Consider the following 55,952-nt stretch of genomic DNA (forward strand, 5'->3'; position numbering starts at 1 on the left):
TGACCTACGTCAGCGAAGTGGCTGAGCGGCTGCTGCGCGCGACGGCCGCCGCGGCCGAGGAGGCCGGCCTCGACGTGCAGTTCCCGGGTGCGCCCGAGGGCATCGACCCCGGCATCCGCTGAGCGACGACGCCGTGCAGACGACGCCGCGCCCCGCAGCGGATGCCGCGGGGCGCGTCGGGTGGGACGATCAGCCGATGCGGATGAGCTTCTTGTTCACGAACTCGTCGGCGCCGAAGCGGCCGAGCTCACGACCGAAGCCGGAACGCTTCACGCCGCCGAAGGGCAGCTCCGCGCCATCCGCCAGCACGATGTTGACGAACACCATCCCGGCCTCGATCGCGTTCGCCACGCGGTCGGCCTGCTCGGGGTCGGTCGTGTAGAGGTACGAGCCGAGGCCGAACGGGATGTCGTTCGCGATGCGCACCGCGTCGGCCTCGTCAGCCGCACGGTACACCTGCGCCACGGGTCCGAAGAACTCCTCCTTCGACGCGGGGTTGTCGCTCGCGACGTCGGTGAGCACGGTCGTCTGGAAGAACGCGCCCTCGCGCGTGCCGCCGTGCACGAGCTTCGCACCGTGCTCGATGGCGCGCTTCACCTGCTCCTCGAGACCCTCGGCCGCCTTCAGCGACGACAGGGGACCGAGCACCGAGTCGGACGACATCGGGTCGGTCGCCTCGACCTCGGCGATCTTCGCCGTGAACTTCTCGAGGAACGGCTCGTACAGCTCGTCGATCACGATGAAGCGCTTGGCCGCATTGCAGGACTGGCCGCTGTTGTCGAGACGCGCGTCGACCGCGTTCTGCACGGCCTCGTCGAGGTCGTCGGTCGACAGCAGGATGAACGGGTCGGAACCGCCGAGCTCGAGCACGACCTTCTTCAGGTGCTTGCCCGCGACCGCGGCGACCGCGGCGCCCGCGCGCTCGGAGCCGGTGAGCGACACGCCCTGCACGCGCGGGTCGGCGATGACCCGCTCGATCTGATCGTGCGAGGCGTAGATGTTCACGTACACGCCCTCGGGGGCGCCCGCGTCGCGGAAGATCCGCTGGATCGCCTCGGCCGACTCGGGGCACTGCTCGGCGTGCTTCAGCAGGATCGTGTTGCCGATGATCACGTTCGGGCCGGCGAAGCGCGCCACCTGGTAGTACGGGAAGTTCCACGGCATCACGCCGAGCAGCACGCCCAGCGACGAGCGCCGCACGACCGCGGAGCCCTCGCCGCCCTGCAGCTCGATGGGCTCGTCCTTCAGGAACTCGGCCGCGTTGTCGGCGTAGTACGTGTAGATGTCGCCCGCGAAGTCGGCCTCGGCGAGCGCCTGCTCGATGGGCTTGCCCATCTCGCGGACGATGATCTCCGCGAGCTCCTGGCGGCGCTCCACGTGCAGCTCGCCGACGCGGCGGATCAGGGCGGCGCGCTCCTCGACCGTGGTCGACTTCGACCAGGTGCGGTGCGCCTCGTCGGCGGCGGCGATCGCGGCCTCCAGCTCGGCGTCGGTGATGGTCGGGTACGTCTTGACCGTCTCTCCGGTGGCCGGGTTGACGACGGCGTAGTTCGTCATGGGACTCCTCTGGATGATGGTGCACGTGACTCGCCACCCGGTCGGCGACGACGGTGCACGCCACTCCCAAGCCTAAGCGGAGATCCTGCCCGCGCGATCGACGCGGTGGCGGATCCGCGACCGGCGTTGGACATCCTGTACAGGAGGGGTCCCCGGGGGCGTGGGTATCGTGGCGAGCGGATCGGCTCGAGCGGTCCGGATCGGCCGAGGAGGGCGGATGGCGCACACGGAGCAGCGTGCGGGCGGCGGCGTGCTCGCCGGCATCCGCATCGCCGACTTCTCGCGCGTGCTCGCCGGACCGTACGCGACGATGCTGCTCGGCGACTTCGGCGCCGACGTCGTCAAGATCGAGCCGCCCGCGGGCGACGACACCCGCCAGTGGCATCCGCCGGTCGGGCCCGACGGGCAGGCCACGTACTTCGCGAGCGTGAACCGCAACAAGCGCTCGGTGGCGCTCGACCTCACGGATGCCGCGGGGCTCGCCGAGGCGCGACGGCTCGCCGCGAGCGCCGACGTGGTCGTCGAGAACTTCCGGCCCGGGGTCATGGCGCGGTTCGGACTCGCGTACGACGACGTGCGCGCCGCGAACCCGGGCGTCGTGTACTGCTCGATCACCGGGTTCGGTGCCGGCGAGGGCGCCGCGCTCGCCGGGTACGACCTGCTCGTGCAGGCGGTCGGCGGGCTCATGAGCATCACCGGCGCGCCCGACGGCGACCCCACCAAGGCGGGCGTCGCGCTCGTCGACGTGCTCACCGGCCAGAACGCGGTCGCCGGCATCCTGCTGGCCCTGCGGCGGCGGGATGCCACGGGCGAGGGCGCGCACGTCGAGGTGAACCTGCTGCAGAGCCTGCTCTCCGCGCTCACCAACCAGGCCGGGTCGACCCTCGCGACGGGTCGCGCCCCCGGACGGCTCGGGAACGCGCACCCGAGCATCGCCCCGTACGCGGTGTTCCGCGCCGCCGACCGCGAGCTCGTCATCGCCGTCGGCAACGACCGGCAGTTCCGCACGCTCGCGCGGCTGCTCGGGGCTCCGGCGCTCGCCGACGACGAGCGGTTCACGACGAACGCCGCCCGGGTCGGGCACCGGGACGCGCTGCACGAGGAGCTCGGACGCGCGCTCGCCGCGGCATCCGCTGCCCATTGGGTCGAGGTGCTGACGGATGCGGGCGTGCCGTCGGGCCTCGTGAACGACGTGGGGGAGGCGCTGGCGTTCGCCGACCGGCTCGGGCTCGCCCCCGTCGTCGACCTCGACGGCGTGCGGTCGGTGGCCAACCCGATCGGCCTCGCCGCCGCGCCGCCCGGCTACCACTCGCCGCCCCCGCGTCTCGACGCCGACCGCGGCGCCGACTGGCGCCGAACGAACCCGCTGGACGAGTAGCGCGCAGCGCGAATCGAGACCTCGAACCGCGAAAGGACCACCATGACCGACACCGCCGCCCCGACCGTCACCGCGCCGCGCATCGACGCCGTCTTCGACCTCGACGCCCTGCTCACCGACGAGGAGCTCGCGTGGCGCGACCGGGCGCGCCGCTTCGCGCAGGAGCGCATCGCGCCGGTCATCGAGCAGGACTTCGAGGACCAGCGCTTCCGCCGCGAGCTCGTGCGCGAGGCCGGCGAGCTCGGGTTCCTCGGCATGCACCTGAGCGGGTACGGATGCGCCGGGGCGGGCGCCGTGGCCTACGGCCTCGTCTGCCTCGAACTTGAGGCGGCCGACTCCGGCTGGCGCACCTTCGTGTCGGTGCAGGGATCGCTCGCGATGAGCGCCATCCGCACGTACGGCTCGGAGGAGCAGAGGCAGCGGTGGCTGCCGGGCATGGCGGCGGGCGAGCTCATCGGCTGCTTCGCGCTCACGGAGCCGCAGGGCGGGAGCGACCCCGCGGCGATGACGACCGTCGCGCGGCGCGAAGGCGACGAGTGGGTGCTCGACGGCGCGAAGCGGTGGATCGGGCTCGCCTCGCTCGCCGACGTCGCGGTCGTCTGGGCGAAGGTGGCGGATGACGCGGGAGAGGACGCTGGCGTCGTGCGCGGGTTCCTCGTGCCGACCTCGACGCCGGGCTTCACGGCGACGCCCATCACCGGCAAGCTCTCGATGCGCGCCTCGGTGCAGTGCGACGTGACGTTCGACGGCGTGCGGCTGCCGGCCGACGCGATGCTGCCCGGCGCCCGCGGGCTGTCGGGGCCGTTCGGCTGCCTCAACGAGGCGCGCTACGGCATCGTGTGGGGCGCGATGGGCGCGGCGCGGTCCTGCCTCGAGGCGGCGCTCGCGCGATCGATGTCGCGCGAGGTGTTCGGCAAGCCGATCGGGGCGAACCAGCTCATCCAGGCCAAGCTCGCCGACATGCTCGTCGAGGTCGAGAAGGGCGTGTTGCTCGCGCTGCACCTCGGACGGCTCAAGGAGCGCGGCGCGCTCACGCCCGCGCAGATCTCGGTCGGCAAGCTGAACTCGGTGCGCGAGGCGCTGCGGATCGCGCACGACGCGCGGGCCATCCTCGGCGGCGACGGCATCACGTCGGAGTTCCCGGTCATGCGGCACGCGGCGAACCTCGAGTCGGTTCGCACCTACGAGGGCACCGACGAGGTGCACCAGCTCGTCATCGGCCGGGCGCTCACGGGCCTCAACGCGTTCTGAGTCGCGCCCGGCGCTCCGCCGCCTCCGGCGCGCGTACTGGGCACCGACGGCCGAGGCCGGCACCCCGCGGGGATGCCGGCCTCGGTGGAGCGGGGCGCGGGTCAGTTGACGCCGGGGATGACGATCCAGCCCTGCGAGAGCACGATCCACAGCACCACGAGCACGAGCGCGACCACGGTGAGGGCGATGCCGCCGCGGCGGGTGCTACCGCGCAGGAAGAGCAGGACGGCGAGCACGATCGCGAGGATGATGCCGAGCACGAGCGACCCGAACGGGATTCCCGTGACGAACAGCGAGAGCAGGAACAGCACGGCGACGACGATCTCGATGATCGCGACGACGTTCGTCCCACGACCGCGGGCGCGCATGATGCCGTCGACGAGCGCGGCGATGCCGCCGGCGAGGGCGATGACGAGCAGCCAGGACAGGGTGAGCATGGGGGTCTCCTTCGGTGTGGGGGCACCTCGTCGAGGGGATCCGCCCCTCGACGGCGGCCAGCCTAGCCACGGCGGCGGCCGGGGCGCCGCCGGTTGCGCGTCCGTTGCGCGCCGGTGTAGGCCGGTGGCGAGCCGGGATCGCGGGGCTTGCCGCCGATCGTCCGTGAATCGTGCGGATCGGGAATGGAAACGCGGCGTCATCCGGTTTCATCCCGTGGCCGCGGCCTGCTGGACTCGAACCGGCAGTCGCACCACGTCCCGCGGCATCCGGCCCACCACGCCGAACCGCCACCACGTCACGAACGGAGCACCATCCATGACCCGCACCCGCACGATCCTCGGCCTCGCCGCCGCATCCGCCGCCGTCGTCGCGCTCGCCGCCTGCTCGAGCGGTGACAGCGGCTCCGGCTCCGGGTCGACGGATGCCGCGGGCGACGACTACGGCCTCGTGCAGGCCGGCACGCTGACCGTCGCCACCGAGGGCACCTACCGCCCCTTCAGCTTCCACGAGGACGGCTCGGGCGACCTCGTCGGCTACGACGTCGAGGTGGCCGAGGCCGTCGCCGAGAAGCTCGGCCTCGAGGTCCAGTTCCAGGAGACGCAGTGGGACGCGATCTTCGCGGGCCTCGACGCGGGCCGCTTCGACGTCATCGCGAACCAGGTCTCGATCACCCCGGAGCGCGAGGAGCAGTACCTCTTCAGCGAGCCGTACACCGTCTCGCGCGGCGTCGTCGTCGTGAACGAGGGCGACACGTCGATCTCGTCGTTCGACGACCTCGAGGGCAAGACCACGGCCCAGTCGCTCACGAGCAACTGGTACGAGCTTGCGACCGAGTCGGGTGCGAACGTCGAGGCTGTCGAGGGCTGGGCTCAGGCCGTGTCACTGCTGCAGCAGGGCCGCGTCGACGCGACCATCAACGACCAGCTCACCTTCCTCGACTACCTGAACACGACCCCGGATGCCGCGATCGAGGTCGCCGCCGAGACCGACGAGACCTCCGAGAGCGCGTTCGCCCTCACCCAGGACAAGGAGGCGCTCGTCGAGGCGATCGACGAGGCGCTCGCGGAGCTCCGCGAGGAGGGCGTGCTCGCCGAGCTCGGCGAGAAGTACTTCGGCGCCGACGTCTCCGAGTAATCCGTACCCGAGTGTCGCCGTTCCCGCCGCCTGATGCCGCGGGGACGGCGACACTCGTCGTGGATGGCAACATTGGGCGGAAGGCCGCGCCCGCGGCATCCGTCGACGCCCGGAAGGACGTGACCGAGTGAACGAGAGCCTGCAGCTCTTCGTCGAGTCGTTCTGGCCGATCGTGTGGGGCGGCATCAGCGGGACCATCCCGCTCGCCCTCGCCTCATTCGCGATCGGGCTCGTGCTCGCCCTCGCGGTGGCGCTCATGCGCCTCTCGAAGAACCCGATCGTGTCGAACATCGCCCGGTTCTACATCTCGGTGATCCGCGGCACGCCGCTGCTCGTGCAGCTGTTCGTGATCTTCTACGGCCTGCCCGCGATCGGCGTCGTCATCGACCCGTGGCCGAGCGCCATCGTCGCGTTCTCGCTGAACGTCGGCGGGTACGCCGCCGAGGTGATCCGCGCGGCCATCCTGTCCGTGCCGAAGGGGCAGTGGGAGGCGGCGTACACGATCGGCATGTCGCCCGCGACGACGCTGCGCCGCGTCATCCTGCCGCAGGCGGCGCGCGTCTCGGTGCCGCCGCTGTCGAACACGTTCATCTCGCTCGTGAAGGACACGTCGCTCGCGTCGCTCATCCTCGTGACCGAGCTGTTCCGCGTCGCCCAGCAGATCGCCGCATTCAGCCAGGAGTTCATGCTCCTCTACCTCGAGGCGGCGCTGATCTACTGGCTGTTCTGCCTCGCCCTCTCGGGCGGGCAGGCGAGGATCGAGAAGAGGTTGGACCGCTATGTCGCCCACTGACCGCCGGCACACGGATGCCGCAGTGCTCCTGTCCGCGCGCGGCATCCGCAAGTCGTTCGGGGCCAACGAGGTGCTGCGCGGCGTCGACTTCTCGGTGCGCCGCGGCGAGGTCGTGACGCTCATCGGCCCGAGCGGGTCCGGCAAGACGACGGTGCTGCGTGCGCTCAACGGCCTCGAGACGCCGGATGGCGGCGAGCTCGAGTTCGACGGCGGGCCGACGATCGACTTCTCGCGTCCGGTTTCGAAGGGCGACCGGATCGCGATGCGGGACCGCTCGGCGATGGTGTTCCAGCACCACAACCTGTTCCCCCACATGACCGTGCTCGAGAACGTGGTCGAGGGGCCGATCCGGGTGCAGCGCGTGCCGAAGGCGGAGGCGATCGCGGCCGCCGAGGCGCTGCTCGACCGGGTGGGCCTCGCCGAGAAGCGCGACCAGTACCCGTTCCAGCTCTCGGGCGGGCAGCAGCAGCGCGTCGGGATCGTGCGCGCGCTCGCCCTGAAGCCCGACCTGCTGCTGTTCGACGAGCCGACGAGCGCGCTCGACCCCGAGCTCGTCGGCGAGGTGCTGCACGTCATCAAGGAGCTCGCCGACGAGGGCTGGACGATGGTCGTCGTCACGCACGAGCTCGCCTTCGCGCGGCAGGCGGCCGACGAGGTGCTGTTCATGGACGGCGGCGTCATCGTCGAGCGCGGCGCACCGCGCGACATCTTCACGAACCCGCGCGAGGAGCGCACCCGGCGGTTCCTCGACCGGATCCTGCGCCCGCTCGACTGACGGCACCGGCGCGGGGCGCCCAGCGAGTGCGGGTGCGAGGCGCGTAACGTGAGGGCATGCCCGCGACCGTCACCGGCTCCGCCGCAGGGGTGACGACCGCGAGGCGCGGGTTGGGCGCCTTCCGGCTCGGCATCGCCGTGCTCGAGATCGTGGCGCTCGTCGGCAACTACGAGTACGTGCTGCGCTTCCCGCTGTTCGCGTCGGTGAACTTCTTCAGCTACTTCACCATCCAGTCGGCGATGCTCGCCGTGGCCACGCTCCTCGTCGCGGCCTGGTTCGCCTGGTTCCGCCCGCGGGATCCGGTGTGGCTCGGTGCCTTCCGCACGATGGTCACGGTCTACCTCCTCGTCTCCGGGGTCGTGTTCGCGCTCATCGCGGCGCAGGCGTCGAGCCGCGACTACCGGCTCGACATCCCCTGGTCGGACACGCTGCTGCACTTCGTGGTGCCCGTGCTCGCCCTCATCGCGTGGACCATCGATGCGATCCTCGCGGTGAATCCGCCCGTGCCGTGGTCGACCATCGGGTTCGTGCTGCTCTTCCCCTCGGTGTGGCTCGTGTACACGCTCCTGCGCGGCGGGCAGATCGGCTGGTACCCGTACTTCTTCCTCGACGAGACGCAGGTCGGCGGCTACGGCGGCGTGGCCGCGTACTGCGCGATGGTGCTGCTCATCTTCGTCGCCCTCACGTCGGTGCTGGTGGCCGTCCACCGGCGCCTCGAGCGGCGCGGGCTCCGGCAGCGCATCCACCGGCGGCGGCTCGAGGCCGAAGCAGCGGATGCCGCGGCGCGAGCGGATGCCGCATCCGCGCCCGGTTCGCCCGCCGAGTGGCTCGTCGGAGCGGACCGGCGATAGGGGCCCGGGGCGTCCGCTAGGTCGCGACGAACGGTGCGAGGGCGTCGAGCACGACGTCGAGCGCCTCGTCGTCGTCGTCGATCGCGGCGACCCGACGCGCGTGCTCGGCGGCGAGGACCCCGACGAGCATCGGCCGCCGCGGATCGTCGCCGAGGTCGAGCCACGCCGCGACGGTCGGCGTCTCGCCGACGACCGTGAGCACGTTGGGCGTGCCGCGCCCGGGGAGGGGGCCCGGCGTGGCATCCGTCTCGGACCGCCAGAAGGGCGTGTCGAACCGGAGCCAGACGAGGTCGACCGCGCCCATTCCGAGCAGCGAGACGGCCCGCTGGTGGCGGAGCGGCAGCGGCGGGTCGAAGGCGATCGTGTCGGTCCGCAGCACGCCGACCGAGGCGGTCACGATGGCACGCTGCACGCGGATGGACTCGCCCGAGTCGAGTCGGAGGCCCACCCCGCGGTCGTCGAGGGCCACCTCGGTGACGACGCTGGCGCCCGCGATGTCGACCCCGTCGGCGAGCGTCTCGAGGAGCCCCGACCACCCGCCCGTGACCTGGCCCGTCGGGCGCCACACGCGTCCCAGGTCGAGGCGTTGCGCGGACAGGCGCGTCGCCGTCGCCCCGGTGGACGGCTCGATGCCGGTCGACAGGGCGTGGCGGAGCCAGTCCGTCGGCGTGAGCCCGAGGTCGTCGGCTTCGCCGGGGAGCGGCACGACCCCGGAGTCGACGAGCGCGGTGGTGAGGGACACGTCCGACGGCTGGGCGAGCGCCCACTCGTGTGCCGCGGCGATCGCGGCGGTGCCGGTCGGCGGAGGCGTGCCCAGGTTGGCGCCGTTCGGAGTGCGCGCCTCCAGCACGGGGGTGAACCGCCGGGTCGGTACCGCCGCCCTCCGCAGCACCGATCGCATCGTGGCCAGGTCGGACACGAACGGGCTGCCCAGTTCGACCGGCCCGGCGAAGTCGTCGTCGTCGATCGAGTGCAGCCGCCCGCCGAGCCGGTCCGACGCCTCGATCACGACCACGTCGATGCCGCGGTCGGCGAGCGTGCGGGCGGCGGCGAGCCCCGCGATGCCCGCGCCGATCACGGCGACGCGGTCGCCCTCCTCGGCGAGCCCCGCGATCACGCGCCCGGCGCGGAGCCCTTCGTTGTAGGCCCCGTGGACCGTGCCGGGTGCCGTGGCCGAGGTCGCCTCGCCCGCGATCACCAGGCGGCCCTCGACGGGCTCGCCGAGGGCGGTGCGCAGGTCGTCCGTGGTTCCCACGCCGTCGAAGCTGTAGGCGCCGCGGACGAACGGGTCGGCGGTCCAGCGTGAACGGCGGAACGCGACGGGCTGCGGCACCCCGCCCGGCGTCGGCGTCGGGGTCGGCGTGCGCGTGCCCGTCGGCCCCGGAGACCCGGTGGGATCGGGGCGACCGTCGGTGCACGCGGCGAGCGTGAGGGCCGCGCCCGAGAGCGCGGCCGCGAGGAACGCGCGCCGCGGCATCCCACCGGCGGGCCCCCGAGCGTCCATGTGCCTCAGGCTAGCCGCTCCCGGCGGACCGCCCTCCCGCCACGCGACGCCTGGCCGCCCGTGCGTCAGCCGAGCTCGGCGTCGGCCAGGTCGAGCGCGGCGTCGATGATGTCGAGTCCGCGCACGAGCTCCTCCTCGGTGATGACGAGCGGCGGCGCGACGTGCATGCGGTTGAAGTGGATGAACGGCCACAGCCCCGCCTGCTTGCACGCGGCCGCGACCTTCGCCATCGGCGCGGCATCCGCCCCCGACGCGTTGAACGGCACGAGCGGCTCGCGCGTCTCCCGGTCGCGGACGAGCTCGATCGCCCAGAACAGACCGAGTCCGCGCACCTCGCCGACCGACGGATGCCGCTCCGCGATCTCGCGCAGGCGCGGACCGACGACGCGCTCGCCGAGGTCGCGCACGCGCTCGAGGATGCCGTCGCGCTCGAACACCTCGAACGTCGCGACGCCCGCCGCGCACGCGAGCGGGTGACCCGAGTAGGTGAGCCCGCCGGCGAACGGCACGGTGTCGAAGTGCGACGCGATGCGCTGCGACACCACGACGCCGCCGAGCGGCACGTAGCCCGAGTTCACGCCCTTCGCGAAGGTGATGAGGTCGGGCGTCACGCCGAAGTGGTTCACCGCGAACCACTCGCCGACGCGGCCGAAGCCGACCATGACCTCGTCGGCGATGTAGACGATGCCGAACCGGTCGCAGAGCTCGCGCACGCCCTGCAGGTAGCCGGGCGGCGGCACGAGCACGCCGTTCGTGCCGACGACGGTCTCGATGATGATCGCCGCGACCGTGGTCGCGCCCTCGAGCGTGATGACCTGCTCGAGGTGCGCGAGCGCGCGCTCGGTCTCCTCGGCCTCGTTCGACGCGTGGAACGACGAGCGGTACGGGTACGGCCCGAGGAAGTGCACGACGCTGCCGTCGCTCGGCTCGTTCGCCCAGCGGCGCGGGTCGCCGGTCAGCGAGATCGCCGTGGCCGTGCCGCCGTGGTAGCTGCGGTACATCGACATCACCTTGCGGCGACCGGTGACGGCGCGCGCCATCCGCACCGCGTGCTCGTTCGCGTCGGCGCCGCCGTTCGTGAAGAACACCTTGTCGAGGTCGCCGGGCGCGACCTCGGCGATGCGCCGGGCGAGCTCGCCGCGCACGTCGTTGGCGAGCGCGGGCTGGATCGTCGCGAGCCGGCCCGCCTGCTCCTGGATCGCCGCGACGAGATCCGGGTGCTGGTGACCGAGGTTGAGGTTCACGAGCTGGCTCGAGAAGTCGAGGTAGGCGTTGCCCTGGTAGTCCCAGAACGTCGACCCCTCGCCGGCAGCGACGGGCAGCGGGTCGATGAGGGCCTGCGCGCTCCAGGAGTGGAACACGTGGGCGCGGTCGTCGGCGCGCACCTGCGCGTCGGCGGCGGCGTCGGGCAGCGGATGCCGCGTGCCGCGGCGGTCGACGTACGAGGCCGCGGTCGCGGCATCCGTCGTCGCTTCGGGAACGAGCGTGTCGGTCATGTGAAGGTCCTTTCGGGGTCCGGTGGTCGAGTCGGCGCGTCAGCGCCGTATCGAGACCCTGCGACGGTCTCGATACGCGCTTCGCGCTACTCGACCACCGAAGCGGTCAGTGGTTCTGCGGGAAACCGAGGTTGATGCCGCCGTGGGTGGCCGGGTCGAGCCACCGGCTCGTGACGGCCTTCTCGCGCGTGAAGAAGTCGAAGCCGTGCACGCCGTAGGCCTTGCTGTCGCCGAAGAGCGACTGCTTCCATCCGCCGAACGAGTGGTAGGCGACCGGCACCGGGATCGGGACGTTGATGCCGACCATGCCGACCTCCACCTCGTTCTGGAAGCGGCGGGCCGCACCGCCGTCGTTGGTGAAGATGGCCGTGCCGTTGCCGAACCGGCCCGAGTTGATGAGGTCGAGGCCCTCGTCGTACGACGCGACGCGCACGACCGAGAGCACCGGGCCGAAGATCTCCTCGGTGTAGGCGCGCGACGACGTCGGGACGTGGTCGAGCAGGGTCGGGCCGAAGAAGAAGCCGTCCTCGTGGCCGTCGACCGAGAAGCCGCGGCCGTCGACCACGACGGACGCACCGTCGGCTTCGGCGATGTCGACGTAGGAGGCGACCTTGTCGCGGTGCACGTCGGTGATGAGCGGGCCCATGTCGGGCTCGACGCCGTCCGTGCCGGCGCCGTTGCCGATCTTCAGCTTCGCGATGCGCTCGGCGATCTTCGCGACGAGCTCGTCGGCGACGGGTTCGACGGCGAGCACGACCGAGATGGCCATGCAGCGCTCGCCCGCGGCGCCGTAGCCCGCGTTGACGGCCGAGTCGGCGACCAGGTCGAGGTCGGCGTCGGGCAGCACGAGCATGTGGTTCTTGGCGCCGCCCAGGGCCTGGACGCGCTTGCCGTGCTTGGCGGCGGTCTCGTAGATGTACTGGGCGATCGGCGTCGAGCCGACGAACGAGATCGACTGGACGATCGGCGAGGTCAGCAGGCCGTCGACGGCGAGCTTGTCGCCCTGGAGGACCGTGAACACGCCGTCGGGCAGGCCGGCCTCCTTCCAGAGCTCCGCCAGCCAGAGCGCGGCCGACGGGTCCTTCTCGCTCGGCTTCAGGACGACGGCGTTGCCCGCCGCGATCGCGATCGGGAAGAACCACATGGGCACCATGGCCGGGAAGTTGAAGGGGCTGATGACGCCGACCACGCCGAGCGGCTGCTTCAGCGAGTAGACGTCGATGCCCGACGAGGCGTTCTCGGAGAAGGCGCCCTTGATGAGGTGCGGGAAGCCGGTGGCGAGCTCGACGACCTCCTGGCCGCGGAGGATCTCGCCCATCGCGTCGGAGAGCACCTTGCCGTGCTCGGCGGTGATGATCGCGGCGAGCTCGCCCTTCCGCGCGTTGAGCAGCTCCCGGAACGCGAACAGCACGCCCTGGCGCTTCGCGATCGAGTAGCGGCTCCAGACCTCGTAGCCGCGCTGCGCGGAGGCGATCGCCTCGTCGATCTCGGCCCGGTCGGCGAGCGCGACCTCCGCCTGCACGGCGCCGGTGGCGGGGTTGTACACGGGCGCGGTCCGGCCGGAGGTGGAGGGGCGCAGCGCGCCGTCGATCCAGTGCCCGAGGTGGGGCACGTCGGCGGTCGCGGCGGGCGAGGTGGCGGCGGTCTCGGTGAGGCTCATGGTGGTCCTTCGGTGGATGCGGTGCTGCCGGATGTCGCGAATCGGACAGAACGACCGGCAGGTCGGTACGCTGATGTGGTCCCAGTCTGACAGCGAAGAACCGAGGTGGACGGTGCCAGAGCGTCGCGAAGATCCACTCGATCGAACGGATCGTCCGGAACGGTCGGACCGCGCCGCCCCTGCGTTCGCCGTCGACGACGCGCTCCCGACGGTCGCCGAGATCCTCGCGCTTCCGGCGGTCGCGGACGGGGTGCCCGAGGTGCTCGTCGGCGACACCGCCCTCGACGCGCGAGTCCGCTGGGTGCACGTCTCCGACAGCGCGGGCGTGGCCCGGCTGCTCGTCGGCGGCGAGCTGCTCCTCTCCACGGGGTCGGGCTGGCCCGCCGAGCCGGGTGAGCTCCGCGCATTCGTCGCCGAGCTCGTCGACGTCGGCATCGCCGGGCTCGTCCTCGAGCTCGGCGTGCACTACAGGTACGTGCCGGCCGTCGTCGTGCAGGCGGCGGCCGACCACGGGCTCGCGCTCGTCGCCCTGCACCGAGAGGTGAAGTTCGTCGCCCTCACCGAGGCGGTGCACCGCCGCATCATCTCCGAGCAGACGACCGCACTGCATGCCCGCGACGAGGTCCGCGAGCGGTTCACGGCACTGGCCCTCCGCGGCGCCCCCGCGGACTACGTCGTGCAGCAGCTCGCGCAGACCCTCGACGCGCCCGTGGTGCTCGAGAACCTCGCACACGAGGTGGTGGCGGCCGACGTGCCGCCCGACGCCGAGGAGGCGCTGCTCGGCGGGTGGCAGCTGCGCTCACGCGACGCCCACCGTCGCGCGGGGACGCCGGCGGGCGGGCCGGACCCCTGGCTCATCGTGCCGGTCGAGGCGCGCGGCATCCGTTGGGGGCACCTGGTCGCGCTGCCCGGGCCGGCGCACCCTGCCGGCCGCACGAGCGTCCTCGAGCAGGGCGCGATCGCGCTCGCGCTCGGCCGGCTCGCGGACGGCGACGACGACACGTGGGGTCGCGTCGGCCGCCGCCGGCTCGTCGAGCACCTGCTCTCCGGGCGCTTCGCCGCACCGGGCGGGGCGACCGCACGGCTCGAGGCGACCGGCCTGCCGGTCACCGGGTCCGACCTGTACGGGCTCGCCCTCGCCGGTCGCGGCGGTGACGGCGACGCGGATGCCGCAGCGCGGGCGCTCGGCGGGCGAGCGATCGAGGGTCGGGCGCCGGGTAGAGGCGCCGCGGCATCCGTTCGCGTGGTGCTGCTGTCGCTGCCGACCGGGACGCCGTTCGACGACGCGGCGGCCAGGTCGCTCGGGCTCGCCCTCGACGCCGGGTCGCCGGCGGACGGGGTCCGTGCGTCGCTCGCGATCGGCTCCCGGGCCGACGACCTCGACGGGTTGCTCGTCTCGGTGCAGGAGGCGCTCGACCTCGCCGCGACGCCGCCGCCGAGGCCCGCGCGCGGGCTCGTGGTGCGCCGCGCGGAGGACCGCCCGCTCGTGCGACTCGTGACCTCGCTCCGCGACGACCACCGGCTGCAGGAGCTCGGCGAACGCATGCTCGCGCCGATCGTCGAGTACGACCTCGCCCGCGGCGGCGACCTGCTCGACGTGCTGGGCGCGATGCTCGCGCATCCCGGCAACCGCACGGCGGCGGCGCACGCGAGCCACCTCTCGCGGTCGGTGTTCTACCAGCGGCTCGCGCTCATCGGCGACCTGCTGGGCGCCGACCTCGACGACGGCGAGACGCTGACGGCGCTGCACCTCGCGCTGCTCGTGCGCCGAGGCGGCGGCGTGCGGTGATCGTTACTTGCTCTTGACAAGTGCACTTGCAAAGAGCAAGCTGTGGTCAGAACCCGGGTCACCCACTTATTCGCACGACCGGAGGACACCATGACCGCCAGCATCTTCGTGAACTTCCCCACGACCGACCTCGACCGCTCCAAGGCGTTCTACGAGGCGCTGGGATACCGCATCAACCCGAACTTCACCGATGAGAACGCCGCGTGCGTCGTGCTCGACGACAACCTGTACTTCATGGTGCTCACGCGCGAGTTCCTCGGCACGTTCACCGACAAGCAGATCATCGACCCGAAGACCCACGCGCAGATGGCCGTCTCGCTCACCTGCGAGTCGCGCGAGGCCGTCGACGAGATGCTGGCCAAGGCGCTCGCCGCCGGCGGCACCGAACCGCGCCCTGCCCAGGACTACGGGTTCATGTACTCGCGCGACCTCGAGGACCCGGACGGCAACATCCTCGGCTACCTCTACATGGAGCCGGCCGCCGCCGAGATGGGGCCCGAGGCGTACCTGGCCGAGCAGGGCGCCGCGCCGGCGGGCTCGGCCTGAGCGCCGGTGGCCACACGCGCACCCCGCGGCTTCGGCCAGTACGGCGGCGTGCCGCGGGCCCTCGAGCGGGTCGGGGAACGGTGGGCGCTGCTCATCGTCCGCGACCTGCTCGTCGGCCCGCGCCGGTACGGCGACCTGAAGGCCGGACTGGCGCGGATCCCGACGAACATCCTGGCCGACCGGCTGAAGGAGCTGCAGGAGGCCGGGGTCATCCGCCGCGTGCCGATGGTGCGCGGCGGGTACGAGCTCACCCCGCTCGGGCGCGAGCTCGCGCCCGTGGTCGCCGCCCTCGAGCGGTGGGGCTGGTCGCTGCTCGGCGACCCCGCCGAGGGCGAGCAGCTCACGCGCGAGGCGCTCGCAACCGCGTTGCGGGCGGCCTTCCGAGCGGATGCCGCGGCGGGAGCGCCGCCCACCGAGTACGTACTCCACGTCGGCGACGCCTCGGTCGCGGCGGCGGTCGTCGGCGGCACCCTCGACGTCGCGCCGATCGGGCCGGGCGCCCTGCCACAACCGCAGCGGCCGGGCGCCGAGCCCTCCTTCGAGGCGAGCCTCGAGGCCGCGCTCGAACCCGCCGAGTTCGGCGAGCTGCTCGCCGGACGGCTGCCCGCGACCGAGGTCCGCATCCTCGCCGGCGACCTCGAGTCCGTCGAGCGCTTCCGCGCGACGTTCCGCATCGAACCGGTCGAGCCGGTCGGGCCCGCGGATGCCGAGGACGCCGGCGCCGCGGCATCCGTCGCCTGATCGCCGCGCAGCCCGGTCAGAGCCGGGGGAGCGGCTCGTGCGGCTCGGCCGGGAATTCGACCGCGATCGGGTCGCCGGCGCGGACGACGCCGCCCTCGACGACGACGGCCATGATGCCGGCGCGCAGCCGGGTCGCGCCGCGCTCCCGGCGGACCATCCGCCGCATGAGCCCCGGCTGGAAGCGGTCGATCTGCACGCACGGCGTGCGGAGGCCGGTGATCTCGACCTCGGCCGACGACCCGAGCCGCAGGCGGGTGCCGAGCGGCAGCGCGAGCAGGTCGAGGCCCGTCGTCGTCACGTTCTCGCCGAGTTCGCCCGGCGCGACCTCGTGGCCCTCGACGGCCAGCTCGTCGAAGAGCTCGGCCTGGATGAGGTGCACCTGCCGGCGGTTCGGCTCGGTCCAGGTGCCGCGGAACCGGGAGCGGCGCGTCACCGTCGGGCCCGCGTGCGCGTCGCCGTCGATGCCGTGACCGGCGACGAGCACGATCTCGTCGCGCAGCGGCTTGGAGAACCGGTGCCGGTCGTCGCGCGCGACGGCGACCACGGCGGGTGCGCGCGAGTCGGAGTCCATCGCTCAAGTATGCGCCGCAGCAGCGCACCGCGGCGCGGCGAGCTCAGCGCGCGATGAAGAGCTTCCGCAGCGTCTCCGTGACCGTCCAGACCGTCTGCATGCCCGCGTCGAGCCGCACGATCGACCCGGGCCGCAGCTCGACGGGCGGCAGCGCCGGGTCGACGAACTCCACGGTCGCCGCCCCGCCGATCACGAGGAAGACCTCGTCGACCTCGGTGTCGCGCATCGCGCCCGGCGTCATCTCCCAGACGCCGAGCTCGCCGGCCCCGGCGGCCGCGTCGACCGACGGCTCGTCGAGCGGCGCGTACCCCGTGGTCGGCGCGCCGGCCACCACCTGGTCGGCGGGCACGGGTTCGTGCGCGAGCGGCAGGGTCGCGGCATCCGTCACCGCGCCGGCGACCAGGCGGGCGAGCCCGCCGTCGGCGCCGCTCACGAGTCGAACCCCAGGCCGACCGCGTCGAGGGTCTTCAGCAGCAGGTTGCGCCGGCCGAGGTCGTGGTCGGCGCGGTCGAGCGACCAGCGGGTCAGGTTGATGCCGACGGATGCCGCGGGCTCGGGCGGGAACGGCAGTGGCCGCGTGCGCACCATCTCGAGTCGCGTGCGCTCGGTGTCGCGTCCGTCGAGGAGGTCGAGCATGGTCCGGGCCATGAACCGCGTCGAGGCGACGCCGAGCCCGGTGAACCCGGACGCAAACGCCACCCGGCCGCCGCGCGCGAGCCCCGTGAACGCGGTGAACTGCGTCGACGTGTCGATCGCGCCCGCCCACCGGTGCGTGAACCGCAGCCCCTCGAGCTGCGGGTAGGTCGTGAAGAAGTGGCTCGCGAGCTTCGCGTAGCTCTCGGGGCGGTCCTCGTAGCGCTCGCGGATGCGGCCTCCGGCGTGGTAGATCGCGTCGTAGCCGCCGTACAGGATGCGGCCGTCGCGCGTCATGCGCGAGTAGTGGAACTGGTTGGCCAGGTCGCCGATGCCCTGCCGGTTCGCCCAGCCGATCGACCGCTGCTGCTCGGCCGACAGCGGTTCGGTCATGAGCACGTAGTCGTAGACGGGCACGGTCATGAGCCGGTTGCGCTTGAGCAGCGACGGGAACACGTTGGTCGCGAGGACCACGCGCGCGGCGTCGACGCGGCCGTGCTCGGTGCGCAGCGTGACGGGCCCGGACGAACCGGAGCCCTCGAGGCGCCGCACCGGGGAGCGCTCGAAGATCTCGACGCCGGCCTCCTCGGCGACGCGGGCGAGTTCGGCGGCGAGCTTCGCCGGGTGCAGGATGGCGCTCGTGCGCGTGTTCCACACCCCCGCGAGGTAGGTGGGCGAGTCCACCTCGGCGCGAACCTGGTGCTCGTCGAGCAGGCGGACGGAGTCGTCGCCCCGGTGCGCGGCATCCGCTGCGGCCTCGTGCAGCCACTCGACCTGGTGCGGTTCGACGGCGACGTCGAGCGAGCCGTTGCGCTCGAACTCGAAGTCCATGCCGAACTCGGCCTCGGCGGCCTCGATCGCGTCGAGGTTCGCGAGTCCCTGGCGGTCGAGCTCGTCGATCTCGTCGGGCCAGCGGCTGAGGCCGTTCTCGCGGCCGTGGGTGAGGCTCGCCTCGCAGAAGCCGCCGTTGCGACCGGATGCCGCCCAGCCGATGCGCCGCCCCTCGAGGAGCACGACGCGCTGGTCGGGGTTCGCGTGCTTGGCGAGCACGGCCGTCCAGAGGCCGGTGTAGCCGCCGCCGACGATCGCGAGGTCGGCCGTGCGCGCACCCTCGAGCCGGGGTCGCTCGGGCTTCGCCGAGTCGGGCAGGTCGTCGATCCAGAAGACCGAGCGGCGGCTGTCGGCGAGGCTGCGGTCGATGACGGATGCCGCGGGCCTGCGGCGTTCGTAGACGGTCGTTCCCATGCGGGATCACTCCAAGTCGGTGCGGATGGCTCCATCATGACGCATATTGCACGCGTGGACAATAGTGGCCTGTGGATGACTCCAGCGAGTGTCGGCGGAGTGGGGGAGTATCGAACGCATGCCTGCAGTGCCGCCCGCTCCACCCGTGCCGCCGCCCCCGCCCGACCTGCTCGAGTTCGATGCCGACCTCTCCGGGCCCGAGCTCGACCTCGAGCAGTGGATCCCGCACTACCTGCCGCAGTGGTCCAGTCGTGAACGCACCCGCGCGCGCTACGACGTGGCCGACGGCATCCTGCGGCTGCGGGTCGACGCCGACCAGCCCGCGTGGTCCGCCGAGTACGACGGCACGACCCAGGTGTCCAACCTCCAGACCGCCGTGCGGTCCGGCGCGGTCGGGTCCTCCATCGGGCAGCACCCCTTCCGCGAGGGGCTCGTCGTCCGCGAGGCGCAGGGCGACCGGCGCCTGTACACGCCGCACTTCGGCCGCATCGAGATCGTCGCGGCGATCGACGGCATCGACGAGCACGCCATGGCCGCGCTGTGGCTGATCGGGCTCGAGGAGGAGCCCGAGCAGTCCGCCGAGATCTGCGTGTTCGAGGTCTTCGGCCGCGACATCGCCGACGACGGCAGCGCGCTCGTCGGCATGGGGGTGCACCCCTTCAACGATCCGACGATCACCGACGACTTCGAGCAGGTCGCGTTCCACGACGACGTGCGCGAGCCGCACACCTACACGGTGGACTGGCGCCCGGAGGAGGTCGTCTTCTCGATCGACGGACTCGTGCGCAAGCGCGTCGCGCAGTCGCCGCAGTACCCGATGCAGCTCATGCTCGACGTGTTCGCCTTCCCGCCCGAGCCGCCTGCGACGGCGTCGTACCCGCAGTCGTTCGCCGTGCACGCGGTGCGGGGGTACCGGGCCGGCTGACGGGGCCGCGAGCGCGGCGTGCCCGACTTCGAGTGGGCCGCGGCATCCGTCATCGCGAGACGCGCTGGAGGGCCCGCTCGATCTCGATGAGGGTGCGGAAGCTCGGGACCATCTCTCGTGTGCCGCCGAAGTTCAGGACGATCTCGGCGTCGTGCACCGGGTCGTGGAACACGTGCGTGGCGAGCACGCCGATGTGCCCGACCGGCCGCGGCAGGCCGCGCAGGAACGGGCTGAACCCCTCGAAGCGCACCTGCATCATGCCGGCGCCGTAGCGGATGCCCGGACGGAACCGATGCCGCGGCTCGGCCAGGTACCGGAGGTGCCCCTCGCCGATCAGCCGCCCGTGGTGCAGCGCGTCGCTGAACGCGACGAGGTCGTCGAGCGTGCTCACCACGCCGCCGCCCGCCCAGTCGCAGCTCACGCTGCGGGCCTCCGTCACGTCGCGTCGACCGATCCGGACCGGCGCGATGCGAGTCCGGACCGAGCCGCCCTCCCGGGCGGGCCGCGAGCGGAGCCACAGCGAGCTGTCGATCATGCCGACGGGCTCGAAGATGCGCTCGTGCAGCAGGTCGTGGAAGGTCGAGCCGGTCGACTCCTCGAGCAGGCGGCCGAGGAGGACGTAGCCGGTGTCGGAGTATCGGAAGCGCTCGCCGGGCCGGCCGACGGGGCGCTGGCGTTCGCGGCTGAAGTCGAGCAGGTCGCGCGGGGTCCAGAACCGGTCGGGCTCGTCGTGGACCAGCTCGACCATGCGCCGTCCGCTCGTCACGGGCCCCTCGAAGTAGTCGGCGACGCCGGCCGTGTGCGCCAGGAGCTGGTGGACGGTCGCGCCGCCCGCGGCATCCGTCGACCCGTGGGCGTCGAACAGGCCGGCGAGCTCGTCGCCCGGAAGGAGGCGGCTCACGGGCGTGTCGGTCGTGAAGGCGCCCGCCTCGACGGCCTGCATCGTGAGCGTCGCCGTGAACAGCTTGCCGACGCTCGCGGCGTGGAACGGGAGGGCGAGTTCGCCGGATCGGTACGAGATGCCGAGCCCCGGGGCGTGCACGGCGACCTGGGGCGGCGCGAGGGGGCCCCGTCGCGCGGCGACCCGCGCGAGGTGGCGATCGAGGCGCGTGGCGAAGTCGACGGCGGCGGTCATCTGCGAGAATCCTCTCGTCTCGAAACGTGATATCACGGTTAGGTATATCACGATCAGGAATATGGCGGAAGGTGCCGACGACGATGGGCCACGTGATCCTCGGGCTGCTCATGCTGCTCGGGCCCCAGACCCTGTACTCGCTGAACAAGCAGTTCGAGCGCGGGCCCTCGCTCTTCTACCGCGCGAGCTTCGGCAGCCTGCAGTCCGCCCTGCGGTCACTGCTCGCCACCGGTCACGTGACCGTGCACGAGAGCACCGAGGGCGGCCGCAACAAGAAGAACTACGCGGTGACGGACGCCGGCGCCGCGGCCTTCCACGCCTGGATCCGCTCGCCGCTCGCCGGGGGCGACCTCGAGGTCGCCGCGCTCTCGCGCCTGTTCCTCCTCGGACTCGTGGAGGACCCCGCCGAGCGGCGCGACATCCTCGACCACATCGTCGCCGAGGTCGAGCGCGAACTCGGACGCCTCGAGGAGTTCGCCGCCGCGCTCGACGAACAGGCGGGCGCCGTCCCCGAGGAGTACCGTGCGGTGTTCCAGTACCAGCGGGCCACGCTCGACTACGGCCTCATGGCGCACCGCGCGGGGCTGGCCTGGTTCCGCGAGCTCGCGGCCCGAGACGTCTGACGGCGTCGAGGGGACGCGAAGGGGGCCGGGAGCAGCGCGGCTCAGCCGCGGGGCGCGTGCGCCTCGAGGAACTGGTACACCTCGGTCTGGTCCACGCCGGGGAAGGTGCCGGTCGGCAGCGCCGCGAGCAGCGAGGTCGGGGTGCGTGCGGCCGGCCACGAGGCATCCGCCCACTTCTCGGAGAGTTCGGACGGCGCCCGGCGGCAGCACGACTCGTCGGGGCAGCGCGACACCGAACGCCGGGGCGTCTCCCGACCGCGGAACCACTTCACGTGCTCGAACGGCACGCCCACCGAGACGGAGTACTCGCCCTCCTTGGCCTTCTCGATGCGCGAGGTGCACCAGAACGTGCCCGTCGACGTGTCGGTGTACTGCGAGTACGGGGTGAAGCGGTCCTCGGCGTCGAACACCGTCCGCGCCGTCCACTGCCGGCACACCGTCGTGCCCTCGACCGCGCCGAGCGCATCGGACGGGAACCGCACCGCGTCGTTCTCGTACGCCTTGATGATCGTGCCCGACTCGTGCACCTTCATGAAGTGCACCGGGATGTCGAGACGGGCCGTCGCGAGGTTCGTGAACCGGTGCGCGGCGGTCTCGTACGAGACCGCGAAGTGATCGCGGAGCTCCTCCATCGAGATGCGGCGCAGGTTCTTCGCCTCGGTGAGGTAGCGCACGGCGGCCTGCTCGGGCAGCAGGATGGCGGCCGTGAGGTAGTTCGTCTCGATGCGCTGGCGCAGGAAGTCGCCGTAGTTGCCGGGCTCCTCGTGGCCGAGCAGGTGCGAGGCGAGCGCCTGCAGGATGGGGGAGCGCGAGTCGCGCGACGGCGACTGCTGGGTGGGCAGGTAGATCCGGCCGTTGCGCTTGTCGGTCACCGACCTGGTGGAGTGCGGCAGGTCGCCGACGTAATGCAGCGAGTACCCGAGGTGGCTCGCCATGTCGGCGACGAGCTGATGGGAGACGGGCCCGCCGCTGTGTCCGACGGCCTCGAGCAGCTCGGCGGCCTTCGCCTCGAGTTCGGGGTAGAAGTTGTCGCGGGCCCGCATCTCGGCGCGCAGCTGCGCGTTCGCGCGCCGCGCCTCCTCGGGCGTCGCCGCGCGCTCGCGGTGCAGCCGGTCGATCTCGTTGTGGAGGGCGAGGATCGTCTGGAGGGTCTGGTCGCTCATCGTCTTCGCGACGCGGAACGGCTCGAGGCCGAGCGCCGAGAACACGGGCCCCCGCTGGGCGCGTTCGACGGCGATCTCGAGCGCAGCACGCTCGGAGGGCGCGTCGGGTCGGAGCAGCTCGTCGGCCGTGGTGCCGAGGGCGAGGGCGATCGTGCGCAGCATCGACAGCCGCGGCTCGCGCTTGCCGTTCTCGATGGCGCTCACCTGCGACGGCGCGCGGTCGATCGCGGCGGCGAGTGCGCCGAGCGTCATCCCGGCCGCGAGACGGCGATCACGGATGCGGCGGCCGAGCGTCAGGGCGTCGACCTCGTCGGGCGACGGCTCGGGCGGCGCGCCGACGACGCCCGCGACGGGCGTCGCGGCGGTGGCGGGGCGGAGGCGATCGGCGGTGACCATGCCTCATGCTCACATGAGCAGGCGGCTGCTGCAAACCGAACTCTGCGCGATCTTCTGCGCTGCCCCGCCATAGGAGCGGCGTCGCGGGCGAGGGGAAGCCGATTCGAGGGAGAAGAATTCGCGAAGTTCCGCGTCCGGTGGCCGAGACTCATCCGTGATGCGCGTGTGGTTGACTGGCCCGCGCGGCGCTCGCCGCAGTTCGACCCGAACCCCCGAAGGAACCGACATGACGCTCGCGCGCGCCATCCTGATCGTCCCTGCCGTCGCGGGCGCCATGCTCCTCGCCGGCTGCACTGCCGCGAGCCCCGCCGCGACCCAGAAGCCGGCCACGCCGAGTGCCGAAGCGAAGGCGACCGGCGAGCAGACCGTCGCCGAGGCGTGCCTGCAGCTCGCCGAAGGCTCGACGGAGTTCGCCGCGCTGTCCGGCGAGGACGCGTTCGCGGAGGGCATGGCCGACCCGGAGGGCGCCGTGACCAAGCTCGAGGCGGCCAACTCGACGTTCGCCGCCGCCGTCTCGGAGGTCACCAACGCCGAGGTGCAGCCGGTCGCCGAGCAGGCCGCCGCCTCGATGGCGGACTACGTCGCCTTCATCGGCGAGATGGTCGCCGATCCGGCGAATGCCGACTTCGGTGCCATGGGGGATCAGGTCGAGACGCTCATGGCCGACTTCAACGCGATCGGCGAAGTCTGCTCCTGAGGTCGGTCAGCCCGGACCGAGGAGCGCCTGCTCCTCGATGACGGCCCGCCCGTCCGGCTCAGCCGGTGAGCGCGGGCCGCAGTTCGTTGGCGAAGAACTCGATGAACCCGTCCGGGTCGGGACCGAGGTTCATGATCGCGATGCGGTCGTACCCGGCGTCCTCGTACGACCGCACCGCCTCGACATGCCCGGCGAGATCGGGGCCGCACGGCACCTGCTCGCGCACGTCGTCCAGGCGGATGAATTCGGAGGCCGCCTCGAAGTTCGCCGGGTTCGGCAGCTCGCTCATCACCTTCCAGCCGAGCAGCGACCAGCGGGAGGTCTCGTGCGCGGCCTGCGCCGCGGCATCCGCGTCGGGCGCCCACGCCACGCCCACCTCGCCGTAGCGGGGCCCGGTGCCGCCGGACGCGCGGTACGCCTCGATGAGCGACGCGTCGGGATCGGTGCCGAACATCCCGTCGCCGGCCTCGGCGGCCAGTTCCGCGGCCTGCGGACCGCCCGCGGCGACGGCGATGAGTGGCAGTTCGTCGGGCAGGTCGAAGACGCGGGCGTCCTCGAGCGCCAGGTACTCGCCGTCGAACGACTGGTAGCCGCCCGACCACAGCAGCCGGATGATCTCGATCGCCTCGCGCAGCATCGCCTGCCGGTCCGACACCGACGGGTACCCGTGCGCGACGACATGCTCGTTGAGCCGCTCGCCCGAACCGAGGCCGAGGGTGAACCGGCCGTCGCTCAGCAGCGCGAGCGTGGCCGCGGCCTGCGCGATGATCGCCGGGTGGTAGCGGACGGTGGGGCAGGTCACGCCGGTCGCGAGCCCGATGCGTTCGGTGGATGCCGCGATCGCGCCGAGCACCGACCAGGCGAAGGGCGAGTGCCCCTGCACGTCGAGCCACGGGTGGTAGTGGTCGCTGATCTCGACGAAGTCGAACCCTGCCTCCTCGGCGAGCCGCGCCTGGCGGACGAGCTCCTTCGGGCCGAACGCCTCCGCGGCGAGCTTGTAGCCGAACTGCACGGCCATGCGGTCCCCCTTCCCGCGCCGCGGCCGAGACCGGGGTCGGCCCGGCACCCGGCCGGGTCGGCGGCGAACGCATGTGCGGCGACGCTACCCAGGCGCCGGGCCCGGCGGAAACCGGTTGCATCGCGGGCGGACGGCGTGTAGCGAGGGCCGGCCGGCTGCTCGCCGCCGGGTCTCGCGCGCAGGGTTATACGCGCACGGTTCTCGCACCGCAAGTCCCTTCTGGCCCGAATTCGCCGCTCCTAGCGTGGCCTCTGCACATCCGCCATCGAGGCGCGGCCGATCGCCGCTCTCGGAGAGGAAAGGGGCGAACATGGTGAACACCGCAGGGACCGGGAACCCGGATCTCAAGCAGGAAGCAGGTGCGGCCGGCCACCGGGTCGCCGACACCGCCAAGCAGGAGGCGCGCGGCGTCGCGTCCGAGGCGAAGTATCAGGTCAAGAACCTCGCGAGCCGGGTCGGCGACGAGGTCCGCTCGCAGGCCTCGACGCAGCAGCACCGCGCTGCCGGGGGCATCCGCGAGGTCGGGACGCAGTTCTCCGACATGGCCGCGAACTCCGAGTCCGGCGTCGCACGGGACCTCGTGGAGAAGGTCGGCTCGCGAGCCGACTCCATCGCGTCCTGGCTCGACCAGCGCGAGCCGCAGGACCTCCTGGAGGAGGTCAAGGGCTTCGCCCGTCGCCGGCCGGGCGTCTTCCTCGCGATCGCCGCGGGAGCCGGCGTCGTGATCGGTCGACTCACGCGTTCGATCGCGTCGTCGGGCGACTCGTCGAGCTCGACCGGGGGAGCCCAGCCCCTCACGGCGGGCGACGGCTACACCGCCGAGTACCCGGCGACCACGCCCGCCTACACCGGCACCACCGGGACGTACGGCACGGGCGTCGGCGCCGCGGGTGGCGGCCAGCACGTGGCCGACCCGCAGACGACGTGGGGTGCCGAACCGACGACCGGCGTCACGGGCACCGACCCGTACGTCGAGCCGCTCCCCGGTGACGAGACGCGCCGGGGCGACGTGACCGGAGCCCCGTGATGAGCGGCCCGTACACCGGAGGCGTCGATCCGCGGACCGGCGGCGCGCACGTGGCGGGAGCCACGGCCGCCGACGTCCCGACGCCGTCCGAGGAGAAGGCGGCGAACACGTCGCTCGGCGACCTCGTCGCCGAGGTGAGCCGCGACTTCTCGACGCTCATGCGTCAGGAAGTGGAGCTGGCCAAGGCCGAGGCGACCCAGTCCGCGAAGCGCGCGGGCAAGGGAGCGGGCATGTACGGCGGGGCCGGCGTCGCCGGCTGGTTCGTGCTGCTGTTCCTGTCGATCGCGCTGTGGTGGGGACTCGGGGACCTGATCGACAGCCTCGGCTGGTCCGCCGTGATCGTCGCGGTCATCTGGGGCATCGTCGCGGCCGTGCTCTACTTCACCGGCAAGAAGGAATTCGAGCGGGTCCAGGGCATGCCGCGCACCGCGGACAGCCTGAAGCGGATCCCGGACGCGATCAAGAGGAATGAGGAGAACCGATGACTACCGATCCGAACGCCATCCGTTCCGACATCGAGCGGACCAGGGCAGAGCTCGGCCAGGACGTCGACGCCCTCGCCGACAAGGTGAACCCCGGCAAGGCGGTGCACCGCCAGACCGAGAAGGTGAAGGGCGCGTTCCGGCGCGCCAAGGACCGCGTGATGGGCAGCGCCCATGACGCCGCCGACTCCACGCAGGGCGCCCTCCACTCCGCCGGGGGGACCGTCGGTGAGGCGCCGCAGCGCCTCGCCTCGGCGACGCGGGGCAACCCGATCGCCGCGGGCCTCATCGTCTTCGGCGCCGCCTGGCTCGTCTCCTCGCTGATCCCGGCCTCGCGCCAGGAGCAGCAGGTCGCGCAGAAGGCGAAGGATGCGGCGGCCCCGCTCGTCGACGAGGTGAAGGGCGTGGCGCAGGATGCCGCGGAGCACCTCAAGTCCGACGCGCAGGAGGCCGTGCAGTCCGTCAAGGACCGCGCGGGCGAAGCCGCCGAGCACGTCAAGGACGAGGGCAAGTCCGCCGCGGACGACGTGAAGGGCGCCGCGCAGCAGGGCTCCTCGTCGGGCGCGACCTCGACGACCAGCACCTACTGATCCGCGAACGACGACGACCCGCCGGCCCGGACATCGGGCCGGCGGGTCTCGCCGTGTCCGCCGGGCGGCGGGGCCGCGGCATCCGCTCGGATCAGGCGTCGGATGCCGCGTGCACCCGCTCGCCCTCGACGAACGTCTGGAGCACGCGCGTCTCGCCGATCTGGTCGGCGGGACCCGCGAAGGGATCGCGGTCGAGCACGACGAGGTCGGCGAACTTGCCGGTCTCGATCGTGCCGGTCACGTGGTCGAGGTGGTTCACCCACGCCGACCCGGCCGTGTAGGCGGTGAGGGAGGTCGCGAGGTCGATCGCCTGCTCGGGCAGGAACGCCTCGTACTCGCCCTCCGCGTAGGCCGGGGCCGCCGTCCGGTTCACGGCGGTGTGGATCGCCGCGAGCGGGTCCGGCGTCGACACCGACCAGTCGCTGCCCGCGGCGAGCACCGCCCCCGCGCGGAGGAGGTCGCCGAACGGGTACTGCCAGGCGCTCCGCGGCTCGCCGAGGAACGGCAGCGTGAGGTCCACCATCTGCGGCTCGAGCGCCGCCCACAACGACTGCATGTTGGCCGCCACCCCGAGCTCGCGGAACCGCGGCACGTCCTCCGGGTGCACGACCTGGATGTGCGCGATGTGGTGGCGGTGGTCGTTCCGTCCGTTCACGGCGATCGCGTGCTCGACCGCGTCGAGGCACTCGCGCACCGCCCGGTCGCCGATCGCGTGGAAGTGCAGCTGGAAGCCGAGCCCGTCGAGCTCGGCGGCCGCGGGGTTCAGCACCGCCGGGTCGACGAACGAGATGCCGGAGTTGTCGGTGAAGTGCCCGTGCCCGTCGCAGTACGGTTCGAGCATCGACGCGGTGAAGTTCTCGGCCACGCCGTCCTGCATGACCTTGATGCTCGTCGCCGCGAAGCGGCCCCCGCGGTAGCGTTCGCGCTTCTCGACGAGCTCGGGGATCTGCTCGAGGCCGCGCGTGCGGTCCCACCAGATCGCACCGACCACCCGGGCGGTGAGGCGACCGGATGCGGCGGCCGCGACGTACGCCGGGCCCGGGTCGCCGGCGTCGCCGTAGCTGCCGACGATCGCGTCCTGCCACCCGGTCACGCCGAACGAGTGCAGGTACCGCTGGCCGAGGAGGAGCGCCTCGGTGAGCGTCTCGAGGCTCGTCTCGGGGAGCAGCCGGTTCACGAGCGACATCGCGCCCTCGTGCAGGGTGCCCGTCGGGGTGCCGTCGGCGTCGCGCTCGATCCGACCGTCGGCCGGGTCCGGGGTGTCGCGGTCGATGCCGGCGAGCCGCAGCGCGGCCGAGTTCACCCAGGCGCCGTGCCCGTCGCGGTTGGGGAGGAACGCCGGACGGTCGGGCACGACCCGGTCGAGCGCCGCCGCGGTCGGCGTGCCGCCCGGGAACGCCGACATCGACCATCCGCCGCCCAGCACCCAGTCGTCGTCGGCGTGCTCGGCCGCGTACGCGGCGATGCGGTCGAGGTACTCGGCCTCGGTCGACAGCTCCGACAGGTCGCAGCGCATGAGGTCGAGACCGCCCCACACGGGGTGCACGTGCGCGTCCTGGAAGCCCGGCACGAGCAGCCGCCCGCGCAGGTCGACGACCTCGGTGGACGCGCCGACGAGGTCGCGCACGTCGTGCTCCGAGCCCACCGCGACGATCCGCCCGCCGCGGACGGCGACCGCGCTCGCGCGCGAGCGCACGGTGTTCGCGGTGAAGACGGGGCCGCCGGTGAAGACGAGGTCGGCGTCGGTCATGGCGCGGTGCTCCTTCGGTCGGTGGTGCGTGACGGATGCCGCGGGGCGCGGCATCCGCTCAGTTGCCGGTCATCGTGCGGGCGATCTGGGTGGCCGAGTCGCCCGCCCGCCGCAGCACGACCGCCACGAGCGCGAGGGCCACGAGCGTGAGCAGCAGCATGATCGTGGACACCGCGGCGATCTCGGGCCGGAGACCCGAGCGCAGCGCACTCAGCACGTACACCGGCCACGGCGTCGTTCCCGACACCTGCACGAATGCGGCGATGACGGTGTTGTCGAGGCTGAGCGTGAACGACAGCAGGAATCCGGCGAGCACGGCCGGCATCGCGAGCGGCAGCGTCACGCGCCGGAACGTGGTGAGCGGCCGCGCGTAGAGGTCCGCGGAGGCCTCCTCGAGCTGCTCCTCGAGGCCGATGAGCCGCGCCCGCACGATGTACGACACGACCGCCACCGAGAAGAGCGAGTGGCCGATGACCAGGCGGGCGATGCCGTCGTCGAACAGGCCGATGCCGAGGTCCTGTCCGAGGAACACCAGCCACGGCAGCAGCGCGACCGCGTCGACGATCTCGGGCGTGACCGACACGAGCAGCAGCAGGCCGATGAACCAGAACGCCCACCGGCCCGGATGCCGCGCCATCGCGATGCCCGCGAGGGTGCCGAGCAGCGTGGCCAGCAGGGCCGCGATGAGTCCGGTCTGGATCGACACCATCACCGCGTCCTGGATGGCCGGCTTGGTCAGGATCGCCCCGAACGCGTCGAAGCCGAACGAGTCCCATGCGACGAGCAGGCGCCCCGTGTTGAACGACGAGACGATGATGACGAGGATCGGCAGGAAGAGGAAGACCAGCACGGCCACGCCCCACACGTTGAGCGCGACATCCGACCACGACCGCTGCTTCACGCGGACACCCCCTGTTCGGTGCGGACGGGTTCGGCCCCGCCGGCGGCAGGCCCGTCGTCGCCGGAGCGACCCGCGGGCGCCGCCGCCGGCTCGTCGCCCAGCACCAGCCGATTGCGCAGCCGGAACGGCATCGTCGCGAGCCACACGATCAGGCCGCCCACCGCGACCGTCGCCATGATGACGAGGATCAGCATCACCGCCATCGCCGAGCCGAGCGCCCAGTTCTGCGCCGTCCGGAACTGGCTCGCCACCAGCTGGCCGACCATGTTGCCGCGCGCACCGCCGAGCACGGTCGCCGTGATGTAGTCGCCCATGAGCGGGATGAAGACGAGCAGCACCCCGGCGATGACCCCAGGCCTGGCCAGCGGCAGCGTCACCCGGGTGAACGTGCGCCAGCGGCCCGCGCCGAGGTCCTTCGACGCCTCGCGCAGCGGCCCGCCGACGCGGTCGAACGCGACGAACAGCGGCAGGATCATGAGCGGCAGGTAGTTGTAGACCACGCCGATGAGCACCGCCGTGCGGGTGTACAGGATGTCGAGCGGACCATCCGTCAGCCCGATGCCCTGCAACAGCGACGACAACCAGCCCTCCGGCGCGAGGATCACCTGCCAGCCGATCGTCCGCACCAGGAAGTTCGTCCAGAACGGCACCATGACGAGCGCGAGCAGCAGCCCGCGGCGCGACGGCGGCACCTTGACCGCCATCCAGTACGCCGCCGGCAGCCCGATCAGCAGGCACAGCGCGGTGCCCGCGAGGCCCACCCACAGGGTGTTCGTGAACGTCTGGAAGAACGTCGGCGACAGCGCCTCGCCGTACCGGTCGAACGACAGCACGTCGGTCGCGTGCGTGCCGAAGATGCCCGGCTTGTACCCGAAGCTGAAGTAGACGACCATCGCGACGGGCGCGACGAAGAAGACCACGAGCCACGCCCACGCGGGAAGCGCGAGGGCGAAGCGCGGCAAGCGGATGCCTCGCACTACGCCCCCGCTGCGGCCTTCGCCTTGTTCCAGATGTCGACCCGCGTCTGCTGCGCCTCGTTGATCTCGCCCTCGCGCATGGTCGCGAGCTGCTCGTCGCTGAAGAACACGAGGTCGAGCATCTCGATCCCGGCGTCCTCCGCCGCCTGCTCGATGTCCTTGCCGCCCGTGTGGTACCCGATGTAGTCGAGTTCGAGCAGCGAGTTCTCGGGCGTCAGCACGTAGTCGATGAAGGCGTGCGCGGCCTCCGGGTTGGGCGCGCCGGCGGCGATCGCCCAGTTGTCCATCCAGATCTCCGTCTCCGGGCCGGGCAGCACCCACTGCCAGCGGTCGGGGTCCGGGCTCTCGAGGATGCCGATGCGGGCGTCGCCGTTCCACGCCTGCATGAGCGCGTGCGTCGCCTGCGGGATCGCTGCGCCGCCCGGGTAGGAGTCGAACGCCGAGATGTTCGGCGCGAGCGTATTCACGATGAACTCCTCGGCGGCGGCGAGGTCGGCCTCATCCGTGGTGTTCCAGTCGATGCCGTTCGCCCAGAAGTACATGCCCGTCAGGTCGCCCGGGTCGTCGAGCACGCTCGTGCGCCCGCTCGCCTCGTTCTGCGCCGCATCGAGGAAGTCGGCCCACGTCGCCAGCTCGCGGGTGATGACGGTCTTGTCGTACACGTAACCCGTCGTGCCCCAGGCCTTGCAGATCGAGTACTCGTTCTCGGGATCCCACGCCCGGCCCAGGTACGCGTCGTCGACGTACTCGATGTTCGGGATCAGGTCGCGGTTCAGCTTGGTGAGCAGGCCGTTCTCGATCATCTGCGGGATGAAGATGCCGGTCGGCACGACGATGTCGTAGCCGGACGTGCCCTTCGCCGCCACGAGCTTCGAGATGAGCTCCTCGTTCGAGCCGAACGAGTCCAGCTGGATGGTCGGACCGAGCTCGGCCGTGAAGGCCTCGAGCACCTCCGGGGCGTCGTAGTCGCCCCACGTGTAGATCGACAGGCTGTTCTCGAGTTCGCCGCCGGTCGCCTGCGGCGCGTTCGAGCTCTGCCCACCCGGCGAGCACGCCGCCAGCAGGCCGGTGGCGCCCGCGGCGGCCGCGAAGCTCAGGAAGCGGCGACGGCTGAGCTCGGCGCTGATCGCCTTGGCGGCGGCCGTAGACGCGAGGATGCGGACGGGGGGTCGGGACTCGCTCATGGGGACCTCCTGTGATGGTGCCGGTCGGGATCGGTGCGGGGTCAGTGGGTGGGCGGCGCGACGTATCCGCCCGCCACGGCGGCGTCGTCGGCGGGGAACACCTGCACGTGGTCGGGGTTCCACGAGCAGCGGACGCGGGCGTCCACGGCCAGGTCGGGGGCGTCCGGCGTCGGCCGCCGCACGATGAGGCTCTGGTCGTCGCCGAGGCGCACGAGGTACTGCATCGTCTCGCCGAGGTGCGAGACGCCGAGCAGGGTGCCGTGCACCGAGTTCGGGGCGGCGGGCGCGCCGCCCGCGGCATCCGCTTCGATCGAGACGAACTCGGGGCGCACGGCCGCCTGTGCGGCCGCGCCGTCGGCGAGGCCCGCTGCCGCCTCCGAACGGATGCCGCGAATGAGCCCGTGCGCGGACTCGACCGCCGTGCCGCCCTCGGCCGCGACGCCGCGGAAGAAGTTCTGCTGGCCGACGAACGCCGCCACGTACGCGGAAGCCGGCCGGGCGTAGATCGTGTCGGCGTCGGCGAGCTGCTCGATGCGGCCCTCGCGCATGATGGCGATGCGGTCGCTCATCGACAGTGCCTCGCCCTGATCGTGCGTGACGAAGACGAACGTGATGCCGAGCCGCGACTGCAGCAGCTTCAGCTCGAGCTGCATCTCCTCGCGCAGCTGCCGGTCGAGCGCGCCGAGCGGCTCGTCGAGGAGGAGCACCGCCGGGCGGTTGACGAGCGCGCGGGCGAGCGCGACGCGCTGCTGCTGCCCGCCGGAGAGCTGCGTCGGCTTGCGATCGGCGAAGCGGCGCATCTGCACGAGCTCGAGCGCCTCGGAGACGCGCTGGCGCACCTCCGACTTCGGCGTGCGGCGCTGCTGGAGGCCGTACGCCACGTTCTCGGCGACCGACATGTGGGGGAAGAGCGCGTACGCCTGGAACACCGTGTTGACGTCGCGGCGGTACGGGGCGGCGCCCAGGACGGATCGTCCGGAGATGCGGATGTCGCCGTCGTCGGGCTGCTCGAACCCGGCGATCATGCGCAGCGTGGTGGTCTTGCCGCAGCCCGACGGGCCGAGCAGCGAGATGAACTCGCCCGGCTCGACCGAGAGGGAGACGCCGTCGACGGCCGTCGCGTCGCCGTACCGCTTGGTCACCCGGTCGAGCTCGACGGAGCCCGCCCGCGCGTCGCGCTCGCCTGATGCGGAGTTCGTGATCGCCTCGGTCGCCGCTGTCACCTGTGGGCACCTCCCGGTCAGCCTCGTCTGCTCGCCTCGTCGCGTGCCGCCATTCAACCCCCTTGTTGCACAGTTGTGCAATGGGCGCGTGGACAACCGGACGATCCATCGCCCCGCCCGCGGGAGCGCGACACTCCGTCCGGTGGTCCGTTCACGCGCCCGAAACGCGCGGCGCCGCGCCCCTCGCCTGCGCGCGACGCGAACGTCGGTCACGTCGGACGCGTTCTGTCGTTTCCCGCTCGCGATACCGACCCGATGCGTCTGTCGTGCGACCGCTCCGGGCTCGTCCTGTGGAGCGCGTGCATTCGCACAGCCGTGGCGCCGGCGCACGCGAAGGCGTTCCAGCGGTCCCATGATCGTCGGGTGCGTCGACCGAATCCGCTTCCCGCCACGTTGAGATCCGCGCCCTTCCGCGCCGCCGATGGGCTCTCGGCCGGCGTGAGTCCACGTCGTCTTCGCGCCCGCGACCTGGAGGCGCCGTTCCATGGTGTTCGCCTTCCACCGCCGTCCGAGGGGGAGATCGCCGCGCACGCGCGCCTGGATGAAGCCGCGCGATTCCGAGCGCGGGTGGGCCGCCGCTGCGCCGCCTACGCACTGGTCATGGCGCCGACCCACGCGTTCGCCGGCGCGACCGCGGCCGTGCTGCACGGGATACCGCTGCCGCGCGGACTCGAGGAGCAGTGCGAGTCGACGGTCCACGTCGTCGCGGTCGACGGCGGGCGAGCGCCGCGCGGGCGCGGGGTGCGTGGCACTTCCACGCGGGCTGCTCCGCGCGTGGTCGTGCGCGACGGCCTCAGGATGCTGAGCCCGGAGGACACGTGGTGCAGCCTGGCGACGTCGCTCGACCTCGACGACCTGATCGCCGCGGGAGATCGCCTGCTCGGCCTTCCCGCCCCGCTGACGTCGACGGCGAGGATCGATGCGGCGATCGCCCGTCACGGGAGTCGGGCGGGGGCGGGCCGACTCCGTACCGCCCGCGCGCACCTGCGGGCGAACGTCTTCTCCCGGCCGGAGACCATCGCCCGGCTCCGGCTGGTTCGCGCGGGATTGCCGGAGCCGCTGCCGAACGCGGTGATCGAGCTGCGGTCGGGGCGGCGCACCCGGGGCGACCTGGTATTCCGCGAGTTCAGGGTCCTCGTGGAGTATGACGGCGAGCAGCACCTGCTCGACTCGCGGCAGTGGGCGATCGACGTCGCGAGGCTCAACGACCTCGCGCAGGACGGCTGGTGCGTCATCCGCGTCACCAGGTCGACGAGCGAGGAAGAGCTCGTCGCGCGCACGCGTCGTGCCCTCATCGAGCGCGGTTGGCGTGACCGAGCACGTCCCGCGGACTCGAATCGTCGTGTCGCCCGGGCGATTCCGGCAATTCGGGTCCGGCGGAGAGGGACACAGAAGCGGGATGAGTAGGGCGCGCAGCGCGGGGTTGTTCCGCGGCGCGGAAGAACGCGGAAAGTTCACCCCCCGGATCGGCGGTCGGGGTGGGTGCAGCGCTTGCAGAGTGGATGCCACAGACCCCCGGACGACGTCGGAGGAGACGCCGGACGGACACACCGAGACATCCGCACCGCTGCACCGAAGGAGCACCACGATGAGCACGAACCGCCCCGGAGACCAGACCCAGACCGCCGCCGAGCTGCAGCTCGAGTGGGACGCCGACCCCCGCTGGGAGGGCGTCAAGCGCGACTACACCGCCGAGGACGTCATCGCCCTCCGCGGCCCGGTCCGCGAGGAGCGCACGCTCGCCCGTCGCGGTGCCGAGAAGCTGTGGGAGAACATCCGGAAGAACACCGGCACCGCGTTCGAGCCGATGGAGGACCCGGAGTGGTCGGCGGCGCTCGGCGCCCTCACCGGCAACCAGGCCGTGCAGCAGGTCCGCGCGGGCCTCAAGGCCATCTACCTGTCGGGCTGGCAGGTCGCCGCCGACGCGAACCTCTCCGGCCAGACCTACCCCGACCAGTCGCTCTACCCGGCGAACTCGGTGCCCGCCGTCGTGCGTCGCATCAACAACGCGCTGCTTCGGGCCGGCCAGGTCGAGCAGGGCACCGACGACCGCGACTGGATGGCGCCGATCGTCGCCGACGCCGAGGCCGGCTTCGGCGGCCCGCTCAACGCCTACGAGCTCATGCACCAGATGATCGAGGCGGGCGCGGCGGGCGTGCACTGGGAGGACCAGCTGGCGAGCGAGAAGAAGTGCGGCCACATGGGCGGCAAGGTGCTCGTCCCGACCGGCCAGCACATCCGCACGATCAACGCGGCCCGCATGGCGGCGGATGTCGCGGGCGTGCCCTCGATCATCATCGCCCGCACCGACGCGCTCGCCGCGACCCTGCTCACGAGCGACCACGACGAGCGCGACAAGCCGTTCGTCACCGGCGAGCGCACCGCCGAGGGCTTCTACCAGGTGCAGAACGGCATCGAGCCGGTCATCGCCCGCGGCCTCGCGTACGCCGAGTACGCCGACCTGCTGTGGGTCGAGTCGGCCGAGCCCGACCTCGAGCTCGCCCGCCGCTTCGCCGAGGCGGTGCACGCGAAGTTCCCGGGCAAGCGCCTGAGCTACAACTGCTCGCCGTCGTTCAACTGGAAGCGCCACCTCGACGACGACCAGATCGCGAAGTTCCAGCGTGAGCTCGCCGCCATGGGGTACGCGTTCCAGTTCATCACCCTGGCGGGCTTCCACTCCCTGAACCACGGCATGTTCACGCTCGCCAAGGACTACAACGAGCGCCACATGTCCGCGTACGTCGAGCTGCAGGAGGCCGAATTCGCCTCCGAGGCCGACGGCTACACCGCCACGCGCCACCAGCGCGAGGTCGGCACCGGCTACTTCGACCAGATCGCCACGGCGCTGAACCCCAACAGCGCGACCCTCGCCCTCGTCGGATCGACCGAGGAAGAGCAGTTCCAGCACTGATCGACGGGCGTCCCGCCCGCGAAGGAGACGAGACCATGACCATCACCATCGATCGACCGACCACGCATGAGCCGAAGCCGGCCCGCACGGCGCCCGCGTTCCAGACGGTGCAGCCGCACCTCGAGGTGACCGCGCCGTTCGGCGAGCGGTACGACGAGATCCTCACGCCCGAGGCGCTGCAGTTCCTCGCCCGGCTGCACGACCGGTTCGCCGGCACCCGGCACGAGCTGCTCGCCGAGCGCCTGCAGACCCGGGTCGACGCCGCCAACGGCCGCGACCCGAAGTTCCTCCCCGAGACCGAGTGGATCCGCAACGACGCGTCGTGGCGCGTCGCGGGTGCCGGCCCCGGCCTCGAGGACCGCCGCGTCGAGATCACCGGCCCCACCGACCGCAAGATGGCGATCAACGCGCTGAACTCCGGCGCCAAGGTGTGGCTGGCCGACCACGAGGATGCCACGAGCCCGACCTGGGCGAACGTCATCGAGGGCCAGCTCAGCCTGTTCGACTTCCTCCGCGGCGAGCTCGAGTACACGAGCCCCGAGGGCAAGGAGTACCGGATCAAGGCGACGGAGACGCCGACGATCGTGTTCCGTCCGCGCGGCTGGCACCTCGTCGAGAAGCACCTGCGGTTCCACGACCGCGCCGGCCGGGCGATGCACGCGTCGGGCTCGCTCGTCGACTTCGGGCTGTACTTCTTCCACAACGCCCGGAAGCTCATCGAGCAGGGTCGCGGCCCGTACTTCTACCTGCCGAAGCTCGAGTCGCACCGCGAGGCGAAGCTCTGGAACGACATCTTCGTCTTCGCGCAGGACGAGCTCGGCATCCCGCAGGGCACCGTCCGCGCGACGGTGCTCATCGAGACGATCCAGGCCGCGTTCCAGATGGACGAGATCCTCTACGAGCTGCGCGACCACTGCGCGGGCCTCAACGCCGGCCGCTGGGACTACATCTTCTCGATCGTGAAGACGTTCCGTTCACGCGGCCGCCGCTGGGTGATGCCCGACCGCAAGTCGATCACCATGACGGTGCCGTTCATGCGGGCCTACACCGAACTGCTCGTGCAGACCTGCCACAAGCGGGGCGCGCACGCGATCGGCGGCATGAGCGCGTTCATCCCGAACCGTCGCGACCCCGAAGTCACCGAGCGCGCGCTCGCCGCGGTGTCGGCCGACAAGCGCCGCGAGGCGACCGACGGCTTCGACGGCACGTGGGTCGCGCACCCCGACCTCATCCCCACGGCGCGCGCCGAGTTCGACGCGGTGCTGGGGGAGCGGCCGAACCAGGTGGACCGGCTCCGCGACGACGTCGAGGTGACGGCGGCGCAGCTGCTCGACATCCCGTCGGTGGGCGGCGAGGTCACCGAGGCGGGGGTGTACGACAACATCTCGATCTGCATCCGGTACATCGAGTCGTGGCTCCGCGGGACCGGGGCGGCGGCGATCGACAACCTGATGGAGGACGCCGCGACCGCGGAGATCTCGCGTTCGCAGGTGTGGCAGTGGCTGCACGACAACACGGTCACCGCCGAGGGCACGCGCATCGACCAGACGTCGATCGTGCGGATCATGGCGAAGGCCGTGGCCGACCTGCCCCGCTTCGAGGGCGACCGGTTCGACGACGCGATCTCGGTGTTCCGGTCGGTCGCGCTGGAGCCGGAGTTCCCGACGTTCCTGACGGTGGGGGCGTACGCCCGGTTCCTCTGAGCGGTCGAGACGAACGGATGCCGCGGGGCCCTGCCCCGCGGCATCCGCTCGTCGTCGCTGTGCCGCCCCCACCGGTGCCGCGGCGCGAAGGGTACGGGTGGTGACGCCGTACCACCACCCGGTGGCGGCCAGCTGCCACCGCACGTGGCGTTCCCCCGCGGCGCGCGGAGGGAGCAGGTCATGTGGTTCGACTCGTGGGGGGATGTCGCCCGGGTACTGCTGGTCGGAGCGGCCGCGTACGTCACGCTGGTGGTCGTGCTGCGCGTCTCCGGGAAGCGGACGCTGGGTCAGCTCAATGCGTTCGATTTCATCGTCACCGTCGCACTCGGATCGACGTTGGCGACGATCCTCCTCTCGTCGGAGGTGTCGTTCATCGAGGGGGCCGCCGCGCTCGCGCTGCTCGCCCTGCTCCAACTCGTCGTGGCCTTCGCCTCATCTCGGTCCGAGCGGCTCCGGGAGGCGGTGACCGCCTCACCGACGCTCGTGGTGTGGGACGGGGAGCTCGACCGGGTCGCGCTCGAGCACAACCGACTCGCGGAGTCGGAGGTGCTGCAGGCGATCCGCGCATCGGGGTCCGGCGGGTTGGACGACATCGCCGCGGTGGTGCTCGAGACGAACGGGAAGCTCAGCGTGATCACCAGGTCGAAGCTCGGCGACGCGTCGGCGCTCGGCAGCCTGCGGCCGGGCTCGTCCGCGTGAGCGGGATCGACGTCACCGCAGGGGGACGCCGACGTCGCCGCCGCCCTCGGGGGTGAGGCGCGAGCCCATCTTCACGAGCGTGGGGGCGGGGACGAACCCGCCGGCGAACAGCGCCTCGCCCTGGCGGAACCACGGCGACATCGCCAGCAGCCCGGCCGGTGCGACGCCGAAGTACGACCCGAGCTGGGCGAGGTCGCCGGGCGAGCTCATCTTCATCACGGCGAGGTTGTCGCACTGCGAGATGATCCCCGGGTGGATCTTGGACGGGCGCTGCGTCGACAGCAGCAGCCACAGCCCGTACTTGCGGCCCTCCGCCGCGATCTGGATGATCCGCTCGCGCACCGCGACGGCGAGCGGCGTCACGAGGTCGGGCGAGCACAGGTTGTGCGCCTCGTCGATCACGAGCAGCACGGGGCGGCGCTCCGCGCGCCGCGCCCACAGGTCGTCGAGCACCGAGATCGCGACCGAGAGGTGCTGGTCGGGCGTCGAGAAGCCGCCGAGGTCGAGCACCGTGGCATCCGGCCGTTCGGCGACGATCTCGTTCACCGGCGTGCGCGGGCCCGCCCACACCTCCCAGTCGAGCATGCCGAGGTTCTCGATGCGGGTCGCGAGCGCCTGCCGGCCCGGGTCGTCGGAGCCACGCAGCTCGCCGAGCAGCGTGTCCTTGTCGAGCGCGGTCGCCACCTCGTCGGAGTGCAGCAGCGTGTTGAACTCGCGCGCGTCGGCCACCGGATCGAGCCGCAGGATCGCGGCCTTCGCCTCGATCGGCAGCGACCGGAAGTGCACGAGCAGCGGGTCGGGCCCGTTGGGGCGCAGCACGCGCACGTTGCGCGACGCGAGCGCCGCGGCGTCCGCCCCGCTCACGCCGTCGCGCAGTTCGCCGAGCCGCACGAAGTCGGAGTTCGGGTCGAACACGACGATCGGCAGGGCCGTGTGGGCGAGCAGCTGCTCGAGCACCACGCCAAGCGCGTAGGTCTTGCCCGAGCCGGACTGCCCGCACCAGAACGTGTGCCGGTTGAAGCGCGTGCCGATGAGCTTCGCCGGTCCCGGCGAGGCCAGCATCGAGCCGATCTCGAGCGTCGCGTGCGAGGCGCGGTGCAGGGCGTCGACGGATGCCGCGTCCGCGGGCTTCACGTGCGCGTTGCGGAACGGCGCGTCCGACCGCTGGTCGAGCTCGCCGTCCTCGCCGAGCACGCCGAGCACGCGTCCGACCTCCGCGCCGTCGGACGACGCCGCCTCGACGAGCCCGAGCCACGCGCCATCCGTCGTCTCGAGCCGGACGAGCGTGCCCGTGGGCGCGCCCTCGCCCGCGCTCGTCGTGAACGACCGACCATCGACCGACGCCGCCAGCACTCCCGACATCCGTACCCCCTCCGCCCGGGCGGTGCCCCGTCGACCGCCGGATGACGACACCTTCTCACGCGACGCCGCCGGGCGTCGAGGGCGATTCGTCGGCGCCCGCTGCCGCGCGGCCCTGCCGTTCGCGCCCGCCGCCCGGTAGCGTCGCAGGCGTGAACGTACGCACCCGCCTCGCGAGGCCCGCCGACGCCGAGGCGCTCGCGCGGCTCGCCGCCGTGACGTTCCCGCTCGCCTGCCCGCCCTCGACCACGGCCGAGTCGATCGCCGACTTCATCGCCGGGCACCTGACCGAACCGCACTTCGCCGGGTACCTCGCCGATCCGGACCGCACCCTGTACGTCGCCGAACCCGACGACTCGCCGGCGGGGGCCGCGCTCGCCGCGTCCGAGGCGGTCGTCGCGACCGGCGGGCTCATCGGCTGGTCGATGCTGGTGTCGACCCCGGGCGGCGTCCCGGCCGATGCGGATGCCGCGGCATCCGTCACCGCGCGACCGGCGATCGAGCTCAGCAAGATGTACGTGCACCCCGCCGTGCACGGCGCGGGCGTCGCCGGCGCGCTCATGGAGACCACCCTCGACGCGGCGGCCCGCGCCGCGGCATCCGTCGTCTGGCTCGGCGTGAACCAGGAGAACCGGCGCGCCATCCGCTTCTACGAGAAGCAGGGGTTCGAGGTCGTCGGCACGAAGCGGTTCCGGGTGGGCGACCGGCTGGAGCACGACTACGTGCTCGAGCGGCCCCTCGCGGAGGACGCGCCGCCCGCGACCGGGCCGATCAGCGTGCTGCCTTGACCTGCTCGTACGCGGCGAGGGCCGCGTCGCGGGTGGCCTTGAGGTCGACGATCGGCTCCGGGTAGTCGTCGGTGCCGTACTCGGGCACCCACCGGCTCACGTAGGCGCCGTCGGGGTCGAACTTCTCGCGCTGCAGCTCGGGGTTGAAGATGCGGAAGTACGGTGCGGCATCCGCCCCGGAGCCCGCGACCCACTGCCAGCCGAACGGGTTGTTGGCGTGGTCGGCGTCGACGAGGGTGTCCCAGAACCACTCCTCGCCGCGGCGCCAGTCGATGAGCAGGTTCTTGATGAGGAACGACGCCGAGATCATGCGGGCGCGGTTGTGCATGACGCCCGTGTGCCAGAGCTCGCGCATGGCGGCGTCGACGACCGGCACTCCGGTGCGACCCCGTTCCCACGCGGTGAGCGCGGACGGCTTCAGCCGCGGCCAGGGGAACGCGTCGAACTCGCTGCGCCAGCTCTTGGTGGCGAGGTCGGGGAAGTGGAACAGGATGTGCCACGCGAACTCGCGCCAGCCGACCTCGGAGAGGAACTTGCGCGCGCCCTCGGTGCCGGCGGCGCGCTCGCGCGTGGCGTGCCAGACCTGGTGCGGGCTCAGCTCGCCCCAGCGCAGCCGCGGCGACAGTCGGCTCGTCACCTGCCGGTCGAGCCGGTCGCGACCCTTCGCGTAATCGCGCAGGTCGTCCTCGAGGAACTCGTCGAGGCGCGCGTGCGCGGCGGCCTCGCCGGGCTCCCAGGTGTCGCGGATGCCGCCCGCCCAGTCGGGCTTCGTGGGCAGCAGCGCCCACTCGTCGAGGTCGTCGCTCGCCGGGCCGCCGCGTCCGTACGCGCCGCCGACCCCGGTGAGGTCGCCGGGTGACGGGGCGGGCAGCGGATGCCGCGGCTCGTCGGCCGCGAGGCACGCCTTCCAGAACGGGGTGAACACCGAGAACGGGGTGTCGGAGCCGGTGCGGATCGTCCACGGCTCGAACAGCAGCGACCCGGCGAAGCTGCGCACCTCGAGGCCCGCCTCGGCGAGGGACGACTTCAGGTCGGTGTCGACCTCACGCTCGGCGGCGCCGTAGCGGCGGTTCCAGAACGCGGCACCCGCCCCGGTCTCGTCGACGAGCGAGGGGATGACGCGTCCCGCCGGCCCGCGCCGCAACACGAGCTTCACGCCGAGCTCGCGCAGGTCGTCGGCGAGGGACGCGAGCGAGTGGTGCAGCCACCAGCGCGCCGCGCCGCCGAGCGGACGGATCCCGGGCGACTCCTCGTCGAGCACGTACACCGCCACGACCGGTTCGCCGCGCTCGACCGCCGCGTGCAGCGCCGGATGGTCGGCCACCCGCAGGTCGTCGCGGAACCAGACGATGGACGGCGCGGCGCTCATGGCTCGACGCTAGCCGAGCCGCCCCGCCTGCTCGCTGGGCGTTCACTGGAAATACGCCGGACGCGGATCGTCGCTTCGCCGGGCGCGATCCGACCGATCGCGTCCGCCGCACGAGCCGATGTTCGACAGACCGGCCTCCTGTCCGGGAGACCGATGCGCCGGGACCGGCGACGACCGGTCCGAGCCGGTCACGACCCGCTGAGCCACCGGCCGACCGCGTCGCGCAGGGCGGCGGTCTGCGCCGCCTGTCCGTCGTCGCGCGCCGGCACCCGCGCGAGCGGCGAGCCCAGGGCGCCCGCCCACCGCTCGGCGAGCGCGAACGGGTGCACCGGGTCGCGCGGCGCGCCGACCACGAGCGAGCGGATGCCGCGGTCGGCGAGTCCGCCGAGCTCGGGCTCGCCGTCGAAGGCGCGGTTGCGCGGGATCTCGACGAGGCGGATCGCCCGGCGGGCGGCATCCGTCGACGTGAACTGCGACAGGAGGCCGCGCCCGCCCGCGGGCGACTCGCGCGCGACCCGCAGGTAGGGCTCGGTGCGGCGGAACCGCTCGGCGCCGTCGCGGGGTCCGGACTCGCGCAGCAGCTCGCCGATCACGGGGAAGGCGCGCAGGTGCTCGGGGAGGGACCGGTCGTCGAACGCGGGCCGCACGAACACCGCGCGCTCGACCGGGAGCAGTCCGCGCAGGCAGATCCGCAGCCCGATGGCGGCGCCCATCGAGATGCCGACGATCGTCGCGGGCTCGTCGGCCCCGGCCGCGTGGCGCGCGACGGCGGCGACCTCGTCGGCCAACCGGTCGAGCGCGAAGTCGGCCGGTTCGCCGACGACCGTCGACGCGCCGTGCGCGCGGACGTCGGGCGCGACGACGTCGCTCGCGGGCACGCCGAGCCCGTCGAGCACGGGCCCGACCAGGTCGAGCGGCTGCGCGCGGTCGGCGCCGAGCCCGTGCAGGAGCACGAACCTCACGCGAGCGGCCCCGGACGGTAGAAGGAACGATCGGGCGACTCGCGGAAGCCGCCCGCCTCGACGGCACCCGGCTGCGGCCGGATCGCCTCGAGGAGCAGGTTGGCGAGGCGCACGAGCATCGCGACCTGGTTCTCGTCGCGATCGACCCAGCGGCACTGCGGGTCGCCGATCGGCACGAACCCGTCGTGCTGCTCCCACACGACGAGCGTGCGCTCCGCGCCGAGCACGTACTGCTGCCACCACACCTGGCGCAGGTAGCTGCGGGGGATGCCGCGCCACGGCTTCGACGTGGTCTTGATCTCGCACAGCTCGAGCGCGCCGTTCGGCGCCACGCGCAGGCCGTCGGGCGTCGCGAGGTGGCGACGCTCGGCCTCGGCGTGGAACAGCAGCGCCGACGGAGCCAGCCCGTGCTCGCGCAGCACCCACGAGGCGATCACCGGTTCGCGCTCGCGTCCGTGATCGGTGAAGCGGCTGCCGCCGAATCCGCGGCCGCGCGTGCCGTACAGCTTCTCGTTCGCCGCAGCCCGCACGGATGCCGCAGACGCGAGCTTCGCGGCATCCGTCGCCGTCACGCCCCGCGAGCGGGCCCGCAGCCAGGCCACCCGGTCACCGGCATCGGCGACCACGCGCTGCTCATGCGGATGCCGCTGCGGTGCGAGCGTCGCGGCGCGCATCTCACCGCCCTCGAGGTCGAAGAGGGCGAACGGCTGGGTCACCCCACCACGGTACCCCCGGCCGCCGTCGTGCGCCGCCGCGAGGACCGCGCGCCGGTCAGTACCACTTCGCGAAGGACTGGTACTGCGAGAAGCCCGCATGCGCGTCGACGGTGCCCGGGGTCCAGTAGCCGTGCGACAACCAGCCGTACGAGTACTGGAAGTGCCCCATCGACCCCTTCCACGGCGTGGACGCGGCCGGGTGGCACATGTACCCGCAGTACCCGGTGACCGCGGCGCCGAACGCCCGCCCGGACTGGGCGTGGCCGACCGACGAGTACTGGCTGCCCGGCATCCCGAGGTCGTTGCGGCCCAGTGCGTCGTACACCGCCTTGTGGTCGGCGCTCGTGTTGGCGTAGCCCGTGCCCGCGTCGTTGTAGAACGCGGCGCCGACGACGTCGCCCTCGACCTGGGTCGGGAAGCGGTCGGCCAGTCCGCGCGTGGTCTGGATCGCCCACAGCACCTCGTCGGGCAGCAGCGCTCCCATGTCGAACGACACGAATGCGGCATCCGCCCCCACCGAGAGGTCGAAGTAGTCGGCCGGCTCGACCGCACCGGAGGACGACCGCCGCTGCGGGATCGGCAGCTCGCGCCCGCCGAGCGAGACGGGGCCGCCGGTCAACCGCTGCCACGAACCGACCGGTCCGACGTCCGTGCCGTCCATGAAGACCCGCCAGCTGTCCATGCGGTGCTTGATGCACCGGTCGGAGTACTGCACCCCGGTCGGCTGCGGCTGCGGCAGGTACTGCTGGTTCATCCACTGGTTGTTCACCGGCTGGCCCGTGCAGAAGCCGCTCGATTCGCCCGTCGTCAGGACGATCACCACGTCGTACCGGCGCGGGTCGGGCTGGCCGAGGAGCGACCACGCCGCGAAGTCGTCGTCGGGGTGGGCGACGACGGTGTAGCGGATGACGCGGCCGTCGTCGGGCAGCCACCAGGACACCCGCCGGGCGGCGTCGAGCGTCGCGCGCGGCGGCACGTCGACCCCGTCGACGAGGAGCAGCGGACTCGCCGAGGCGCCCGCGACGGCGCCCGCGCCGAGGCCGTCGGGGAATGCCAGGCCGGAGGCGAGCACGACCCGGCTGGTCGTCGGCCTGAAGAAGCGATCCGCGATGGCGGCGGCCGTCGCGTACCGGTCGGCGCCGGCCACGCGCACCACCTGGCCGCCGGTGAGCGAGCGGATGCGCGAGGCGACCGTGTCGCTCACGACGCCCGTGCCGCCGGCGATGTACACGACGGGCGGTCGCAGGCGCGCGAGCTCGGTCTCGGTCGCCTTGGGCACGGAGTTGGCGGCGACGAGCAGCGTCGGGGCGTCCTGCTGGGCGGCGGCCGGACCGGCGCCGAGGGCGTCGGGGAAGTCGTTGCCGCTGACGACGAACGCCGCCGGCGGACGGCTGGGGAAGAAGCGCTTCGAGAGCGCCGCCGCGGTGGCGTACCGGTCGGCACCGGCGAGGCGCTCGACCGCGGCGGTCGGCACGGCCTGCTGCACGGCCGACGCGACGCCCGCGCTGACGGCACCGGTGCCGCCCACGATCCAGATGTTCTTCGGCGCGAGCCGGGCCAGTTCGGCGGCGACGCCCGCGGGCAGCGCGGTGGCCCTGGTGAGCAGCACCGGGCCGCGCCGGTCACCCGCGACCGTGGCCGCCGAGAGGCCGTCGGGGAAGGTCTCGCCGCCGGCGATGAACACGTCCGAGGCGCCAGCGGTGAAGTGCAGGGAGCTGAGGGCGATCGCGGTGGCGTAGCGGTCGGCGCCGCCCGCCCGCTGCGCCGTGCGATCGGTGACCGATGCCGTCGTGTTCAGTGTGGCCGCGCGCACTGAGCCGGTGCCGCCGGCGGCGAGCGCCGTGCCGACGATGCGGTTGGTGACGGGGGCCGCCTGGATCCCGGCCTCGAGGGACCGGTCGACGTCGGTCGGCGCCCGGAGCTCCTCGAGCACCTCGCTCGGCTCCTCCGGCGGGCCCTGGTCGCGCGGCGGGTCGTCGGGCCGGCCGGGCGGCTCGGGGGGCCGTGGCACCGAGGTCGCACGCGGATCGGGTTCGGGCTTCGGCGTGGCCGCAGCCGGGGCTGCGGCCAGGCCCGCCGTGATGAACGTCGCCGCGGCGATCGTGGCGATCCAGCGCCTCATGGTTCTGCCCTCCACCGCACGGGCGGGGGCGTTGACGGGGTGCGCCTCCGCCGCTCCCGTGGGTCCGGGGCTCGGGTCGCTCCGGCCGGGCGCGGTCCTGCGACGCTACTCGCCGCCGACGGGCCGGGGCAGTCCCCAAGACGCGGGGTATGTGCGGCGTCCGCCGCGCCGCGAGGACGGCGTGCGCGTCGCTACTTGACGGCGCGGAGGCCGGCGCCGCCAGCGGACTGCGCGATCATCGCCTCGATGTTGGCGGGGGAGAGCGAGTGGTGGATGGCGAGCATCGTCGCGCCGTGGACGGCCGCGTCGGCGCCCGTCTGGGAGAGCGTGATGTGCAGCGCCTCGGTCGCGAGCGGCATCGAGCGGCGGTACACGACCTCGCGCACGCCGGCGATGAGGTGCTCGCCGGCCTCGGCCATCGCACCGCCCAGCACGATCACCGACGGGTTCATGAGGCTGACGCACGTGGTGAGGACCTCGCCGACGTCGCGCCCGGCCTGGCGGACCGCCTGGATGGCGTTGACGTTGCCGTTCTTGACGAGGTCGACCACGTCGCGGGAGTTCTGGGCGGGGATGCCGGCGGCGGTGAGCGATCGCGCGATCGCGCTGCCCGAGGCGAGTGCCTCGAGGCATCCGAAGTTGCCGCAGTTGCAGGCGATCTCGGCGCCGCGGGAGACGTAGACGTGCCCGATGTCGCCGGCGGTGCCCTGCGCGCCGCGCTGCAGGAAGCCGCCGGAGATGACGCCCGCGCCGATGCCCGTCGCGATCTTGACGAACAGGAGGTGGTCGACGTCGGGCCAGGCGCGCTCGCGCTCGCCGAGGGCCATGATGTTGACGTCGTTGTCGACGAGCACCGGCACGTCGAGCTCCTGCCGGATCCACCCCGCCACGTCGAAGCGGTCCCACCCCGGCATGATCGGCGGATTGATCGGACGGCCCGTGCTGAACTCGACGGGGCCCGGGAGGCCGATGCCGATGGCGAGCAGGTCGTCGATGCGGCGTCCGGCGCGCTGGATCAGCTCGCGGGAGGCGGCGATCGCCGCGTCGAGGACGACGCGCGGACCCTCCGCGACCGCGATGGTCGAGTTGGTCTCCTCGAGCATGCGACCCGTGATGTCGCTCAGCGCGGCACGCACATGCGAGGCGCCGATGTCGATGCCGATCACGTACCGGTCGCTCGCCGTGATGGCGAAGAGGGAGGAGGGCCGGCCGCCGGTCGACGCGGCCTCGCCGACCGGGCCGACGAGGCCCAGGTCGGTGAGCGCGTCGATGCGCATGGCGACCGTCGTGCGCGCGAGTCCGGTGATCGCGGCGAGTTCGCTGCGGGTGCGCGGCTGCCCGTCGCGGAGGATCTGGAACAGATCGCTCATCGCCGTGGACCCCAGCGCATTCACATGGGGTCGCACGTCGCCCGGACTTCTGTCATTCATATGCCGATTCTCCCATATGCGGTGGCGGAACTCCCATGACTTCGCATGCGATTGCCGGGTCGGGGCCCCTCCGGGCCCGGTCTAGTGCGATCGCGTGTTCTGGCCCGAGAACCGCTGCTGGAGCAGCACCGCCACCACGATGATCACGCCCTTCGCCACCGCCTGGACCGAGGTGGAGAGGTTGTTCTGCGTGAACACGTTGGTGAGCGTCGCGAAGATGAGCACGCCGAACACCGTGCCGGTGATCGTGCCCCGGCCACCTGCGAGGAGCGTGCCGCCGACGACGACCGCGGCGATCGCGTCGAGCTCGTAGAGCGTGCCGTGCGTCGACGTGCCCGCGGTGGTGCGGCCGAGGATCATGATGGCCGCGATGCCGGCGGTGAGCCCCGCGAGCGCGTAGAGGTACATGGTGTGGCGCCGGACCGCGACACCGGCGAGACGCGCCGCCTCGCGGTTGCCGCCGACCGCGACGGTGCGGCGGCCGAAGGTCGTGCGGTTCAGGAGGATCCAGCCGGCGCCGGCGACGAGGATGAAGATCCAGATGAGCATGTCGATGCCGAGCAGGTCGAGGTTCATGAACTGCTGGAACTCCGGCACGCGCACGACCTGGGTCTGGCGGTTGGCGAGGATCTCGGCGAGACCGCGCGCGGCGACGAGCATCGCGAGGGTCGCCATGAACGCCACGACCTTGCCGTACGCGATGACGAAGCCGTTGATGAAGCCCGCGGCCAGGCCGACGGCGAGGGCGACGAAGACCATCACGACCCAGGTCGAGCTCTCCGCCGCGGCCTGCACGGCCGAGAGGGTGGCCACGACCGAGGCGAGCCCCATGACCGAGCCCACCGACAGGTCGATGCCGCCGCCGATGATGACGAACGTCATGCCGATCGAGATGACCCCGATGATCGAGGCGAGCCGCAGGATGACGAGGATGTTGTCGATCGCGGTGAAGCGGTCGCCGGCCGTGATCGCGCCCACCGCGAAGAGCGCGGCGAGGGCGAGGATGAGGCCGAGGTTGCGGCCGACGGAGCCGCTGAGAAGGGCGCGTGCGTCGAAGCGGCGCGGCGCGGGGGCGGCCGTCTCGCTCGCGGGGGCGGGCTCGGCGGGGGTGATGGTCTGCTGCTCGCTCACGCGGCGGTTCCTTCCATGATGAGGTCGAGCACGCGGTGCTCGTCGATCTGATCTGCCTGCACGGTGCTGAGCACCCGCCCGTCGGCGATGACGAGCACGGTGTCGGCGAGGCCGAGCACCTCCTCGATCTCGCTCGAGACGATGACGACCGCGTCGCCGTTCGCCGCGAGCCGGCGGATGAGCGCGTAGATCTCGGCGCGCGCCCCGACGTCGACGCCGCGGGTGGGCTCGTCGAGCAGCAGCACCGAAGTGCGGTTGACGAGCCAGCGGGCCAGCAGGATCTTCTGCTGGTTGCCGCCCGAGAGGGTCCGGGCGGGACGGTCCGGATCGGCGGGCCGGAGCTGCAGCGCCGAGATCTGCTCGGTCGCCACGCGCCGCTCCGCCTTCTCGTTGACGAACCCGGCGCGGGCGTATCGGGCGAACGACGAGAGCGTCACGTTCTGGTAGATGGGCTCGTCGAGTAGCAGGCCCTGGCTCTTGCGCTCCTCGGGCGAGAGCCCGATGCCCGAGCGCACGGCGTCGCGGACGGAACCGCGACGGAGCTGGCGGCCCTTCACGCGGACCGTGCCGGAGGTGGCGCGCCGGGCGCCGTAGACGGTCTCCAGGATCTCGGAGCGGCCGGAGCCCACGAGCCCGGCGAGCCCGACGATCTCACCGGCCCGGACCGTGAAGCTCACGTCCTCGAAGACGCCGTCGAGCCCGAGGTCGCGCACGTCGAGGAGGACCTCGGCGTCGCCGGGGACGGGGACGGCGGGCGGGAAGACGTTGGCCACCGACCGTCCCGTCATGAGGCGGATGAGCTCGGACGTGGGGGTGTCGCCGACGGGGAGCCCGTTGGCCGTGCTCCGTCCGTCCTTCAGCACCGAGATGCGGTCGCCGATCTCGCGGATCTCCTCGAGGCGGTGGGTGATGTAGACGACGGCGATCCCGGCGGCGGTGAGCTCGCGCACGACGCGGAAGAGGTTCTTGACCTCCTCGCTGTCGAGCACCGCGGAGGGCTCGTCCATGATGATGAGCTTCGTGTCGTGCGACAGGGCGCGGGCCATGCTCACGATCTGCTTGTTGGCCGCGCTCAGCGATCCCACCTCGCGCGTGGGCGGGAGGGTGCCGTGGCCGAGGCGCTCGAGCAGTCGGCGTGCGCGCGCGTTGGCCTCGCCCGACCGGGTGAACCCGCCGACGGCGAGCTCGTGGCCGAGGAAGATGTTCTCGGCGACGGTGAGCCCGTCGACGACGTCGAGCTCCTGGTACATCGTCGCGATGCCGAGGTCGATGGCGTCCTGCGGGGAGGAGAGCGCCACCTCCTCGCCGTTCCAGACGATGGTTCCGGAATCGGGCGCGTGCACGCCGGCGAGCGTCTTGATCAGCGTGGACTTGCCCGCGCCGTTCTGGCCGAGGATGCAGTGCACCTCGCCGGCGACGATCTCGAGGTCGACGCCCTTGAGCGCCTGAACGCCCGAGAAGGCCTTCGAGATGCCGCTCATGCGGAGTAATGCCGGAGAATGGTCGTCTTTGATCACTCGCACAGCATAACTGCAACTCGCGATGACGCAAGCCCTGAGGTCTTCGGATGACGCGCCTGGCCCGTGTTCGAGGGGCACGGCGCCATCCGGAGCCTGATGGCACTTTTGCCGATTTCCAAACATAAGTTGCGCACGAGCCGCGATCTTCTGTTACGCTCGCCGCACGTCAGCGTGGACTCGGTTCGTGGGTGCGACACACCCCCGGCGGATGGGGTCCATCTGGCGGCGATGCGTCACATCCAATGAGAGGACAACAACAATGAGTGTCACGCGCACTTCCCGCGCCCGCACCCTGGTCATGGCGGGCGCCTCGCTCGCCGTCGCCGGTCTGCTGGCCGGCTGCACCGCCGGCGGCTCGGAGTCCGCCGTCGTGGAGAACAAGGGCTCGGCCGAGCAGAACGCGGAGGCAGGCGACACGGTCGTCATCGGCTTCTCGGGTCCCGCCGCCGACCACGGCTGGCTGGGTGCGATCAACTCGGCCGCGATCGCCGCCGCCGAGAGCTACCCCGACGTCGAGCTGCGCGTCGCCGAGGGCACGAACGACGCCAACCTCCAGATCAGCCAGGTCGAGACGTTCGTCAACGAGGGCGTCGACGCGATCGTGCTGCTGCCCACCGACGGCGCCGCGCTCACCGAGGCCGCGACCAAGGCCATGGAGGCCGGCATCCCGGTCATCAACGTCGACCGCGAGTTCTCCTCGCCCGCCGCCGCGCGCGCCACGATCCTCGGCGACAACTACGGCATGGGCGTCTCGGCCGGCAGCTACATCTGCGAGCGCCTGGGCGACCAGCCCGACGCCGTGGTCGCCGAGATCGCGGGCATCGACTCGCTGCCGCTGACGCAGGACCGCTCGCGCGGCTTCGCCGACGCGCTCTCCGAGTGCGGCCTCGAGGTGAACAACCGCGTCGCAGCGGACTTCACCATCCAGGGCGGCGAGGCGGTCACCTCGCAGCTGCTCTCGGCCGCTCCGCAGATCGACGCGATCTGGAACCACGACGACGACCAGGGTGTCGGCGTCCTCGCGGCGATCGACGCCGCCGGACGCGACGAGTTCTTCATGGTCGGCGGTGCGGGCAGCGCGAACGCCATGCGCGCGATCGAGTCCGGCGACTCGGTCCTCGAGGCGACCGTGATCTACCCGTCGACGCAGGCCGCCGACGGCATCGCGCTGGCGCGCCTCATCGCGCAGTCGAAGACCATGGGCGACCTGTACACGCCGAGCGTTCCCTACCGCATCGTGCTCGACGCGCCGGTCGTCACGAAGGACAACGTCGACGACTACATCGACTTCGCATTCGAGTCCTGACCCGATCCACAGGCTGGGCGCCCGGCAGGGCGCCCAGCCTTCCCTACACCTGAAAGGCGGCTTCGATCCGCATGCGTGAACTGCTCCGCGTCGCGATGGTGGGCAACGGCTTCATGGGAGCCGCCCACTCGCAGGGATGGCGCGTCGCCCCGAGATTCTTCGACCTCCCCGTCCAGCCCTCCATGGACGTCCTCGTCGGTCGCAACCCGCAGAGCGTGAAGGCCGCGGCCGAGAAGTGGGGATGGCGCGAATCGTCGACGGACTGGCGCGAGGTCGTCGAGCGCGACGACATCGACGTCGTCGACATCGTCACCCCCGGCGACAGTCACGCGGAGATCGCGATCGCCGCCCTCGAGGCGGGCAAGCACGTGCTCTGCGAGAAGCCCCTCGCCAACTCGTCCGCCGAGGCCGAGGGCATGACCCGGGTCGCCGAAGCGGCCGCCGAGCGCGGCATCCGCTCGATGCTCGGCTTCACCTACCGTCGCGTGCCCGCAACGGCGTTCGCCCGGCGCCTCATCGCCGACGGGCGGATCGGCGAGGTGCGGCACGTCCGCGCATCGTACCTGCAGGACTGGCTGATCGACCCGGCGAGTCCGATGACCTGGCGCCTGCAGAAGGACCGGGCGGGCTCCGGCGCGCTCGGCGACATCGGCGCGCACGCGGTCGACCTCGCCGAGTACATGACGGGCCTCCAGCTCGGCCGGGTCTCGGGCGTGCTCGAGACCTTCGTGCGCCAGCGCCCGATCGGCGGATCCTCGTCGGGCGCGATCGCCGCGGCGTCGTCCGGTGCGCCCGCGGCCGAGTACGGCGAGGTGACCGTCGACGACGTGGCCTTCTTCCGCGGCCGCTTCGACTCGGGTGCGCTCGGCACCTTCGAGGCGTCGCGCATGGCCACGGGGCGCAAGAACGCGCTTCGGGTCGAGGTGTCCGGGTCCACCGGCGCGATCGCGTTCGACCTCGAGGACCTCAACGCGCTCGAGTTCTACGACGCCACCGACGCGGCCGGCGAGCAGGGCTTCCGCAAGATCATCGTCACCGAGCCGGAGCACCCCTGGGTGTCGGCGTGGTGGCCCGCGGGTCACATGCTCGGCTACGAGCACGGCTTCGCCAACCAGGCCAAGGACTTCGTCGACGCGATCGCCGCCGGGCAGTCGCCGAGCCCGTCCTTCGCCGACGGGCTGCACGTGCAGCGCGTCCTCGACGCGGTCGAGCGCAGCTCGGAGGGCGACGGCGCGTGGGTGGAGGTCGTCGGCGGCGAGGGCTGATCCGGACCCGCCGACGCTCGGACCGGCGCGATGGGGCGCCGGGGAGAGGAGGCTCGCATGCCGCTCGGGCAGCGTGAGCGCAGCGACATCGCGGACGCCGAGGCACCGGCGCTGGGCGACCTCGTCGAGCACGCCGTCGGGCGCGTGCCGGCATCGGTCTCCGCCACCTGGCGCCGCCTGCGCGCCACGCCGGCGGGTGCCGAGGCGGGCGAGCTCGTCGCGGCCATCGCCGTGCAGGGCGGCGGCAAGCACCTGCGGGCCCGGCTCGCGTGCGCCGCGTACCTCGGCCTCGGCGGCACGTCCGAGGCGGTCTGCGACGCCCTCGGCAGTGCGGTGCAGCTGCTGCACCTCGGGCTCTGCATCCACGACGACCTCATCGACGGCGACGATCGCCGCCACGGCCGGCCGAACGTGGTCGGCACGGTGCGGGCCGCGCGGGCGGCCGACGGCGATGCCCCGGGGATCGCCGAACGGCAGGCGGCGGCGGCGGGGCTGCTCGCGGGGGACCTCGCGATCGGGGCGAGCGTGCGGGCGCTCGCGGGCGCGGCGCTGCCGCCCGGCATCCGTTCGGATCTCACGCTCGAGCTGCTGGACGCGCTCGACGAGACCATCGCGGGGGAGTGGCTCGACGTGCGCGGCGAGCAGCAGCCCGTCGACGAGGCACGGCCGGTCCGCACGGCCGAGCTCAAGACTGCGCGGTACAGCGTGGTCCTGCCGCTGCGGCTGGGGGCGATCGCCTCGGGTGGGGCGGATGCCGCGGTGCTGGCCGGGCTGTCGGCGTACGGGCGTCATCTCGGGGTGGCCTACCAGTTGAAGGACGACGAGCTGGCCGTGTTCGGCGACCCGGCGCAGACCGGCAAGTCCGTGTCGTCCGATCTGCGCGGCGGCAAGCGGACCGCCCTGCTGCAGCTCGCGCTCGACTTGGCGGATCCGGCGGCCCGGCGCGTGCTCGACCGCGACGTCGGCCGGGCGGACCTGCCGGAGGCGGGCGTCGAGCGGATCCGGGTGATCCTCCGCGAGTGCGGGGCGCTCGAGGCGCACCGCGACCTGATCGTGGAGCACGCGGCGGCAGCGGTCTCGGCGCTCGAGTCGGCCCGCCTGCCGGCCGGGCTGCACGGCTACCTGCAGGTGATCGCCCGGGCGGTCCCGGGCCGGTCGTCATGACTTTCGATGATGAAACATCGGGTTTACGCACTTCATGCGCAACTTGTGTTTGACCAAGGATGCAAGCTCCGCTAGCGTCGGACCGGCGGCTCAGGGCCGCCACGGCTCGGCGCAACGGTGCAGACGGGAACGGAGAGGTTCGACGATGAACGAAGGACGTACGGGGATCTGGTTCGTCGGCGCGCGCGGCAGCGTCGCGACGACCGCGGCCATCGGGCTCGCCGCACTGGTCGAGGGGCGGATCCGTCCGGTCGGCCTCACCACCGCCGCCCCCGACTTCGATGACGTCGCACTGCCCGAGTTCGCCGACCTCGTCGTCGGCGGCCACGACGTCGACGAGACCCCGCTGCTCGAGCGTGCTCGCCGCCTCGCGGCCGGCGGCATGATCGCCCCCGCGACCGTCGAGGCGGTCGCGGCGCGCCTCGACGCCATCGACGGCGAGATCCGGCCGGTCCCGCGCGAGGCGCGCGGCTCCCAGCGGCGCGAGATCGGGCTGCGCGCCGACGACATCCGGTCCTTCCGCGAGCGCCACGGGCTTCGCCGGGTCGTCGTCATCGACGTCGCCTCCACCGAGCCGCTCCCCGCCGACCGGCCCGAGTTCCACGACCGCGCCGCGCTCGACGCCGCGCTCGACGAGGCGGGCCGCGACCTGCTGCCCTCCAGCACCCTGTCGGCGCTCGCCGCGCTCGAGGCGGGGTCGCCCTACGCGTGCTTCACCCCGTCGATCTCGCTCGGCATCCCCGCGCTGCAGGACGCCGCGGCCGAGGCCGGCGTGCCCGTCGCCGGACAGGACGGCAAGACCGGCGAGACCCTGCTCCGCACGGTGCTCGCGCCCATGTTCGCCTCGCGCGGCATGCGCGTGCTCTCATGGGCGGGCGCGAACCTGCTGGGCGGCGGCGACGGCGCCACGCTCGCCGACCCCGCCGCGGTGCAGTCCAAGCTCGTGTCGAAGAACCGCGGCCTGCACGACCTGCTCGGCCACGACGTGGTCACGCCGCTGCACATCGACAACGTGCCCGACCTCGGCGACGTCAAGACCGCGTGGGACCACGTGCACGCCGAGGGCTTCCTCGACACGCGCATCACCCTGCAGACCACCTGGACCGCCTACGACTCGACGCTCGCCGCGCCGCTCGTCATCGACCTCGCGCGCCTGCTCTCGCTCGCCCACGAGGCCGGTCTCGTCGGGCCCGTCCCCGAGCTCGGCTACTTCTTCAAGGACCCGTGGGGCAGCGACGTGCACGCGTTCGCGCGCCAGGCCGACGAGCTCGTCTCGTGGGCGCTGCGCACCGCCGTGCGGAGGAACGCGACGCAGGCGGCCTGACGTGGACCTCCGCTCGTTCCTCCAGCTCGTGCGCGCGCCCGCCGGCCTCACGGTCGTCGGCGACGCGACGGCGGGCATGGCCTCGGCCGGCCGCACGGGGCTCGTGCCGCGGCTCGGGCTGCCCGTGGCATCCGTGCTGCTCTACTGGGGCGGCATGGCGCTGAACGACGCGGCCGACGCCGAGCTCGACCGGGTCGAACGGCCCGAGCGGCCGATCCCCTCGGGGCGGATCAGCCGTCGCGGCGCGGTGGGCGTCGCGGGAGCGCTCACGGTCGCGGGCCTCGCCGTTGCGGGACTCACGGGCGGACGGTCCTCGCTCGCCGTGGCCGTGCCGCTCGCGGCCTCCGTGTGGACCTACGACCTCGTCGCCAAGCGCGGCTGGACCGGCCCGCTCGTGATGGGCGCCTGCCGCGGCCTCGACGTGCTGCTCGGCGCCGGACGCGACGGCGCCGCTGCGGCGGCACGGCCCGCGCTGGTGATGGCGGGGCACACGGCGAGCGTCACCACGCTGTCGCGCGGCGAGGTGCACGGCGCCGAGCCCGCGACCGCCGCCGTCGCGGCCGCCACGACCCTCGCTGCCGGGGTCGCCGCGGTGCGGCCCGAGCCGACCGCGGCGGGGGTCGTCTCGATCGTCGCGGCGCTGCGGTACGCGGTGCCGACCCTCCGGGCCCAGGCGGGCGCGGTCGCCGACCCGTCGGCACCCGTCGTCCGCTCGGCCACGCGCCGCGGCATCCTCGCCATGGTGCCCCTGCAGGCGGCGCTCACCGCGCGGGCCGGCCGTCCGGTCGACGCCCTCGTGCTGCTCGGCATCGACGCGCTCGGGGTCGTGCTCGGCCGCCGTGCGAAGGGGCGCGAGATCACATGAACGCGACCGCGGCACCGGCCCGCCCCGTGCTCGGGTACGGCACGAACGGCTTCGCCGACCATCCGCTCGACGCCGCGCTCGACGTCATGCAGGCGCACGGCTACCGTGCGGTGGCGCTCACGCTCGGCCACCCCCACTTCGACCCCGTCGCCGACGGATGGCTCGACCGGGCGATCGCGCTGCGCGACGACCTCCGGCGCCGGGGCCTGCGCGTGGTCGTCGAGACCGGCGGGCGCTACGTGCTCGACCCGTTCCGCAAGCACCGGCCGAACCTGCTCGACGACGACGCCGACGCCGCGGTGCGCGTGGCCTTCCTCGTCCGCGCCGTCGAGGTCGCCGCCGTGCTCGACGCCGAGTGCGTGTCGCTGTGGGCCGGGGTGCGTCCCGGGGGGCTGGCGACGGATGCCGCGTGGGACCGCCTCGTGCGACGACTGCGGCCCGTGGTCGAAGCCGCCCGCGAGCACGGCGTGCGCCTCGGGTTCGAGCCGGAGCCCGGGATGCTCGTCGAGACCGTGGCCGACGCCCTGCGCCTGCGGGCCGCACTCGGCGACCCGCCGGAGTTCGGCCTGACGGTCGACCTCGGCCACTGCGAGGTCGTCGAGCCGGACGGCGTGGAGGGGGCGCTCCGCGCCGCGGGCGACCTGCTCGTGAACGTGCAGGTCGACGACATGCTCCCGCACGCGCACGAGCACCTCGAGCTCGGCGCCGGAAGCCTCGACCTCGACCTCGCGTTCCGCACGCTCGCCGACCTCGGCTACGCGGGCGTGGCCGCGGTCGAACTGCCGCGGCACTCGCACGCGGCACCCCGCTGCGCCGAGGAGAGCATGGCGCGGCTGACCGACGTCATGGAGAGGATCGGACGATG

Annotated in this window: 52 protein-coding genes (3 of these 52 cut by a window edge); 28 read left to right on the plus strand and 24 right to left on the minus strand. The window is 72.6% G+C overall.

All coding sequences use genetic code 11. The annotated features are described in order from the left end of the window. A protein-coding gene (gene glsA / locus M1L56_RS03120) for a glutaminase A (RefSeq protein WP_248598113.1) crosses the window boundary here: on the plus strand, nucleotides 1-122 show its 3' end. The gene continues 1,126 nt to the left of window position 1, outside the view; 122 of the gene's 1,248 nt are visible here — the last part of the coding sequence; its start codon lies beyond the left edge, outside the window; it ends in the stop codon at nucleotides 120-122. Between the two features lie 67 nt (nucleotides 123-189). Here glsA and M1L56_RS03125 read toward each other — a convergent pair whose 3' ends face one another. Then, the gene (locus M1L56_RS03125; protein ID WP_248598114.1) at nucleotides 190-1,557 is read right to left on the minus strand and encodes an NAD-dependent succinate-semialdehyde dehydrogenase; all 1,368 of its coding nucleotides are present in this window, start codon (nucleotides 1,555-1,557) and stop codon (nucleotides 190-192) included. A gap of 217 nt (nucleotides 1,558-1,774) precedes the next feature. Between M1L56_RS03125 and M1L56_RS03130 the strand changes: the two genes are divergently transcribed. Next, nucleotides 1,775-2,935 (plus strand): CaiB/BaiF CoA-transferase family protein, encoded by a 1,161-nt coding sequence (locus tag M1L56_RS03130; protein ID WP_248598115.1) that lies wholly within the window; start codon nucleotides 1,775-1,777, stop codon nucleotides 2,933-2,935. Between the two features lie 42 nt (nucleotides 2,936-2,977). Then, nucleotides 2,978-4,186, plus strand: coding sequence for an acyl-CoA dehydrogenase family protein (locus M1L56_RS03135; protein ID WP_248598116.1), 1,209 nt, complete (start codon nucleotides 2,978-2,980; stop codon nucleotides 4,184-4,186). A gap of 101 nt (nucleotides 4,187-4,287) precedes the next feature. Here M1L56_RS03135 and M1L56_RS03140 read toward each other — a convergent pair whose 3' ends face one another. Further along, entirely contained in the window at nucleotides 4,288-4,623 is a 336-nt protein-coding gene (locus M1L56_RS03140) for a hypothetical protein (RefSeq protein WP_248598117.1), read from the minus strand. A 316-nt stretch (nucleotides 4,624-4,939) separates the two neighbouring features. Between M1L56_RS03140 and M1L56_RS03145 the strand changes: the two genes are divergently transcribed. The 4 genes from M1L56_RS03145 to M1L56_RS03160 all read left to right on the plus strand — a co-directional run bounded on the left by M1L56_RS03145 (nucleotide 4,940) and on the right by M1L56_RS03160 (nucleotide 8,177). Beyond that, on the plus strand, nucleotides 4,940-5,758 hold the full coding sequence (locus M1L56_RS03145; RefSeq protein WP_248598118.1) for an amino acid ABC transporter substrate-binding protein: 819 nt from the start codon (nucleotides 4,940-4,942) through the stop codon (nucleotides 5,756-5,758). Between the two features lie 127 nt (nucleotides 5,759-5,885). Beyond that, nucleotides 5,886-6,551 (plus strand): amino acid ABC transporter permease, encoded by a 666-nt coding sequence (locus tag M1L56_RS03150; protein WP_248598119.1) that lies wholly within the window; start codon nucleotides 5,886-5,888, stop codon nucleotides 6,549-6,551. Then, entirely contained in the window at nucleotides 6,538-7,326 is a 789-nt protein-coding gene (locus M1L56_RS03155; RefSeq protein WP_248598120.1) for an amino acid ABC transporter ATP-binding protein, read from the plus strand. The genes M1L56_RS03150 and M1L56_RS03155 overlap by 14 nt, the downstream gene beginning before the upstream one ends. A 56-nt stretch (nucleotides 7,327-7,382) precedes the next feature. Then, a complete protein-coding gene (locus M1L56_RS03160; RefSeq protein WP_248598121.1) occupies nucleotides 7,383-8,177 on the plus strand; it encodes a Pr6Pr family membrane protein in 795 nt (264 codons plus the stop codon). A gap of 16 nt (nucleotides 8,178-8,193) precedes the next feature. On the opposite strand, the gene M1L56_RS03165 is transcribed toward M1L56_RS03160, so the two are convergent. From M1L56_RS03165 to M1L56_RS03175, 3 genes are all read right to left on the minus strand, one after another. Further along, nucleotides 8,194-9,681 carry an FAD-dependent oxidoreductase gene (locus M1L56_RS03165; protein ID WP_282573111.1) on the minus strand — a complete coding sequence of 496 codons (1,488 nt, stop codon included), beginning with the start codon at nucleotides 9,679-9,681 and terminating at the stop codon, nucleotides 8,194-8,196. Nucleotides 9,682-9,746: 65 nt separating this feature from the next. Then, the gene (locus tag M1L56_RS03170) at nucleotides 9,747-11,177 is read right to left on the minus strand and encodes an aspartate aminotransferase family protein (RefSeq protein ID WP_248598122.1); all 1,431 of its coding nucleotides are present in this window, start codon (nucleotides 11,175-11,177) and stop codon (nucleotides 9,747-9,749) included. 106 nt (nucleotides 11,178-11,283) lie between these two features. After that, nucleotides 11,284-12,837, minus strand: a complete 1,554-nt coding sequence (locus tag M1L56_RS03175) for a CoA-acylating methylmalonate-semialdehyde dehydrogenase (RefSeq protein ID WP_248598123.1) — start codon at nucleotides 12,835-12,837, stop codon at nucleotides 11,284-11,286. A gap of 112 nt (nucleotides 12,838-12,949) precedes the next feature. Between M1L56_RS03175 and M1L56_RS03180 the strand changes: the two genes are divergently transcribed. The 3 genes from M1L56_RS03180 (at nucleotide 12,950) to M1L56_RS03190 (ending at nucleotide 15,913) form a co-directional block, all read left to right on the plus strand. After that, nucleotides 12,950-14,626 (plus strand): PucR family transcriptional regulator, encoded by a 1,677-nt coding sequence (locus M1L56_RS03180; RefSeq protein ID WP_248598124.1) that lies wholly within the window; start codon nucleotides 12,950-12,952, stop codon nucleotides 14,624-14,626. A 90-nt stretch (nucleotides 14,627-14,716) separates the two neighbouring features. After that, a complete protein-coding gene (locus tag M1L56_RS03185; protein ID WP_248598125.1) occupies nucleotides 14,717-15,172 on the plus strand; it encodes a VOC family protein in 456 nt (151 codons plus the stop codon). Between the two features lie 6 nt (nucleotides 15,173-15,178). After that, on the plus strand, nucleotides 15,179-15,913 hold the full coding sequence (locus M1L56_RS03190) for a helix-turn-helix domain-containing protein (protein ID WP_248598126.1): 735 nt from the start codon (nucleotides 15,179-15,181) through the stop codon (nucleotides 15,911-15,913). 16 nt (nucleotides 15,914-15,929) lie between these two features. On the opposite strand, the gene M1L56_RS03195 is transcribed toward M1L56_RS03190, so the two are convergent. Genes M1L56_RS03195 through M1L56_RS03205 form a run of 3 tightly spaced genes read right to left on the minus strand, consistent with a single transcriptional unit; the run spans nucleotide 15,930 to nucleotide 18,362 of the window. Beyond that, nucleotides 15,930-16,484, minus strand: coding sequence for an MOSC domain-containing protein (locus tag M1L56_RS03195; protein ID WP_248598127.1), 555 nt, complete (start codon nucleotides 16,482-16,484; stop codon nucleotides 15,930-15,932). 43 nt (nucleotides 16,485-16,527) lie between these two features. After that, nucleotides 16,528-16,917, minus strand: a complete 390-nt coding sequence (locus M1L56_RS03200) for a cupin domain-containing protein (RefSeq protein WP_248598128.1) — start codon at nucleotides 16,915-16,917, stop codon at nucleotides 16,528-16,530. Next, entirely contained in the window at nucleotides 16,914-18,362 is a 1,449-nt protein-coding gene (locus tag M1L56_RS03205) for an FAD-binding oxidoreductase (RefSeq protein WP_248598129.1), read from the minus strand. Before M1L56_RS03205 ends, M1L56_RS03200 begins: the two co-directional genes overlap by 4 nt. Nucleotides 18,363-18,480: 118 nt before the next feature. On the opposite strand from M1L56_RS03205, the gene M1L56_RS03210 reads away from it, so the two are divergent. Next, nucleotides 18,481-19,287 (plus strand): glycoside hydrolase family 16 protein, encoded by an 807-nt coding sequence (locus tag M1L56_RS03210; RefSeq protein WP_248598130.1) that lies wholly within the window; start codon nucleotides 18,481-18,483, stop codon nucleotides 19,285-19,287. Nucleotides 19,288-19,336: 49 nt separating this feature from the next. On the opposite strand, the gene M1L56_RS03215 is transcribed toward M1L56_RS03210, so the two are convergent. Beyond that, a complete protein-coding gene (locus M1L56_RS03215) occupies nucleotides 19,337-20,422 on the minus strand; it encodes a serine hydrolase (RefSeq protein ID WP_248598131.1) in 1,086 nt (361 codons plus the stop codon). A gap of 83 nt (nucleotides 20,423-20,505) precedes the next feature. Here M1L56_RS03215 and M1L56_RS03220 point away from each other — a divergent pair, with 83 nt between their 5' ends. Then, complete coding sequence (locus tag M1L56_RS03220) at nucleotides 20,506-21,045, plus strand: helix-turn-helix transcriptional regulator (protein ID WP_248598132.1); 540 nt, start codon at nucleotides 20,506-20,508, stop codon at nucleotides 21,043-21,045. Between the two features lie 41 nt (nucleotides 21,046-21,086). On the opposite strand, the gene M1L56_RS03225 is transcribed toward M1L56_RS03220, so the two are convergent. Then, a complete protein-coding gene (locus M1L56_RS03225) occupies nucleotides 21,087-22,604 on the minus strand; it encodes a helix-turn-helix transcriptional regulator (RefSeq protein ID WP_082847348.1) in 1,518 nt (505 codons plus the stop codon). Nucleotides 22,605-22,830: 226 nt separating this feature from the next. Between M1L56_RS03225 and M1L56_RS03230 the strand changes: the two genes are divergently transcribed. After that, entirely contained in the window at nucleotides 22,831-23,301 is a 471-nt protein-coding gene (locus M1L56_RS03230; protein ID WP_067950709.1) for a hypothetical protein, read from the plus strand. 58 nt (nucleotides 23,302-23,359) lie between these two features. On the opposite strand, the gene M1L56_RS03235 is transcribed toward M1L56_RS03230, so the two are convergent. After that, nucleotides 23,360-24,319 (minus strand): TIGR03557 family F420-dependent LLM class oxidoreductase, encoded by a 960-nt coding sequence (locus M1L56_RS03235; RefSeq protein ID WP_231878670.1) that lies wholly within the window; start codon nucleotides 24,317-24,319, stop codon nucleotides 23,360-23,362. A 310-nt stretch (nucleotides 24,320-24,629) separates the two neighbouring features. Here M1L56_RS03235 and M1L56_RS03240 point away from each other — a divergent pair, with 310 nt between their 5' ends. The 3 genes from M1L56_RS03240 to M1L56_RS03250 are packed head-to-tail and all read left to right on the plus strand — an operon-like array spanning nucleotide 24,630 to nucleotide 26,418. Continuing rightward, on the plus strand, nucleotides 24,630-25,346 hold the full coding sequence (locus tag M1L56_RS03240) for a hypothetical protein (RefSeq protein ID WP_248598133.1): 717 nt from the start codon (nucleotides 24,630-24,632) through the stop codon (nucleotides 25,344-25,346). Continuing rightward, complete coding sequence (locus M1L56_RS03245; RefSeq protein ID WP_082847347.1) at nucleotides 25,346-25,831, plus strand: phage holin family protein; 486 nt, start codon at nucleotides 25,346-25,348, stop codon at nucleotides 25,829-25,831. Before M1L56_RS03240 ends, M1L56_RS03245 begins: the two co-directional genes overlap by 1 nt. After that, nucleotides 25,828-26,418, plus strand: a complete 591-nt coding sequence (locus M1L56_RS03250) for a DUF3618 domain-containing protein (RefSeq protein ID WP_248598134.1) — start codon at nucleotides 25,828-25,830, stop codon at nucleotides 26,416-26,418. Before M1L56_RS03245 ends, M1L56_RS03250 begins: the two co-directional genes overlap by 4 nt. A gap of 91 nt (nucleotides 26,419-26,509) precedes the next feature. On the opposite strand, the gene M1L56_RS03255 is transcribed toward M1L56_RS03250, so the two are convergent. From M1L56_RS03255 to M1L56_RS03275, 5 genes are read right to left on the minus strand one after another with little or no spacing between them, the layout of a single operon-like run. Continuing rightward, on the minus strand, nucleotides 26,510-28,168 hold the full coding sequence (locus tag M1L56_RS03255) for an amidohydrolase (protein ID WP_248598135.1): 1,659 nt from the start codon (nucleotides 28,166-28,168) through the stop codon (nucleotides 26,510-26,512). A gap of 58 nt (nucleotides 28,169-28,226) precedes the next feature. After that, nucleotides 28,227-29,069, minus strand: a complete 843-nt coding sequence (locus M1L56_RS03260) for an ABC transporter permease (RefSeq protein ID WP_248598136.1) — start codon at nucleotides 29,067-29,069, stop codon at nucleotides 28,227-28,229. Then, nucleotides 29,066-30,031 carry an ABC transporter permease gene (locus tag M1L56_RS03265; protein ID WP_248598137.1) on the minus strand — a complete coding sequence of 322 codons (966 nt, stop codon included), beginning with the start codon at nucleotides 30,029-30,031 and terminating at the stop codon, nucleotides 29,066-29,068. Before M1L56_RS03265 ends, M1L56_RS03260 begins: the two co-directional genes overlap by 4 nt. 14 nt (nucleotides 30,032-30,045) lie before the next feature. After that, nucleotides 30,046-31,230, minus strand: coding sequence for a spermidine/putrescine ABC transporter substrate-binding protein (locus M1L56_RS03270; protein WP_248598138.1), 1,185 nt, complete (start codon nucleotides 31,228-31,230; stop codon nucleotides 30,046-30,048). A 41-nt stretch (nucleotides 31,231-31,271) separates the two neighbouring features. Then, nucleotides 31,272-32,453 carry an ABC transporter ATP-binding protein gene (locus M1L56_RS03275; RefSeq protein ID WP_248598139.1) on the minus strand — a complete coding sequence of 394 codons (1,182 nt, stop codon included), beginning with the start codon at nucleotides 32,451-32,453 and terminating at the stop codon, nucleotides 31,272-31,274. 363 nt (nucleotides 32,454-32,816) lie between these two features. Here M1L56_RS03275 and M1L56_RS03280 point away from each other — a divergent pair, with 363 nt between their 5' ends. The 4 genes from M1L56_RS03280 (at nucleotide 32,817) to M1L56_RS03295 (ending at nucleotide 37,766) form a co-directional block, all read left to right on the plus strand. Further along, nucleotides 32,817-33,860, plus strand: a complete 1,044-nt coding sequence (locus M1L56_RS03280) for a hypothetical protein (protein ID WP_248598140.1) — start codon at nucleotides 32,817-32,819, stop codon at nucleotides 33,858-33,860. A gap of 181 nt (nucleotides 33,861-34,041) precedes the next feature. Further along, entirely contained in the window at nucleotides 34,042-35,364 is a 1,323-nt protein-coding gene (gene aceA, locus M1L56_RS03285) for an isocitrate lyase (RefSeq protein WP_248598141.1), read from the plus strand. Nucleotides 35,365-35,399: 35 nt separating this feature from the next. Then, entirely contained in the window at nucleotides 35,400-37,067 is a 1,668-nt protein-coding gene (aceB, locus tag M1L56_RS03290; protein ID WP_248598142.1) for a malate synthase A, read from the plus strand. A 180-nt stretch (nucleotides 37,068-37,247) separates the two neighbouring features. Further along, the gene (locus tag M1L56_RS03295) at nucleotides 37,248-37,766 is read left to right on the plus strand and encodes a DUF421 domain-containing protein (protein ID WP_248598143.1); all 519 of its coding nucleotides are present in this window, start codon (nucleotides 37,248-37,250) and stop codon (nucleotides 37,764-37,766) included. 12 nt (nucleotides 37,767-37,778) lie between these two features. Here the strand turns inward: M1L56_RS03295 and M1L56_RS03300 are convergent, their stop codons facing one another. Further along, nucleotides 37,779-39,128, minus strand: coding sequence for an ATP-binding protein (locus tag M1L56_RS03300; protein ID WP_248598144.1), 1,350 nt, complete (start codon nucleotides 39,126-39,128; stop codon nucleotides 37,779-37,781). Nucleotides 39,129-39,277: 149 nt separating this feature from the next. Between M1L56_RS03300 and M1L56_RS03305 the strand changes: the two genes are divergently transcribed. After that, nucleotides 39,278-39,913: an N-acetyltransferase gene (locus tag M1L56_RS03305; protein WP_248598145.1), complete on the plus strand. Its 636-nt coding sequence runs from the start codon at nucleotides 39,278-39,280 to the stop codon at nucleotides 39,911-39,913. Here M1L56_RS03305 and M1L56_RS03310 read toward each other — a convergent pair. The 7 genes from M1L56_RS03310 to M1L56_RS03340 all read right to left on the minus strand — a co-directional run bounded on the left by M1L56_RS03310 (nucleotide 39,897) and on the right by M1L56_RS03340 (nucleotide 49,124). Further along, nucleotides 39,897-41,282, minus strand: coding sequence for a deoxyribodipyrimidine photo-lyase (locus M1L56_RS03310; protein ID WP_248598146.1), 1,386 nt, complete (start codon nucleotides 41,280-41,282; stop codon nucleotides 39,897-39,899). The two genes, M1L56_RS03305 and M1L56_RS03310, sit on opposite strands and share 17 nt — an antisense overlap. Before the next feature lie 188 nt (nucleotides 41,283-41,470). Continuing rightward, nucleotides 41,471-42,244: an alpha/beta fold hydrolase gene (locus M1L56_RS03315; protein ID WP_248598147.1), complete on the minus strand. Its 774-nt coding sequence runs from the start codon at nucleotides 42,242-42,244 to the stop codon at nucleotides 41,471-41,473. After that, nucleotides 42,241-42,918 (minus strand): YqaJ viral recombinase family protein, encoded by a 678-nt coding sequence (locus M1L56_RS03320; RefSeq protein WP_082847358.1) that lies wholly within the window; start codon nucleotides 42,916-42,918, stop codon nucleotides 42,241-42,243. The genes M1L56_RS03315 and M1L56_RS03320 overlap by 4 nt, the downstream gene beginning before the upstream one ends. 97 nt (nucleotides 42,919-43,015) lie before the next feature. Next, a complete protein-coding gene (locus tag M1L56_RS03325) occupies nucleotides 43,016-45,082 on the minus strand; it encodes a cell wall-binding repeat-containing protein (RefSeq protein WP_248598148.1) in 2,067 nt (688 codons plus the stop codon). 191 nt (nucleotides 45,083-45,273) lie between these two features. Next, nucleotides 45,274-46,452 carry an ROK family transcriptional regulator gene (locus M1L56_RS03330; protein ID WP_067950682.1) on the minus strand — a complete coding sequence of 393 codons (1,179 nt, stop codon included), beginning with the start codon at nucleotides 46,450-46,452 and terminating at the stop codon, nucleotides 45,274-45,276. Between the two features lie 141 nt (nucleotides 46,453-46,593). Further along, entirely contained in the window at nucleotides 46,594-47,643 is a 1,050-nt protein-coding gene (locus M1L56_RS03335) for an ABC transporter permease (RefSeq protein WP_248598149.1), read from the minus strand. Continuing rightward, nucleotides 47,640-49,124: a sugar ABC transporter ATP-binding protein gene (locus M1L56_RS03340; protein WP_248598150.1), complete on the minus strand. Its 1,485-nt coding sequence runs from the start codon at nucleotides 49,122-49,124 to the stop codon at nucleotides 47,640-47,642. The genes M1L56_RS03335 and M1L56_RS03340 overlap by 4 nt, the downstream gene beginning before the upstream one ends. A gap of 298 nt (nucleotides 49,125-49,422) precedes the next feature. On the opposite strand from M1L56_RS03340, the gene M1L56_RS03345 reads away from it, so the two are divergent. After that, nucleotides 49,423-50,469, plus strand: coding sequence for a substrate-binding domain-containing protein (locus M1L56_RS03345; RefSeq protein ID WP_067950678.1), 1,047 nt, complete (start codon nucleotides 49,423-49,425; stop codon nucleotides 50,467-50,469). Nucleotides 50,470-50,540: 71 nt separating this feature from the next. Further along, a complete protein-coding gene (locus M1L56_RS03350) occupies nucleotides 50,541-51,734 on the plus strand; it encodes a Gfo/Idh/MocA family protein (RefSeq protein WP_248598151.1) in 1,194 nt (397 codons plus the stop codon). 57 nt (nucleotides 51,735-51,791) lie between these two features. Beyond that, nucleotides 51,792-52,898: a polyprenyl synthetase family protein gene (locus M1L56_RS03355; protein WP_248598152.1), complete on the plus strand. Its 1,107-nt coding sequence runs from the start codon at nucleotides 51,792-51,794 to the stop codon at nucleotides 52,896-52,898. A 145-nt stretch (nucleotides 52,899-53,043) separates the two neighbouring features. Continuing rightward, nucleotides 53,044-54,222, plus strand: a complete 1,179-nt coding sequence (locus M1L56_RS03360) for an inositol-3-phosphate synthase (RefSeq protein WP_248598153.1) — start codon at nucleotides 53,044-53,046, stop codon at nucleotides 54,220-54,222. A 1-nt stretch (nucleotide 54,223) separates the two neighbouring features. Beyond that, on the plus strand, nucleotides 54,224-55,087 hold the full coding sequence (locus tag M1L56_RS03365) for an SCO3242 family prenyltransferase (RefSeq protein WP_248598154.1): 864 nt from the start codon (nucleotides 54,224-54,226) through the stop codon (nucleotides 55,085-55,087). After that, nucleotides 55,084-55,952, plus strand: partial view of a sugar phosphate isomerase/epimerase gene (locus tag M1L56_RS03370; protein WP_248598155.1) — the 5' portion only. It continues 1 nt past the right edge of the window; only the first 869 of its 870 coding nucleotides appear in the window; its start codon is at nucleotides 55,084-55,086; only part of the stop codon is in view: it crosses the right edge, with 2 bases visible at nucleotides 55,951-55,952. Before M1L56_RS03365 ends, M1L56_RS03370 begins: the two co-directional genes overlap by 4 nt. After that, a protein-coding gene (locus M1L56_RS03375; RefSeq protein ID WP_248598156.1) for an EboA domain-containing protein crosses the window boundary here: on the plus strand, nucleotides 55,950-55,952 show its start. Its footprint extends 423 nt past the window's final position; the window shows 3 of its 426 coding nt (coding positions 1-3); its start codon is at nucleotides 55,950-55,952; its stop codon lies off the right edge, out of view. The genes M1L56_RS03370 and M1L56_RS03375 overlap by 4 nt, the downstream gene beginning before the upstream one ends.

Source organism: Agromyces sp. C10 (genome assembly GCF_023217995.1).
In the GTDB taxonomy this organism is placed as follows: domain Bacteria; phylum Actinomycetota; class Actinomycetes; order Actinomycetales; family Microbacteriaceae; genus Agromyces; species Agromyces indicus.

Excerpts from the sequence above, each read along its gene's own strand:
- M1L56_RS03125 (WP_248598114.1), bottom strand. The coding sequence starts at position 1,557 with ATGACGAACTACGCCGTCGTCAACCCGGCCACCGGAGAGACGGTCAAG.
- M1L56_RS03130 (WP_248598115.1), top strand. The coding sequence starts at position 1,775 with ATGGCGCACACGGAGCAGCGTGCGGGCGGCGGCGTGCTCGCCGGCATC.
- M1L56_RS03135 (WP_248598116.1), top strand. The coding sequence starts at position 2,978 with ATGACCGACACCGCCGCCCCGACCGTCACCGCGCCGCGCATCGACGCC.
- M1L56_RS03140 (WP_248598117.1), bottom strand. The coding sequence starts at position 4,623 with ATGCTCACCCTGTCCTGGCTGCTCGTCATCGCCCTCGCCGGCGGCATC.
- M1L56_RS03145 (WP_248598118.1), top strand. The coding sequence starts at position 4,940 with ATGACCCGCACCCGCACGATCCTCGGCCTCGCCGCCGCATCCGCCGCC.
- M1L56_RS03155 (WP_248598120.1), top strand. The coding sequence starts at position 6,538 with ATGTCGCCCACTGACCGCCGGCACACGGATGCCGCAGTGCTCCTGTCC.
- M1L56_RS03160 (WP_248598121.1), top strand. The coding sequence starts at position 7,383 with ATGCCCGCGACCGTCACCGGCTCCGCCGCAGGGGTGACGACCGCGAGG.
- M1L56_RS03165 (WP_282573111.1), bottom strand. The coding sequence starts at position 9,681 with ATGGACGCTCGGGGGCCCGCCGGTGGGATGCCGCGGCGCGCGTTCCTC.
- M1L56_RS03170 (WP_248598122.1), bottom strand. The coding sequence starts at position 11,177 with ATGACCGACACGCTCGTTCCCGAAGCGACGACGGATGCCGCGACCGCG.
- M1L56_RS03175 (WP_248598123.1), bottom strand. The coding sequence starts at position 12,837 with ATGAGCCTCACCGAGACCGCCGCCACCTCGCCCGCCGCGACCGCCGAC.
- M1L56_RS03185 (WP_248598125.1), top strand. The coding sequence starts at position 14,717 with ATGACCGCCAGCATCTTCGTGAACTTCCCCACGACCGACCTCGACCGC.
- M1L56_RS03195 (WP_248598127.1), bottom strand. The coding sequence starts at position 16,484 with ATGGACTCCGACTCGCGCGCACCCGCCGTGGTCGCCGTCGCGCGCGAC.
- M1L56_RS03205 (WP_248598129.1), bottom strand. The coding sequence starts at position 18,362 with ATGGGAACGACCGTCTACGAACGCCGCAGGCCCGCGGCATCCGTCATC.
- M1L56_RS03210 (WP_248598130.1), top strand. The coding sequence starts at position 18,481 with ATGCCTGCAGTGCCGCCCGCTCCACCCGTGCCGCCGCCCCCGCCCGAC.
- M1L56_RS03215 (WP_248598131.1), bottom strand. The coding sequence starts at position 20,422 with ATGACCGCCGCCGTCGACTTCGCCACGCGCCTCGATCGCCACCTCGCG.
- M1L56_RS03220 (WP_248598132.1), top strand. The coding sequence starts at position 20,506 with ATGGGCCACGTGATCCTCGGGCTGCTCATGCTGCTCGGGCCCCAGACC.
- M1L56_RS03225 (WP_082847348.1), bottom strand. The coding sequence starts at position 22,604 with ATGGTCACCGCCGATCGCCTCCGCCCCGCCACCGCCGCGACGCCCGTC.
- M1L56_RS03230 (WP_067950709.1), top strand. The coding sequence starts at position 22,831 with ATGACGCTCGCGCGCGCCATCCTGATCGTCCCTGCCGTCGCGGGCGCC.
- M1L56_RS03235 (WP_231878670.1), bottom strand. The coding sequence starts at position 24,319 with ATGGCCGTGCAGTTCGGCTACAAGCTCGCCGCGGAGGCGTTCGGCCCG.
- M1L56_RS03240 (WP_248598133.1), top strand. The coding sequence starts at position 24,630 with ATGGTGAACACCGCAGGGACCGGGAACCCGGATCTCAAGCAGGAAGCA.
- M1L56_RS03245 (WP_082847347.1), top strand. The coding sequence starts at position 25,346 with ATGAGCGGCCCGTACACCGGAGGCGTCGATCCGCGGACCGGCGGCGCG.
- M1L56_RS03250 (WP_248598134.1), top strand. The coding sequence starts at position 25,828 with ATGACTACCGATCCGAACGCCATCCGTTCCGACATCGAGCGGACCAGG.
- M1L56_RS03255 (WP_248598135.1), bottom strand. The coding sequence starts at position 28,168 with ATGACCGACGCCGACCTCGTCTTCACCGGCGGCCCCGTCTTCACCGCG.
- M1L56_RS03270 (WP_248598138.1), bottom strand. The coding sequence starts at position 31,230 with ATGAGCGAGTCCCGACCCCCCGTCCGCATCCTCGCGTCTACGGCCGCC.
- aceA (WP_248598141.1), top strand. The coding sequence starts at position 34,042 with ATGAGCACGAACCGCCCCGGAGACCAGACCCAGACCGCCGCCGAGCTG.
- aceB (WP_248598142.1), top strand. The coding sequence starts at position 35,400 with ATGACCATCACCATCGATCGACCGACCACGCATGAGCCGAAGCCGGCC.
- M1L56_RS03295 (WP_248598143.1), top strand. The coding sequence starts at position 37,248 with ATGTGGTTCGACTCGTGGGGGGATGTCGCCCGGGTACTGCTGGTCGGA.
- M1L56_RS03300 (WP_248598144.1), bottom strand. The coding sequence starts at position 39,128 with ATGTCGGGAGTGCTGGCGGCGTCGGTCGATGGTCGGTCGTTCACGACG.
- M1L56_RS03310 (WP_248598146.1), bottom strand. The coding sequence starts at position 41,282 with ATGAGCGCCGCGCCGTCCATCGTCTGGTTCCGCGACGACCTGCGGGTG.
- M1L56_RS03320 (WP_082847358.1), bottom strand. The coding sequence starts at position 42,918 with ATGCGCGCCGCGACGCTCGCACCGCAGCGGCATCCGCATGAGCAGCGC.
- M1L56_RS03325 (WP_248598148.1), bottom strand. The coding sequence starts at position 45,082 with ATGAGGCGCTGGATCGCCACGATCGCCGCGGCGACGTTCATCACGGCG.
- M1L56_RS03330 (WP_067950682.1), bottom strand. The coding sequence starts at position 46,452 with ATGAGCGATCTGTTCCAGATCCTCCGCGACGGGCAGCCGCGCACCCGC.
- M1L56_RS03340 (WP_248598150.1), bottom strand. The coding sequence starts at position 49,124 with ATGAGCGGCATCTCGAAGGCCTTCTCGGGCGTTCAGGCGCTCAAGGGC.
- M1L56_RS03345 (WP_067950678.1), top strand. The coding sequence starts at position 49,423 with ATGAGTGTCACGCGCACTTCCCGCGCCCGCACCCTGGTCATGGCGGGC.
- M1L56_RS03350 (WP_248598151.1), top strand. The coding sequence starts at position 50,541 with ATGCGTGAACTGCTCCGCGTCGCGATGGTGGGCAACGGCTTCATGGGA.
- M1L56_RS03355 (WP_248598152.1), top strand. The coding sequence starts at position 51,792 with ATGCCGCTCGGGCAGCGTGAGCGCAGCGACATCGCGGACGCCGAGGCA.
- M1L56_RS03360 (WP_248598153.1), top strand. The coding sequence starts at position 53,044 with ATGAACGAAGGACGTACGGGGATCTGGTTCGTCGGCGCGCGCGGCAGC.